Origin of the sequence: Luteimonas salinisoli, from assembly GCF_013425525.1 — a bacterium.
In the GTDB taxonomy this organism is placed as follows: Bacteria; Pseudomonadota; Gammaproteobacteria; order Xanthomonadales; family Xanthomonadaceae; genus Luteimonas; species Luteimonas salinisoli.
This window is the reverse complement of the sequence record NZ_JACCKA010000070.1, coordinates 1-56,858: the sequence shown is the minus strand read 5'-3', so window position 1 is coordinate 56,858 and position 56,858 is coordinate 1. Positions and strand designations below refer to the sequence as shown.

The window sequence follows — 56,858 nt, the reverse complement described above, 5'->3', positions numbered from 1 at the left end:
CCGCCGTCCGCGGCTGACGACGCTGGAGGATGTGGTCGCGCCGCTCGCGCCGTACACGCCGGACCAGGTGCAGGGGGAAGCGGAGCGCTTCGACCACGCGGCGGCGCGCGCGGCCGTGTTCGGGGGCGAGGACAAGCTGCCGGAAAAGCTGGCGCCGCGGCATCTGGCGATCCAGATCAACAACGCCCTCCACGACCTGTTCGCCAAGTATCCGGAGGCGCTGCTGTTCGGCGAGGACGTGGCGCAGAAGGGCGGGGTGTACACCGTGACCAAGGGCCTGCAGAAGGCCTTCGGCGCGCGCCGCGTGTTCAACACCCTGCTCGACGAGACCACCATCCTCGGGCTGGCCCAGGGCTGCGCCAACATGGGCATGCTGCCGTTCCCGGAGATCCAGTACCTGGCCTACTTCCACAACGCCTGCGACCAGATCCGCGGCGAGGCCGCCAGCCTGCAGTTCTTCAGCAACGGCCAGTACCGCAACCCGATGGTGATGCGGATCGCCTCGCTCGGCTACCAGCGCGGTTTCGGCGGGCATTTCCACAACGACAACTCGGTCACCGCGCTGCGCGACATCCCCGGACTGGTGATGGGTTGCCCGTCGCGCGGTGACGACGCGGCGATGATGCTGCGCACCCTGGCGGCGATGGCGAAGGTGGACGGGCGCGTCTGCGCGTTCCTCGAACCGATCGCGCTGTACATGACCAAGGACCTGCACGCGCCCGGCGACGGCCAGTGGCTGACCCCGTATCCGGAGCCCGACCGGGCGCTGGCGTTCGGCGAGGAGCGCGTGTACGCGCCGGAGGCGGCGGACCTGGCGATCCTGACTTTCGGCAACGGCGTGCCGATGAGCCTGCGCGCCGCGCGCGCGATCGAGGCGGCGCACGGCTGGAAGGTGCGGGTGGTCGACCTGCGCTGGCTGCTGCCGCTCAACGAGGCGGCCATCGCCCGCCATGCCGGCGAGTGCGCGCGGACGATCGTGGTCGACGAGGGGCGGCGCAGCGCCGGGGTCGGGGAGGGCATCCTCACCGCCATCGTCGAGGCCGGCCTGGGCGACCGGCCGCTGCGGCGGGTGGTCGGCGCCGATACGTTCACGCCGCTGGCGGGCGCGGCGTTCCTGGTGATTCCTTCCGAGCAGGAGATCGTCGCCGCCGCCGCGGAGCTGGCGGCGCCGCCGGCGACAACGCCTGCGTAGCCGTAGCGCAGCGAACCGGAGCCCGCCCATCGCCGAAGCGATGCTTCGCCCGCGATGCGGGACCGTTGCAAGCGCGGGCGCATCCGGGAGGGATGCGCCCGCCCGCGCCCGTCAGTCGGCGAACTGCACCCGCACCTCGACGCGGCGGTTCGGCGCCAGGCAGTCGATCACCTCCTGGCCGCGATCGCCCTCGCACTCGACCACCGGTTCGACGCTGCCGCGCCCTACCGCGGTGATGCGGTCCTCCGGGACGCCGCGATCGATCAGGTATTCGCGAACGGCAGCGGCGCGCTGCGTGGACAGCCGCAGGTTGCCCTGGGCGCTGCCGATGCGGTCGCTATGGCCGATCACGTGCACGACCTCAAGCGCGCGGCCGGAGGTGAGACGGGTGGCCAGGTCGTCCAGCGCCCGCTGGCCTTCCGGACTGAAGTCGTCGAGGCTGGACTTGCCGAAAGCGAACAGCCCGTCGGCGGCCAGCTTTTCCAGGAACGACGAGGGAGCCAGGGCCGGCGCCTCGGGTTCCGGCGGCGGCGGCGGCGGCGTGGTGGTGCAGGCGGACAGCGCGAGTGCGGCCGCGGCGACGGCCGTGAGTGCGAGATTGCTCTTCATTTCCCCTTCCTCTGGATGCGATAGCAGACGACTGCCTGATTCGACCCTCGCGGCGGCCCTCGCCGCGCGCCGCGTCCGGTGGCGTGGTTGCCTTCCGGGGCGGCGGCGGAGACGACCGTACGACGGCTTCCCCCTGGTCCGCGAGCATAGCAGCGGACCATGCCGCGGGATCAAGCGCGGATCCGCCGGGACATCCCGGGCCCGGTAGCCCGGCTCCGGACGCCGCCGGCGCGGGCCATAGGCGCGCACGACGCTGCCGCCGGAGGCGCGCCGGGGCGGCGGTCAGCGCGCCAGACCCTCCAGCAGCGGCTGCGGAACGCAAGGCGCGCCGTCCACGGCCAGCGAATCGTCGGAGCGTTCCAGCGGCAGCACCGCGAGCAGTTCGCCCGCCCCGCTGCAGACCACCCGCCCGAGTTCCTTGCCCCCGGCCGTCACCGCGCTGCCGGAAGCGATCTCCGCCTCGCAGGCCAGCCGCGCCAGGCCGCGCTTGGCCTGGCCGAGGAAGTGCGTACGCGCCACGATCTCCTGGCCCGGGTAGCAGCCCTTCTTGACGCTGTAGGCGACCAGGCGCTGCAGCGAGAGTTGCTGCGGCGTCCATTGCCCGGCCTGGGCCGCGTCCAGCCGGGGCCGGCCATGGGCGAGGTCGAAGGCGTTCCAGCGGGCGAGGGCGTCCGCGTCCTCCGCGGCGGCCGCTTCGCCGATCGCCAGGGTGCGCGCACCGGCCGGCGTCCCGAAATCCAGTTCGATGCCGGCTCCTTCGCCGCCGTCGAACGCCGCCCCGCGCGCGCGGTCAGGCGCGGCGAACGCACCGGCGGCGTGCAAGCCATCGACGATGCGGATCCGCACTTTGCTGCGGAACACGAAACGGCTCAGGGCTTCGGCGAATCCCGCCGACGCGGCATCCGCCAGCAGCAGCCACAGCCGTTCGTCCTCTTGCTTGAGCAGGGCGAACAGCGCCGTCACCCGGCCTTTCGGCGTCAGCCAGCCGTTCCATTGCCAGTGGCCGGGCGCGAGCGCGGCCACGTCGTTCATGAACTGCGCCTGCGCGAACTTCGCCGCATCGCGCCCTTCCAGGGTGAGCACGGCGTGATCGGGAATGGCGAAAAAATCGCCTCCGGCGGGCGTCGACTTGTGGGACATGGGGGCGGGACTTAAACTTCGCGGCGTGAAAGACCCGGCCATGATAGGTGAAAGCGCCCCCGCCACGGATCGTGCGCAGGTGGAAAAGCCCGTTGCGCGGCCGGCGCCGCCGGAATCCGGCGGTCGCGAGGGCCCCGAGCCGACCCGCTACGGCGACTGGGAAAAGAACGGCCGCTGCATCGATTTCTAGGCCGTAGACTCAGCCATGCCAGTCCAGCCACGCGGCCAGCGCCGCCCAGCGAGGAGTCCCGCACGACGATGACGAACCGCGAACGCCCCCTGTCGCCGCACCTGCAGGTGTACCGCTGGCAGATCACCATGACGATGTCGATCCTGCATCGGACTACCGGCATCGCGCTCGCGCTCGGCGCGTTCGGCCTGGTGTGGTGGCTGCTGGCCGTGGCCCGCGGCGGCGACGCCTACGCCGCCGCCGCCGACTGCCTGGCTTCGCCGCTGGGCATGCTCGCGGCGTTCGGTTTCTCGCTGGCGCTGGTCTACCACCTGCTCAACGGTATCCGCCACCTGCTGTGGGATTCGGGCTGGGGCTTCGAATTGCCGGAAGTCTACCGCTCCGGCTACGCGGTGTTCGCCCTGACCGTGGTGCTGACCGCGCTGATCTGGGTCTTCGCCCTGCGGGGTGGAGCATGAGCGAGGCGAAGCTGGAGCGCGCCCCGGCGCGGCGCGATTTCCGCAGCCCGATCGGCCGCGCCCGCGGCATGGGCTCGGCCAAGTCCGGTACCGGGCATTTCTGGTGGCAGCGGGTCACCGCGGTGGTGCTGGCGCTGCTGGTGCCCTGGCTGGTCGGCACCCTGGTGTCGCTGATCGGTGCGGACCTGGAGACCGTGCGCGAGGTGCTGGCGCGGCCCTGGAACGCGACGTTGATGGCGGTGTTCGCGCTGTCGATGTTCTGGCACACCCAGATGGGGCTGCAGGTGGTGATCGAGGACTACGTGCACGCGCGCGCGGTCGAGGTCGCGCTGCAGTTCGTGGTCACCTTCCTCTGCGTGGTGGCTTCGCTCGCCGCGCTGTACGCGATCGGCCGCATCGCGTTCCTGGCCTGACGCCTGCACAAAGGGTCCCGATGACTTCCGCGTACAAGATCACCGAACACAAGTACGACATGATCGTGGTCGGCGCCGGCGGCGCCGGGCTGCGCGCCACTTTCGGGCTGGCGGCCAAGGGCCTGAAGACCGCCTGCATCACCAAGGTCTTCCCGACCCGCTCGCATACTGTGGCGGCGCAGGGCGGCATCTCCGCCGCGCTCGGCAACATGGGCGAGGACGACTGGCGCTATCACTTCTACGACACGATCAAGGGCTCGGACTGGCTGGGCGACCAGGACGCGATCCAGTACATGTGCCGCGAGGCGATCCCGGCGATCATCGAGCTCGAGCACCAGGGCGTGCCGTTCTCGCGCACCGAGGACGGCAAGATCTACCAGCGCCCGTTCGGCGGCATGACCACGCACTACGGCAAGGGCACCGCGCAACGCACCTGCGCCGCGGCCGACCGCACCGGCCACGCGATGCTGCACACGCTTTACCAGCAGTCGCTCGCGCACGACGCGCGCTTCTTCGTCGAGTACTTCGCGCTCGACCTGATCATGGACGAGGAGGGCGCCTGCCGCGGCGTGCTGGCGCTGGACATGGCCGAGGGCACGCTGCACCTGTTCCGCGCCCACGGCACGGTGCTCGCGACCGGCGGCTACGGCCGCGCCTATTTCAGCTGCACCTCGGCGCACACCTGCACCGGCGATGGCGGCGGCATGGCGCTGCGCGCCGGGCTCGGCCTGCAGGACATGGAGTTCGTGCAGTTCCATCCCACGGGCATCTACGGCGCCGGCTGCCTGATCACCGAGGGCGTGCGCGGCGAGGGCGGGATCCTGCGCAACGCCGAGGGCGAGCGCTTCATGGAGCGCTACGCGCCCAATGCCAAGGACCTGGCGAGCCGCGACGTGGTCAGCCGCTCGATGACCATCGAGATCCGCGAGGGTCGCGGCGTGGGCGATCGCAAGGACCACATCCACCTCGACCTCACCCACCTCGATCCCGACGACATCCACGAGAAGCTGCCGGGCATCGCCGAGACCGCCAAGATCTTCGCCGGCGTCGACGTCACCCGCCAGCCGATCCCGGTGCTGCCCACCGTGCACTACAACATGGGCGGCATTCCCACCAACTACCACGGCGAGGTGGTGCAGCTGCGCGACGGCGATCCGGACGCGGTGGTGCCGGGGCTGTACGCCATCGGCGAGGCTGCGTGCGTCTCGGTGCATGGCGCCAACCGCCTGGGGTCCAACTCGCTGCTCGACCTGGTGGTGTTCGGCCGCGCGGTGGCCGAGCGCTGCGCCACCACCATCCGCACCGGCCAGTCGCACAGGCGCCTGCCCGAAGACGCCTGCGACCGCGCCCTGGCCAACCTCGACAGGGTGCGCAACGCTGCCGGCGACACCCCCACCGCGGCGATCCGCGACAACATGCAGCGCACCATGCAGGAGGACGCCGCGGTGTTCCGCACCGGCGAAACGCTTGCGGCCGGTGTGAAGAAGATCCGCGAGATCCATGCCTCGTTCGCGGACGTCAAGGTCACCGACCGCTCGATGGTCTGGAACTCCGACCTGGTCGAGACTCTGGAGCTGCAGAACCTGCTCGGCCAGGCGCTGGCCACCATCGTCTCGGCGGAGAACCGCACCGAATCGCGCGGCGCCCATGCGCGCGAGGACTACGGCGACCGCGACGACGAAAATTGGCACAAGCACAGCCTGTGCTGGGTGAGCGACGAGGGCGAAACCTTCATCGGCTATCGCCCGGTGCACATGTACACCCTCGACGACGAGGTCGAGGTCGTGCCGCCGAAGGCGCGGGTGTATTGAAACCGGGAATCGGGAATCGGGAGTGGAGAATGGCAAGAGCAAGAACATCGCCATGAGATTCCCGGACTCCTGCTTTTGCGATTCCCGATTCTCCATTCCCTATTCCCGGACGTAGTCCAATGGCCGAATTCACCCTCCCGAAGAACTCGAAGATCCAGAAGGGCCGCCACTTTCCGGCGCCGGCCGGGGCCAAGCGCGTGCGCAGCTTCAAGGTCTATCGCTGGAGCCCGGACGACGGCCGCAATCCGAGCACCGACACCTACGAAATCGACCTCGACCAGTGCGGGCCGATGGTCCTGGACGCGCTGATCAAGATCAAGAACGAGATCGACCCGACGCTGACCTTCCGCCGCTCCTGCCGCGAGGGCATCTGCGGCAGTTGCGCGATGAACATCGACGGCACCAACACCCTGGCTTGCACCCGCGCGATCGAGGATTGCGGCAAGGGCAACGGCGAGGTGCCGATCTACCCGCTGCCGCACATGGACGTGGTCAAGGACCTGGTCCCCGACCTCACCCACTTCTACGCCCAGTACGCCGCCATCAAGCCCTGGCTGCGCACCCAGAGCGCGCCGCCGCCGGATCGCGAGCGGCTGCAGTCGCGCGAGGACCGCGCCAAGCTCGACGGGTTGTACGAATGCATCCTGTGCGCCTGCTGCAGCACCAGCTGCCCGAGCTACTGGTGGAACGGCGACCGCTACCTCGGCCCGGCGATCCTGCTGCAGGCCTACCGCTGGATCATCGACAGCCGCGACGAGGACACCGGCGCGCGCCTGGACGACCTCGAGGATCCGTTCCGGCTGTATCGCTGCCACACCATCATGAACTGCACCCGCACCTGTCCCAAGGGCCTGAACCCGGCCAAGGCGATCGGCGAGATCAAGCAGATGATGCTGGCCCGGCGCGGCTGAGCGGGACACGGGCGCGCACCGCGCCCGCGCACCGGTGCCGGCGCCTCGGCACCACCGACAGGGCGCCGGCGCCCGCTTGGGGGAACCGATGGAGATCCAGCCGATCCTGCTGCCCGGCCTGGCGATGGTGGCGCTCACCTTCGTGGTGATGACGGTGATGTACCGGCGCCGGGTGGCGCAGATGCTGCGCGAGCGGATCCACCCGCAGGCCGTGGCCACCTCGACCCAGGCCGCTGCGCGGCTCACCGACTGCACCGCCGCCGACAACTTCCGCAATCTGTTCGAGCTGCCGGTGCTGTTCTACTTCGCGCTGGCCTCCGCCGCGCTGACCGGCCAGGCGACGGTCGCGGTGCAGGCCCTGGCCTGGGCCTTCGTCGCGCTGCGCATCGTTCACAGCGCGATCCACTGCGGCTACAACAAGGTCATGCATCGCTTCCGGGCCTACCTGCTCGGCGCGCTGGTGCTGCTGCTCCTGTGGCTGCGCCTGGCCTGGGGCCTGCTGGCCGCATGAGCGGCGGCGGCGACCTGGGCCGTCTGCGCTGGCGCTGCCGCCGCGGCATGCGCGAGCTGGACGTGCTGTTCACGCGCTACCTCGACCGCAGCTGGGCGGCGGCCTCCGACGGCGAACGCAGGCTTTTCCTACAGCTTCTGGACGGCGAGGACGATAGGCTCTGGCGCTGGTTCATGGGCTACGAGGCCGTTGCCGATGTCGAACTCGACGCGCTCGTCAGGCGGATCCGCGAGCTGCCCTGATCGCCCGGAGCGTGCGCCCGCCGGTCCTGCGCAGCCACGGGCGGAAATCACCTGGCGTCCTTCGCGCTGGCTGCTGGCGATCCTGACGACGATGACGCTGCTCGCGCCGCTGGCCGTGCTCGCCTCGGAGATGCCGCGCATCGCCGCCTGGCCGCTGGCGCTGGCGGCCCTGGGCCACGGCGCCGTGCTGCTGTGGCGCGAGGCGCGCCGGCCGCGGCGCGCCTTCGTGTTCGTCGGCGGCGCCGGGGCGGCGCTGCTGGACGGCGCGACGGTGAGGGACGTTTCGCTGCGCTGGCAGGGGCCGCTGGCATTCCTGTCCTGGCGCGACGCCGCCGGAAGGGCGCGGCGCCTGGTGTGGTGGCCGGACAGCCTGCCGTCCGCGCAGCGTCGTGAACTGCGGCTGGCCGCGCCGGAGCCCCCGGCTGCGCGGCGGAGGCCTTCGATGGCACCATAGCGGCTTCGTGCCGCGGCCGCGCCGGCCGGTGCCGCCCCGAGCCTGCGAGATCCGATGTTCAAACCCCTGCCCGTCGCCATCGGCCTGCGCTACCTGCGCGCCAAGCGCCGCAACGGCTTCATCTCCTTCATCTCGCTGGCCTCGATCCTCGGCATCGCCATCGGCGTGACCGCGCTGATCACCACCCTCGCGGTGATGAGCGGGTTCCAGCGCGAGATCCGCGATCGGCTGTTGCAGATGGCCGCGCACGCTACCGTCAGCGCCGAAGGCGCGACCATGCTCGGCTGGGAGCAGGCGGTGGAGGAGGCGGTGCGCGACGCCCGCGTCGCCGGCGCCGCGCCGTACGTGGAGCGCCCGTCGATGATCAACGGCAACAGCTCCGAGCCGCAGCCGGCCTTCCTGCAGGGGGTGCTGCCCGCGCACGAGCGCAACGTCTCGGTGATCGGCGAGAAGATGGTGCAGGGCAGCCTGGAGGACCTGCAGCCGGGCAGCTTCAACATCGTGCTCGGCCGGGAGCTGGCGCTGTGGTTGGGCGTGCAGGTGGGCGACAAGGTGATCGTCACCACCGATTTCCAGACCACGCCGATGGGCGGCGTGCCGCAGCTCAAGCGCTACACCGTCAGCGGCATCTTCGAGGCCGGCCACCAGCAGTTCGACAAGGGCCTGGCGGTGGCCAACATGCACGACGTGCAGCGCGTGCTGCGCCTGGGCGAGGGCGTCACCGGCGTGCGCCTGCGCCTGCACGACATGAACCTGGCTTGGGATGTGGCGCGCGAACTCGCGCTGCGCCTGCAGGGCCCGTACCGGGTCAGCGACTGGTCGCAGGAGAACGCCAACATGTTCCGCGCCCTGCGCCTGGAGAAGACCATGATCGCGATCCTGCTGTCGCTGATCATCGCCATGGGCGCCTTCAACCTGGTGTCGTCGCAGGTGATGCTGGTGACCGACAAGCAGTCCGATATCGCCATCCTGCGCACGCTCGGCCTGACCCCGCGCGGGGTGATGCAGGTGTTCGTGGTGCAGGGCACGCTGATCGGCGTCTTCGGCACGGTGCTCGGCGTGCTAGGCGGCGTGCTGCTCACGCTCAATCTCGAGCACATCCTGCGCGCCATCGAGAAGACCTTCGGCGTGGTGCTGATCCCCCCGGACGTGTACTACATCACCGGCCTGCCCACCGAACTCGATTCGACCGACGTCACCATCATCGCCCTGGTCGCGCTGGCGATGGCGCTGGTGGCCACCATCTACCCGGCATGGCGCGCGGCGCGCACCGCGCCGGCGGAGGCCTTGCGCTATGAATAGCCGGGAATCGGGAATCGGGAAGGCCGGCCATTCGGCCGCGGAAGGCCGGGAATCGGAAGGGCGGATGCAGGCGCACGGCGAAGCGGTGGTACGCGCGGAGGACCTGGGCAAGACCTACCGCGAAGGGGGGCTGACCACCCCGGTGTTCAGCGGCCTCGACTTCGCGGTGCCCGCCGGCGAGACGGTCGCCATCCTGGGCGCCTCGGGCGCCGGCAAGAGCACCCTGCTGCACCTGCTCGGCGGACTGGACACGCCCAGCGCCGGCGAGGTGTACGTCGCCGGGCAGAAGATGAGCGCGCTCTCGGACGCCGCGCGCGGACAGCTGCGCAACCGCGCGCTCGGCTTCGTATACCAGTTCCACCATCTGCTGCCCGAGTTCACGGCGCTGGAGAACGTGATGCTGCCGGTGCTGCTGCGCGGCGCCGCCGTTGCCGATGCCGCCACCCGCGCCCGTGAACTGCTGGAGTCGGTAGGGCTCGGGCCGCGCCTGGAGCACAAGCCCGGCGAGCTGTCCGGCGGCGAGCGCCAGCGCGCCGCCGTGGCCCGCGCGCTGGTCAACCGGCCGGCCTGCGTGCTCGGCGACGAGCCCACCGGCAACCTCGACGAGCGCACCGCTGCCACCGTGTTCGACCTGATGCTGGAGCTCAACCGCGCCCACCGCACCAGCCTGGTGCTGGTCACCCACGCCCGCAGCCTCGCGCGCAGGCTGGACCGGGTGCTGGAGCTGCACGAGGGCAGGCTCAGGGAGGTGGCGCCGTCGCAGGTGTGATCCCTGCGCCGCGCGTGGGCCGCCGCCGCAGTCGTATTCTGCCGTTCTCCGCTCACGCCGCCGGCGTTCCGCGGCGACCTGATGGTTCAATCCAGCGACGGATCTGGGTAGGCGTAGCGGCAGAATACGAAGGCGGCGGGAAGCGCGAACGCCAGCACCACGGCGCCTAAGCGCAGGTCGTCGCGCAACGCCAGAGTCCCGAACAGCGAGGCGATGACATAGACCGTCAGCGGCCCGGCGTATCCGAGCGGTCGCAGCAGTGCGAGCACCGGCGCGACCAGGAGCATGCCGGCCACGAAAATCGCGGTGGGGCCGAGCGCCGCGCCGGCGGCCGCGCCCTTCAGCCAGTCGAGCCAGGACGCCCCGCCGGGCTGCATCAGGCCGCCCACCATCGACAACCCGACTCCGACCGGGACGCCCACCATCAGGCTGGCCAGGGCGATGTTGCCGATGATCCGTTCCGGGTGGGCCGAAAGCATGTGCATGCTCGGGAGCATATCCGCATCGCTGGCGGCGGACCACGCGGGGGAGGGCGCGGCGGCTAGGCCGCGGCCGGGCCGACCGCGATATCGAAATGCAGCACGTCTTCGCGCGTGCCCAGCTTCGTATACAGCGCGATGGCAGGCTCGTCGCCATGGTCGGCCTGTACGAAGATCACCCAGGCGCCGCGGGCGGCGGCGATCGCCTGCAGCTTCCGGATCAGCGCCGTGGCGATGCCCTGGCGCCGGTGCTCGGCAGCCACGGCAAGGTCGTAGATGTAGATCTCGCTGCGCTCCTGCTCGAACTTCACCAGCTCGTAGGCGGCCAGTCCGCCGACCACCGCGCCGTCCTTGGTGGCGGCCAGGGCGATGAACCCGTCGCTGCCGAGCAGCCGGCGCATGTAGCCGGGGGAGGGTCGCCTGGCGCCATAGGTCTCCACCTCGTCGAACGCCACGCCGAACATGGTCAGCAGCGCATCCATCGTTGCCGGCGCGTCCGGTGCGATGCGGTGGACCACGAGGGGCGAACGGGCCATGGCTGTGCTCAGGGGCGGGCTGTGGATGGCCGCATGGTGCGGACATCCGCACGCGCGGTTCCAGTGCCTTCGGTCATGCCGGCGGGATAGGGGTCGGCCATGGCGGATGTGGCCCGTCTTGCTGCGCGCCGTGCGGCAACCGGCCCATCCCACTCGCCGGGCAGGTCGCACGGGTCCCGGGTGCGATGCGCTGCATGAGCAACCACACCACCGGGCGCGGCGCGGCGGCGGGCCAGGGCGGTCGGGATTTTCCTACCGCATTCGCCGCGTTGTCCCGATGGACGCTGCGGGTACGCCGGTGGAGGATGAACCCTGCCGTGGAGGCGGCGCTTAGACGCGTTAGCCGCGACGATGCCGGTGTGCAGCGGCACCCGTGCAGCGCGGCAACCGGAGTGGCCATGGACGGTCGTGACGCAACATCCAGCCCCGCACCGTTCGGCGTCGCCGTCGCGCTGGCATTGGCGGGCGGCGCTACCGCATGCCTCTGCCTGCCGGCGCTGCCGAGCTGGCCGTGGCTCATGCCGCTGCTCGCCCTGGGATTGGTGGGGTGGTGGCGTACGCGGGCGCTGCGGCCGCTGGCGGCGGCGGTGGCGGCATTCGCGCTGTGCGGCCTGCATGCGTCGTTCGCGCTGGCGCTGCAGCTGCCGCCGCCGCACGAACGCATGGACTTCACGATCGAGGGCCGGGTGGTGCAGCTGCCGGAGCACGGCGGCGGCCGCAGCCAGTTCCTGTTCCGGGTGGATCGCGGGGCCGAGCCGCGGTTCCTGCGCGGGCGGCTGCTGCGGCTGTCCTGGTACGACGGCTGGGACGGGGTGGACCCGCGGCGCTTCGACATCGCCCCCGGCAGCCGCTGGCGCTTCACCGCGCGTCTGCGCGCGCCGCGCGGACTGCGCAATCCGGGCTGGTTCGACAGCGAGAAGCACGCGCTGGCGCGACGCCTGGCGGCGATCGGCTACGTGCGCGATGCGCAAGCGGTCGAGCGGCTGGCGCCGGCGGGGGGCATCGACGCCTGGCGCGATGGTATCGCGCGACGTATCGACGCCTCGGTGCCGAGCGCCTCGTCGCGCTACGTGCGAGCGCTGGCGCTGGGCGACACGCGGCAACTAGAGGACCTGGACTGGGACATCCTGCGCGCCACCGGCCTCACCCACCTGATCGCCATTTCCGGCTTCCATGTCGGCCTGGTGGCGGGCTTCTTCGCGCTGCTGGCTGCGGGGCTCTGGCGATTGCTGCCCGAGCTCGGGCGGCGCGTGCCTCGGCCGCTGGCGGCGGCGTGCACCGCGCTCGCAGGCGCGCTGTTCTACGCCGCGGTGGCGGGCTGGGCGCTGCCCACGGTGCGCACGGTGCTGATGATCGCCGTGGTGGTGGCCGCACGCCTGTGGCGGCGGCCGCTGCGGGTGGCGGACTCGCTGGCGCTGGCGGCGGTGGCGGTGCTGCTGGCCGACCCGCTGTCGGTGCTGGCGGCGGGGTTCTGGCTCAGTTTCGCCGGCGTGGCGTGGCTGGTGTGGTGTCTCCCGGATGCGCGCGGGCAGTCGCTGCTGCGCGGCTTCCTGTCGGCGCAGTGGGTGGCGACGCTGGGGCTGCTGCCGCTGACCGCGGTGCTGTTCGGCCAGGCGTCGCTGGCCGGGCCGCTGGCGAACCTGGTGGCGATCCCGTGGTGGAGCCTGGTGGTGGTGCCGCTGTCGCTGCTCGGCACGGGCCTGGAGGCGCTGCACGCGGGTGCCGGCGCGCGGCTGTGGGGGCTGGCGGCGTGGTGCTTCGACCTCAGCTGGCCGCTGTTCGAATGGCTGGCGGCGGGCCGCTTCGCGCTCTGGTGGCTGCCGGAGGCGCGCTGGTACGCGTTGCCACTGGCGCTGCTGGGTGCGTTCTGGCTGCTGCTGCCGCGGGCGGTGCCGGGCAAGGCACTGGCGGCGCTGCTATGGCTGCCGCTGCTGTGGCCCGACCGCGATCTGCCGCGGCGCGGCGAGGTCGAACTGGTGGTGCTGGACGTGGGGCAGGGCTTGTCGGTGCTGGTGCGCACCGCCGGGCACAGCCTGCTGTACGACATGGGCCCTGCCGTGCCCGAGGGCTACGACGCCGGCGAGCGGGTGGTGGTGCCGTCGCTGCAGGCGCTGGGGGTGCGGCGGCTGGATGCGCTGGTGGTCAGCCACGGCGATGCCGACCACGCCGGCGGGCTGGACGCGGTGCGGCGGCGCCACCCGACGGCGCCGGTGTTCGCGCCCCACGGGGCCGGGATCGCCGCCGCCGCTCCCTGCCTGGCCGGACATGGCTGGGAAGCGGACGGGGTGCGCTTTCGCTTCCTGCATCCCGGCCTGCATTTTCCCTATCTCGGCAACGAGGCCAGCTGCGTGCTGCGGGTGGAGGGCGCGCACGGTGCGGCGCTGCTGACCGGCGATATCGGCGAGGTGATCGAGCGCGGACTGCTGCGCGACGACGCGGGGGCGGCGCGGGCCGACGTGGTGACGGTGGGGCACCACGGCAGCGACGGCTCGTCCGACCCGGGATTCGTGGCCGCGACCGGCGCCGCGTACGCGCTGCTGGCCACCGGGCACGGCAACCGCTTCGGGTTCCCGCGCGAAGTGGTACTGCGGCGTTGGCGACACGCCGGCGCGCAGATCCTGGACACGGCGCCGGGCGGCGCCCTGCGCGTGCGGCTCGGCCGCGGCGGCGTGACGGCAGCGGCGCGGCGCGAGAGCCATCCGCGGCTCTGGGATGCCGCACGCCGGCTCGCCGCCGGGCCATGCCGGCCCGGCCCGGCCCGCGACTGCGCACGGGCAGGGCCGGAGCACGACGAGGCGCCACCGCGCTGATTCCGCTTCCGGCAGGCTCCCCTACAGGAGCGTGCGATGCACGCAAAAGCCGGCGCCGGCATCCGCGCCCGGCATCGCCGCCGACCCGACCGAAGGGCCCGCGGCCTTCGCGGCCATGGGCCGCTCCCACGACAGCCGCGGCCCACCAACCATCCCCCGCTAACCCTCACCCGGCAGGCGTGACCCAGCAGCCGCTACCCGGAGCAGCCGCCGTCCCAGGTCAGCCGCCGAGCAGCCCGCCGACTGAAGTCGCATGCCGAACCGGCATCCCATCGATCCGGCGCCGTCGGGGCCGGTCGCGCCCCCGTTCCAGACCCTCGGACCAGGGACGGGCGCCGCTGAACGCGCCGATGGCCAGCCGCCGGCGGCCGCTGGGCTATCCTATCGGCCGGTTTGGATGCGGCCCGTGGGCCGGGAGACACGCGCGTGCTGGAACTGGTCAAGGCCGGCGGCTGGCCGATGATCCCGCTGCTGATGCTGTCGGCGGCGGGACTGGCGATCATCGTCGAACGTTTCTGGGCGTTGCGCCGCGGCGCGGTTCTGCCGCCCGGGCTGGGCGCCGAAGTTCGCGCCTGGGCGGCGCGCGGACGGCTCGATCCCGCGCACATCGATTCGCTGCGCAGCACCTCGCCGCTGGGCGCGCTGCTGGCGGCGGCGCTGGACACCCGCAACCGCCCGCGCGAGGAGATCCGCGAGCGGGTGGAGGACGTCGGCCGCCATATTGCCCATCGCATGGAGCGCTATCTCAGCGCGCTGGGCACCATCGCCGCCGCCGGGCCGCTGCTGGGCCTGTTCGGCACCGTGGTGGGCATGATCCAGATGTTCCTGGGGGTGATGGACTACGGCGTCGGCGACGTCAACCAGCTGGCCGGTGGCATCGGCAAGGCGCTGGTGTGCGCCGCCACCGGGATGATCGTCGCGGTGCCGGCGCTGATGTTCCACCGCCACTTCCGCGCTCGCATCGACGGCTACATCGTACAGATGGAGCACGAGGCGATCGCGCTGATGGACGTGATCGATCCGCGCAACCGTCGCGCCGCCGCCGGCGGCGCGGCCTCGGCGCTGCCCGAAGACGCACTGCCGGCGCAGGGCTGAGCCGTGCGCATCCGCGACCGCCGCGCCGAGGACGAGCCCGAGATCAACCTCGTGCCGTTGATCGATGTGATCCTGGTGCTGATCATCTTCTTCGTGATCACCACCACCTTCGATGCGCGGTCGGTGCTGAAGCTGGAATTGCCGCACGCCGACGCCGGCCAGACCGAGCAGCAGACGAAATCGCTGAGCGTGCTGGTCAACGCAGACGGCCGCTATTTCGTCGACGACCGCGAAGCGCTGCGCACCGACGTGGAGTCGCTCAAGCGCACCATCGCCGAGGTGGCCGGCGACGACCGCAAACGTCCGGTGCTGCTGCGCGCCGACGCCCGCACCCCGCACCAGGCGGTGGTGACGGCGATGGACGCGCTGGGTCAGCTGGGGTTCCGGCAGATCTCGATCGCCACCGCGCCGGAGGCGTCCGCGCCTGCGGGCGGGCAGTGACCGGTTGATGGCCGAGCCGACGACCCCGGCGACCGCCGCCTGGCCGATCTACCGGCGCCTGCTCGGCCATGCGATGCGCTACTGGCCGCTGCTGGCGGTGGCGCTGGTGGGCATGATCATCGAAGCCGCGGCCGGCGCCGCCTTCGTGCAGCTGATGGATCCGCTGGTCAACGACGGCTTCGTCGATCCGCAGCCCTCGGCCGCGGTGTTCCTGCCGCTGGCGATCGTCACGCTGTTCATGCTGCGCGGCGTGGCCACGTTCGCTACCGACTACGGCATGGCCCGCGCCGGCCGCAGCGTGGTGCGCGACCTGCGCGAGCTGGTACTGGGCAAGTACCTGCGCCTGCCCAGCGCCACCTTCGACCGCGAGTCGGTGCCGGTGATGGTGAGCCGCCTCAACTTCGACACCGAGCAGGTCGCGCAGGCCAGCGCCGATGCCCTCAAGGTCCTGGTGGCCGACGGCCTGACCATCGCCCTGCTGCTGGGGATCATGTTCATGACCAGCGTCAAGGTGACGCTGGCGATGGTGATCGTGGCGCCGGCGATCGGCGTGCTGGTGTGGATCGTGGGCAAGCGCTACAGGCGCATCAGCGGTGGCATCCAGACCGGCATGGGCGAGCTGGCGCAGAGTGCGGAACAGTCGCTGGCCGCGCAGCAGGACGTGAAGGTCTATGGCGCCCAGGGTTTCGAGCAGTCGCGCTACTCGGCGCTGACCAACCGCGTGCTGCGCCTGAACCTGAAGGTCGAGGCCACGCGCGCCACCGCCTCGGGACTGGTGCAGATCCTGGCGGCGATCGCGCTGGCGGCGATCGTCTGGGTGGCCACGCGCGAGGCCCTGGTCGGCCAGCTCAACCCCGGCGAGTTCGTCAAGCTGATGACCGCGATGATGGGCATCATCCCGTCGCTGCGCCGCATCACCAACGTGCAGAGCGTGATCGGCCGCGGCGTGGCCGCCGCCGAGCGCCTGTTCGCCGTGCTCGACGACGAGGAGGAGCGCGACGCCGGTCGCGTGCCGCTGCAGCGCGCACGCGGCGAACTGGTGTTCGAGCGGGTCGGGCTGCGCTACTCGCGCGACGGCGATGCCGAGGGCATGGCGCTGCAGGACGTCAGCTTCAGCGCGCGTCCGGGCACGGTGACCGCGATCGTCGGTCGCTCGGGCAGCGGCAAGACCAGCCTGGTACGCCTGGTGCCGCGTTTCTATCAGCCGAGCAGCGGCACGATCACCCTGGACGGCGTGCCGCTGGACGATTACCGCCTGGCCGACCTGCGCCGCCAGATCGCCCTGGTCGGGCAGCGGGTGATGCTGTTCGACGACAGCGTCGCGGCCAACATCGCCTACGCGGGGGACGCCTCGCCCGAGGCGCTGCGCCGCGCCGCCGAGGATGCCAACGCCTGGGAGTTCATCGAACGCCTGCCCCAAGGCATGGACACGCCGATCGGCGAGAACGGCTCGCTGCTGTCGGGCGGCCAGCGCCAGCGCCTGGCGATCGCCCGTGCGATCCTGCGCGACGCGCCGATCCTGATCCTGGACGAGGCGACCGCCGCGCTCGACACCGAGTCGGAGCGGCTGGTGCAGGACGCGCTCAACCGGCTGATGCCGGACCGCACCACCCTGGTGATCGCGCACCGGCTCTCGACCATCGAGCATGCCGACCAGGTGCTGGTGCTCGACCACGGCAGGCTGGTGGAGCAGGGCACCCACGCCGAACTGCTGAGTCGTGGCGGGCTGTACGCGCATCTGCACCAGATGCAGTTCCGCGAGCCGGCGACCGCATGAGCCGGCCCATCGGTCGCGCCCGTGACCTCGTAGCCGCGGCGCCGCCCCGCCACCCCGTCGCCAGCGTGGGCGGTTCCCTTCGGCCTTCCCGCGCTGCCGCGACCGCGGCCGGCCGTGCCCCCACCCTCAAGGGACGGCTTCCCGGGACTGCAGGCGATGTCGCGATGGCCCCAGAGGTCGCTCCCGGCGCCGTCATCCGCCACCGGCTTGCCGGCCTGGTCACGATGGCCGCGGCCATGCCTCGGCGCGCCGTCATCCCGGCGCATGCCGGGATCCAGCGCTCCACGGCCGGTCGCCTTCGGTGAGCCGCAAGCCGCTGCAGCCGCCGACCTACTGGTTCGACGGCGCCACCCCGCCGCTGACGGCGCGGATGCTGTCGGGCGTCTATGGCGGTGCGGTCGCCGCCCGCGCCTGGCTCTACCGCCGCGGGCTGCTGCGCCGGCACGGCGTGGCCTGCCCCGTGATCGTGGTCGGCAATCTGATCGCCGGCGGTAGCGGCAAGACCCCGCTGGCGATCGAGCTGGTCGAGCGCCTGCGCGGCGCCGGCCGCAAGCCGGGCGTGGCCAGCCGCGGGTACGGGCGCGCCGACGCGTCCAGGGCGCTGTGGGTGCAGGCCGACACCGACCCGGCGGAGGGAGGCGACGAACCGGTCCTGATCGCCCATCGCACCGGTGCGCCGGTGCGCGTGGACCGCGACCGCGCCGCCGCGGCGCGGGCGCTGGCGCAGGCCGGCTGCGACGTCGTGGTGTGCGACGACGGCCTGCAGCATCTCCGCCTGCGCCGCGATATCGAGATCGAAGTGGTCGACGGCCGCCGCCGCTACGGCAACGGCCTGCTGCTGCCTGCCGGCCCGCTGCGCGAGCCCGCCGGCCGCGGCGGCGGGGGGCGCCTGCGCGTGGTCAATCTCGGCGCCGACGCAGCCGGGGAGGCCGGGTTCGGCGAGTGGGCGATGCGGCTGGCGGTCGCCGATGCGCGGCCGCTGCAGGGCGGGCGCGCCTGTCCCCTGGCGGCCTTCGCCGGGCAGCGCGTGCACGCGGTGGCGGGCATCGGCGATCCCGAACGTTTCTTCTCCACCCTGCGCGGCCACGGCATCGCCGTGGTGCCGCACGCCTTCGCCGATCATCACCGCTACACCGCCGGCGACCTGCGCTTCGGCAGCGATCTGCCTGTGCTGATGACCGAGAAGGACGCGGTGAAATGCCTGCCGTTCGCCACCGCGCGGCATTTCAGCGTACCGGTGAGCGCGCAGCTGCCGGAGGCCTTCTGGGTCGCACTGCTCGACCGCCTCGCCCGTTCCTGACCTCCGCGCCGTCCGCGATCCCCGCGGCGTGCCGTGCGAGAATCCCGGCATGCCCGATCCCCTCGATTTCGTCGTCGCCATCCCCGCCCGCCACGATGCCACCCGCCTGCCGGGCAAGCCTTTGCGCCTGCTCGCGGGCGAGCCGCTGGTGCTGCACGTGGCGCGGCGCGCCCTGGCCGCGGGCGCGCGCGAGGTGTGGGTGGCGACCGACGACGCGCGCGTGGCCGCCGCGCTCGAGGCGGCGCCGGTGCGGGTGGCGATGACCGCGGCCGACCACTGCTCCGGCACCGACCGGCTGGCCGAATGCGCCGACATCGCCGGCTGGGCCGATGACGCCATCGTGGTCAACCTGCAGGGCGACGAGCCGTTCGCGCCGGCGGCCGGGATCCGCGCCGTTGCGGAACTGGTGGCCGGCTCCGGGGCGCCGATGAGTACGCTGGCAGCGGCCATCGACGACGCCGGCGAGCTGTTCGACCCCAATACCGTGAAGCTGGTGCGGGCCGCCAGCGGCGACGCCCTGTACTTCAGCCGCGCGCCGGTGCCGTGGCCGCGCGCCGCCTTCGCCGCCGACCGAACCCGGTTGCCGGCGGACGGCCAGTGGTGGCGCCACATCGGCATCTACGGCTACCGCGCCGGCTTCCTGCGCCGGTTCGCGGCGCTGCCGCCGGGGCGGCTGGAGCAACTGGAGGCGCTGGAGCAGCTGCGCGCGCTGGAGGCCGGGCACCGCATCGCGGTGGCGCCCACCCCGGAGCCGTTCCCGCCCGGGGTCGACACCCCCGAGGACCTGGCGCGCGCCACGGCCTATCTGGCGCAGGCCGATGGCTGAGCCGCTGCAGCTGCTGGTGGTCTGCCTGGGCAACATCTGCCGTTCGCCGATGGCGGAGGGGGCGCTGCGCAGGCGCCTGGAGCGCGCCGGCCTGGCCCACGTGCGGGTCGATTCGGCCGGCACCGGCGACTGGCACGTCGGCGAGCCGCCGGACCGGCGCGCGATCGCCACCGCGGCGCGCCACGGGGTGGACATTTCCGGGCTGCGGGCCCGCCAGCTGCAGGCCGCGGACTATCGCCGCTTCGACTGGCTGCTCTGCGCCGACCTGCAGAACCTGCGCGACGTGCAGGCGCGGCAACCGCCCGATGCCGGGGCGCGGATCGACCTGTACACCCGCTGGTCCGGCGACGCCATGGCCGGCGGCGACGGGGCGATCCCGGACCCCTACACCGGCGGCGAGGAGCATTTCGAGCACGTCTGGTCGGTGGTGGACGCCGCCGCGGCCGCGGCGGTGCGCCGGCTGCGGGCTGCCGGCACGTCTTCCGGCCGGGATTGACGCATAATCGGGCCGGAGAGGACGCTGGCTGACCAAATCGATGGATGCGCAGATCGCCCCGGAGTTCCCGGACTCGCTCGACTGGCTGAACCTGACCGAGCCGCTGCGCATGGCGCAGCTGCGCGGCAAGGTCTGCGCGCTCGCCTTCGTCAACGCCGGCTCGGCCTGGTCCAGCCAACGCCTGAACGACCTAGCCCACCTCCACGCCCGCCACGGCGAGCGCCTGAACGTGGTGGCGGTGCACGTGCCCAAGTTCGAGCACGAACGCGACCCGCGCCGGGTGGCCAAGCGGCTGCGGCGGCAGAAGATCGATTTCCCGATCGCCCACGACCCGGGCTGGGCGATGTGGCAGCACTACGGCATCGAGGCCTGGCCCACCGTGGTGTTGATCGACGGCGAGGGCCGGGTGCGCGAGCGCGTGGTCGGCGACGGCCCGGTGCGCGAGCTGGACGCCCGGGTCGGCGCGCTGGTGGCCGACCTGGTGCCGCAGTCGCTCAACCCGCGGCCGATCGCGATGCGCCGCGGCGGCGAGCCGGCGCTGCCGCTGCGGTTCCCGGTAGGGCTGGCGCTGTCCGGCAACTACCTCTACGTCGCCGACAGCAACCACCACCGCATCCTCGAGTGCGATCAGGGCGGCCGCGTGCTGCGCCAGTTCGGCAGCGGCGGCCCCGGCTTCATCGACGGGCCGATGGAGCTGGCGGCGTTCAACCGCCCGCAGGGGATCGCGGTCGAGCGCGATCTGCTCTACGTGGCCGACGGCGGAAACCACTCGGTGCGCAGGATCCAGCTGCGCACCGGCGACATCGATACCGTGTTCGGCGCCGGGCGCCGCGGTACCCCCGGCGACTGCACGATCGGCGATCCGCGGAGCGTGGTGATGGATCAGCCGCGCGCTGTGGCGATGTCGGGCGGGCGCCTGTTCGTCGCCACCAGCGGCGACAACCGTATCTGGTGCTACGACCTGGGCAACCACGAACTGCGCTGCCTGGCCGGCTCCGGAGCGCTCGACCTGGTCGACGGCAAGGGCGCCGAGGCGGCGTTCGCCGAGCCCGTGGCCCTGGCCGCGGTGCAGCAGATGGTCTACGTCTGCGATGCCGCCGGGTCGGCGGTGCGCAGCGTCAACGTCCGCACCGGGCAGGTGCAGACGCTGCTCGGCCAGGGCGCCTGGGAGTTCGGCGACGCCGACGGCAAGCGCATCGACGCGCGCCTGCAGCAGCCGCAGGCGATCGCCCTCGATCCGGACGCGCCGCGGCTATGGATCGCCGACAGCGGCAACGACAGCCTGCGCATCCTGCGCCTGGGCGGCGGCGAGGTGAGCCGCTTCGAGTTGCCGCGGCCGCTGCACGCGCCGTCGGGCCTCGTGGTCGCCGGCGGCGTGGCGTGGATCGCCGACACCGACGCCCATGCGGTGCTGCGCCTGGACACCGCCACCGGCGACCTGCACCACATCCCGATCGGCGAATGATGGCTCCGGGCACGGCGCGCCAGCACCGGTTCCGGTGCCGTCGCGGGCGGCATTGCCGGCCGACCTCGCCCGCGGCGGCGCTTCCGCGCGCGGCAGCCGCATGACCGCGCCCACCGACTCGGGACCGGGAGCGGAGGCCTTCGACGGCAAGGCCTTCGTCGCAAGCCTGAGCAACGCTCCCGGCGTGTACCGCATGCTCGCCGCCGACGGTGCGGTCCTCTACGTCGGCAAGGCGGCCGCGCTGCGCAAGCGGGTGGCCAACTATTTCAGCGCCTCGCCCAAACCGACCCGGATCATGGCGATGCTGGCGCAGGTGGCGGCGATGGAGGTGACGGTCACCCGCACCGAGGTCGAGGCGCTGCTGCTCGAGAACCAGCTGATCAAGTCGCTCAAGCCGCGCTACAACGTGATGCTGCGCGACGACAAGAGCTATCCGTACGTGCTGCTGACGCGCGAGGACTGGCCGCGGCTCGGCTTCCACCGCGGCGCGCGCGGCATCCCGGGGCGCTATTTCGGCCCGTACCCCAGCGCCAGCACCGTGCGCGAGACGCTCAACGTGATGCACAAGCTGTTCCGGCTGCGCAGCTGCGAGGACAGCGTGTTCCGCAATCGCTCGCGGCCGTGCCTGCAGTACCAGATCGGGCGCTGCAGCGCGCCCTGCGTGGGCCTGGTGTCGGAAGAGGACTACGCCGCCTCGGTGCACCGGGTCGCGCTGTTCCTGGACGGCCGCAGCGATGAGCTGACCGACGAGCTCAACACGGCGATGGAGCGCGCCAGCGCCAGCCTGGATTTCGAGAACGCAGCGCGGCTGCGCGATCTGGTGGCCTCGATTCGCGGCCTGCAGGCGCGCCAGTACGTGGACGGCCGCGTCGCCGACCTGGACGTGCTCGCCTGCGCCATGCAGGGCAGCAGCGCCTGCGTGCTGCTGCTGGCGTTCCGCGACGGGCGCAACCTCGGCACCCGTGCGTTCTTCCCCCGCACCAACGGCAGCGAGGATCCGGCCGAGGTGCTTTCAGCCTTCGTGTCGCAGTACTACGCCGAGCAGCCGCCGCCGCGCGAGATCGTGCTCGACCGCGTCATCGACGACGCCGAACTGCTGCAACAGGCGTTCTCGGCGGCCGCCGGGCGGCGGGTGCAGGTGCGCGGCAGCGTGCGCGGCGAGCGTGCCGGCTACGTCGACCTGGCGCGGCGCAACGCGGCAGCCGCGCTGGCGAGCCGGCTCGACAGCCAGTCGGCGCAGACAGCGCGGCTGGAGGCGCTGCGGGTGCTGCTCGGGCTCGGCGAGCCGCCGCAGCGCATCGAGTGCTTCGACATCAGCCATACCATGGGCGAGGCCACCGTGGCCTCATGCGTGGTGTTCGGGGCGGAAGGGCCGGTGCGCTCGCAGTACCGGCGCTACAACATCGCGGGCGTCGCACCGGGCGACGACTACGCCGCCATGCACCAGGCGCTGACCCGGCGCTTCCGCCGCGCGGTGGAGCAGGACGGGGTGCTGCCGGACGTGCTGCTGATCGACGGCGGCGCCGGCCAGGTGGCCCAGGCGCGCGCGGTGCTGGGCGAACTGGGCGTCGGCGGCCTGGCTCTGGTTGGCGTGGCCAAGGGCGAGGCGCGCCGCGCCGGCCACGAGGCGCTGCTGCTGCCCGACGGCCGCGAGATCCGCCCCGGCCCGGACTCGCTGGGTTTGCAGCTGGTCCAGCAGGTCCGCGACGAAGCCCACCGCTTCGCCATCACCGGCCATCGCGGGCGCCGCCAGAAGGCGCGGGCGGTGAGCCGGTTGGAGGACATCGTCGGCATCGGCCCGAGACGGCGCGCCAGCCTGTTGCGGCATTTCGGCGGCCTGGCAGGGCTCAAGGCCGCCGGCGCCGAACAGATCGCGCAGGTGGAGGGCATCAATTCGGCGCTGGCCGGGCGCATCTACGCCAGCCTGCACGGGCTCGACGCGCAGGATTGAGGCGGCCGGCGGCGGCGCGTTTCCCTGTCGCAGCGCGCCATGCGAGCGAAAGCCGGCGCGGTCGACCACGCCTGGAATCACCGCCAGCCTCGTCGGAGCCTCCCGCGGCCTCGCCGCCATGGGTCGCTCCTGCGGACGGAGCCGGCGCGGATCCCCGTGACCCCGGCCGGTAGCGATCCTCGCGGTCCGGGCGACGGGCGCGGCCGCCTCCGAATCCGCGCGCGCCGTCCCTGCAGGCTCCGCGTACGCCCCGTAGAATGGCGATGCCGCTGCGGCGCGCACGCGTCCGCCAGCCCAAGCGGGCGGACGCGTCGGCGCGCAGGCGCCAGACGAGCCCCGATGAAGCTGACGATACCCACCTGGCTGACCCTGCTGCGGATCCTGATGATCCCGCTGCTCGTCGCGGTGTTCTACCTGCCGTTCGGCTGGACCAACTTCGCCTCTGCCGCGATCTTCGGCCTGGCCGCCATCACCGACTGGCTGGACGGCTGGATCGCCCGGCGCTACCACCAGTATTCGGCGTTCGGCGCCTTCCTCGATCCGGTGGCGGACAAGCTGATGGTGGCGGTGGCGCTGTTCCTGATCGTCCAGGGCCACCCGACCCCATGGATGGCGTTCTGGGCCGCGGTGATCGTCGGCCGCGAGATCGCGGTCTCGGCGCTGCGCGAGTGGATGGCCGAGCTGGGCCAGCGCGCCACGGTGCGGGTGGCTTCGATCGGCAAGGTCAAGACCGTGGTGCAGATGCTGGCGCTGCTGTGCCTGCTGTACTCGGTGACCCCGGAACGGCCGCCGCGGGAGGCGCCGTGGCTGGGCGTGCCGATCTTCCACATCGGCGACTGGCTGCTGGCCGCCGCGGCGCTGCTGACGCTGTGGTCCGGCCTGCTGTACCTGCGCGCCGCCTGGCCGGCCCTGCGCGCCGGGGAAGGGCGCGCAGCGGCCGGCGAGTCCGCGGCGGATCGCGCCGATCCGGGGGCCTCGCGCCGCGAGGGGGAGTGAGGGCGTAACGGCGATCCGCGGCCGGAGGCGACGACCGGGTTTGCGGGGATCGCGCACTCCCGCGGGCGCCCGAGCTGCGGCGCGCCGCCATTCCTGAGCGGCGGGTGGACGGGAAAGTTGACACGCCGCCGCCGGACGGTAAAATTCCGCCTCCTCTGCGGGAATAGCTCAGTTGGTAGAGCACGACCTTGCCAAGGTCGGGGTCGCGAGTTCGAGTCTCGTTTCCCGCTCCAGGTTTCGCGACAGAACCCCGCTTGCGGGGTTTTGTTTTGTCGGACGCCCGCCGGGCGATTTCCGATAGACTCGTGGCACGTCACCGGCCTGGTGGCAGAGTGGTCATGCAGCGGCCTGCAAAGCCGTGTACGCCGGTTCGATTCCGACCCAGGCCTCCACCGGATCAGCGCTGAAGGCCCCTTGCGGGGCCTTTTTCGCGTGTCCTGGCGTGCACGGGCCTCCGGCTTCGCGGCCGCGGCCGCGGCCAGGCGGGGTTCCACCCGCTGCCGCGCTCAGGCACGCTAGCGCCGCACCTGCCCGGGTGGCGAAACTGGTAGACGCAAGGGACTTAAAATCCCTCGGGGGCAACCCCGTGTCGGTTCGATTCCGACCCCGGGCACCATGCTCGCGCTCTGCTCTCCCGGTGGCCGCGCTTCGGAACGTTCTCGGATCCTGCTCCCGGGTCGGGCTCCCGGGTCGGCCGCTGTCCGCCCGATGGCTCGCGCCCTTCGACCACTGCGACGGCGATCGAGATCGGCCGCACGCCTGCCTGGTCCGGCGCAGGTCAGCGCTCGCTGCGGTCGCCGCTGCCGCTCGGGGCGCGGGCTTCGAGGCCGAGATAGGCGAGGATCGCCAGCAACAGCGGCGCGATGTAGTAGATCGCACGATAGGCCAGGAGCGCCGCGATCAGCTGCGGCTGCCCGACGTGGCCGCCGAGCAGGGCGAGGAAGGCGGCCTCCAGTGCGCCCAGGCCGGCGGGGATGTGGACGAGCGCGGCGAAGACCGCGCCCGCCAGCAACGCGCCGAGCACCACGGGGTAGGCGACTTCGCGGCCGAGCAGCACGAACAGGATCGTGGCGATCGTCAGCCAGTTGAGCGACGACAGCGCCAGCTGCAGCAGTGCCAGCGCCGGCGTGGGCAAGCGGTACTCGTGCCCGCGGATGCACAGGACCCGCTCGCGCAGCCCGACGCAGGCCAGCAGATAGGCCGCCACCAGCGCCAGAGCCGCGACGCCCGCGGCGACCAGGTACGGCGCGCGCAGGCCCGCGGCGACCGCCAGCGGCTCCGGACTCAGCACCAGCAGCAGTCCCGCGAGCGCGGTGTATCCGAGCCAGTTGGCGACGATGCTGAAAGCCACGATGCGGGCGATGACCCCGGCGGCGATTCCCGCGCGCAGGTACATGCGGAAGCGGAACCCGACGCCGCCGATGAGCGCGCCGAGGTTGAGGTTGAACGCGTAGCTGACGAACGCCGCCGCCGCCACGCGCGGGGTGGACAGCGCGTGCCCGGCATAGCGGCGCGCCGCGAGATCGTAACCGCAGTACAGCAGGTAGCTCGCCACGGCCAGCCCCGCGGCCGAGCACAACAGCGCGGCCGGATAGCTTCCGAACGCCTCGCGCACGCCGGGCCAGTCGACCGAACCGGCGTAGCGGAACAGCGCCACGGCGACGACCGAGAGCAGTGCGACCGTGAAGATCCTGGCCAGGCGGCGGCCGAGCGCCCGCCGCGGCCTTGCGTCGGCCCGGTTCATGGCGCGCGCTCCGCGTCGGACGCGACCCGTACGACCTTGGGCGTGTGCGCCGGCAGCAGCCCGGCCCAGGCCGGGAACCGCCGTTGCGCGTGATAGAAGAGCGGCGCGATCAGCGTGCGCCAGGGGCTGCGCCTGGGCAGCGCGCGGGCCTCGATCCGGCGGCAGTCGCTTCGCCGCAGCGCGTCCAGGCTGCGGCGCAGCCTTTGGTTCATGGCGTGGTCGCGGAGAAAGACGTTCGCTTCCAGGTTGAGCGACAGGCTCAGCGGATCCAGGTTGCTGGAGCCGACCGTGGCCCAGTCGTCGTCGATCAACGCGACCTTGCCGTGGAACGGACGCCTGCAGTATTCGTAGACGACGACGCCGGCTGCGACCAGATCGGGATACAGCATGCGCGCGGCCAGCTGTGCGAACGGCATGTCCGGCTCGCCCTGGGTGATCAGCGAAACCCGCACGCCGCGCCGCGCCGCGTCGCGGAGTTCGCGCATGAACCCGTAGCCGGGGAAGAAGTACGCGTTCGCGATGACGATCTCGTGCTGCGCCGCACGGATCGCGGCGCGGTATTCGCGCTCGATCGCCGTGGAGTTGCGGCCGTTGTCGCGCACCAGGAACAGCGCCCGCGCCTCGCCGGACCCGGGCGCGCCGCCGGGAGCGGGCGACGGCGAGGCGCTGCGGTGGAACCACGTGCCGCCATCGCCGCCGGCGTGCATCGCCGCAGCGACGAACTCGCGGATGTCCGCCACCACCGGGCCTTCGACCTCGAGCGCGTAGTCCTGCTTGGAGGCCGGGCCCGATGTCTCGAGATGGTCGCATCCATAGTTGATGCCGCCGACGAAGGCGCGCTCGCCGTCGACGACCAGCAGCTTCCTGTGCATCCGCCGGAACACGTTCACGCGCAGGCCGAACAGGGTGCGGCGCGGATCGAAGATCCGGAACTCCACGCCGGCTGCGGTCAGGCCGGAGAGGAAATCCTCGGACAGGTCGTGCGAGCCATAGCCGTCCACGGTCATCTCGACCTTCACCCCGCGCCGGGCGGCTTCGATGATGCGCCGGCGCAGTTCCGTGCCGACCTCGTCCTCGAACAGGATGAAGGTCTCGAGCAGGATCTCGCGCCGCGCCCGGGAGATCGCCTCGAAGGCGCGCGGGAAGAACGCCTCGCCGTTCTCGAGCAGCTCGGCGCGGTTTCCAGGGCGCCAGGGGTGGTTGGCGATGGTCGCGCGCATGGGCTCAGCTCCGCTGCCGGTACGGTGCTGTCAGGCGGACACTGGCGGCGAGCGTGGCGTGGTCGGACAGGTGCGACCACGGCGGCGTGGACAGCACCGCGGCCTCCTGCACCCGCACGTTGCGCACGTAGATCCGGTCCAGCGGCAGCAGCGGCCAGCGCGCGGGAAACGTGCGCGCGAGCCGGCCATGGGTTTCCAGGTGCGCCTCGCGCAGGCCGCAGCGCTCGAGCCGCGGATGGCCGCGGCGGCGCCAGTCGTTGAAGTCGCCGGCGACGATCAGCGGGGCATCGGCGGGAATCTCGGTGGAGACGATGGCGCACAGCAGCTCCAGTTGGCGGCGGCGGTGGGCATCGCGCAGTCCCAGATGGGCGCAGATCGCGTGGATCGGGGTATCCGAGCCGGGCAGGTCGAGCACGCAGTGCAGCAGCCCGCGGCCCTCGGCGCCGGCGATCGAGACGTCGCGGTTGACGTGGCGCAGGATCGGGAACTTGGACAGCAGTGCATTGCCGTGATGGCCGTGCGGGTACACGGCGTTGCGTCCGTAGGCGAATTGCGGCCAGAGCTCGTCGGCGAGGAATTCGTAGTGCGGAACCTCCGGCCAGTCCGCGTGTCTTTCGGCATGGCGTTCGTGCGCGCCCTGGACCTCCTGCAGGAAGACGATGTCCGCGGACACCGTGCGGATCGCCTGCCGCAGTTCCGGCAGGACGAAGCGGCGTCGCCCGGCGCTGAAGCCCATGTGGATGTTGGCGGTGAGCAGGTTGAGGTCGAGATCGGGCATGGTGTCGGGGCGGCGTCGCTCGGGCGACCGACGCAGCGTGGGTTCGGCCGCCTTCCGGTCCGGGCGGCCGTCGCGACCGCAGCGCCGACCTTATGCGCCATGCGCAGAACCCGACGTGAAGTCCGCAGGTCCCGGGTTCGGCCGCTGGCGGCGCACGTGCGGCGGATGCCGTCGGCACCGGGTTTGACTTCGGCCATCGGAGGTTGTCGAATGCCCGGGCTCCGGCTGCCGGTCGTCCCGATCGCGCGGCGCGGCGCACGCGGTACGGACCAGGAGCCTGCATGCTCGATCCCAACGATGCGCGTATCGGCATCATCGGCCTGGGCTACGTCGGCCTGCCGCTGGCGGTGGCGTTCGGCGGCAGGCACGACACGATCGGCTTCGACATCGACTCCCGGCGCATAGCCGAGCTGCGCGGCGGCCACGACCGTACCCGCGAGCTCGACGCCGGCGAGTTGGCGGCGCCGGCGCGGCTGCGCTACAGCGCCGATCCGGAGGACCTGCGCGACCGCAATGTCCATATCGTCACCGTGCCGACCCCGATCGACGCGCTGCAGCGCCCGGACCTGCGGCCGCTGCAGCAGGCCAGCGAGCTGCTGGCCGGGCTGATGTCGCGCGGCGACCTGGTGATCTTCGAGTCCACCGTGTACCCGGGGACGACCGAGGAAGTCTGCGTGCCGATCCTCGAGCGCGGCTCGGGCCTTTCGTTCAATCGCGACTTCTTCTGCGGCTACAGCCCCGAACGCATCAATCCCGGCGATCGCAACCGCCGGCTGGCCGACATTCCGAAGATTACCTCGGGCTCGACCCCCGAGGCGGCGGACGCGGTCGACGCGCTGTACGCAGGTATCATCGCCGCCGGCACCCACCGCGCACCGTCGATCCGCGTGGCCGAGGCAGCCAAGGTGGTCGAGAACATCCAGCGCGACGTCAACATCGGGCTGATCAACGAACTGGCGATGATGTTCGACCGCCTCGGTATCGACACTCTCGAGGTGCTGGAGGCCGCCGGCACCAAGTGGAACTTCCTGCCGTTCCGGCCGGGGCTGGTCGGCGGCCACTGCATCGGCGTGGATCCTTACTACCTCACCCACAAGTCGGAATCGGTGGGCTACCACCCCGAGTTGATCCTCGCCGCCCGCGCCATCAATAACCGCGTCGGCGCGCACGTTGCGCTGCGTGTCGCGGGGCTGCTGGGCGAGCGTGGCGTGCCGGTGGCCGGTGCCCGGGTGCTGGTGCTGGGACTGACCTTCAAGGAGAACTGCCCGGACCTGCGCAACAGCCGCGTGGTCGACGTGGTCGAGGGATTGAAGCTGGCCGGCGCGCGAGTGGACGTGCACGACCCGTGGGCGGATGCGGAGGAAGCGGGGCGCATGCTCGGCATCCAACCGGTCGCTTCGCCCGAGCATGGCGCCTACGACGCGGTGGTGCTCGCGGTCGCGCACCGGGCGTTCCGCGATATGACCGTTGCCGAGATCCGCGCGCTGGGGCGCCCGGACGCGGTGGTCTACGACGTGAAGGCGGCGTGGCCGCGGGAAGCCGTGGCCGCGCGCCTGTAGACTCGGGGGCCATGAACCGGACCCACGGCACCGGCCCGCGATGAGCCGCTATCTCGCGTACTGGGGCAGCATCGCGCTGCTCGTGGCGTCGCTGCTGCTGGCGCTGCGCTGGCCGGGCTGGGCCTGGGTGGCGGCGGCTGCCGCGGTGCTGGTGGCGGTCGGGACCCGCGACCTGCTGCAGCGGCAAAGCACGCTGCGGCGCAATTACCCGCTGCTGGCGCACTTCCGCTACGGGCTGGAATCGATCGGCCCGGAGATGCGCCAGTACTTCATCGAGGGCGACACCGCCGAGGTGCCGTTCTCGCGCCAGCAGCGCGCGCTGGTCTACCAGCGCGCCAAGTCGGTCAGCGACGTGCGTCCGTTCGGCAGCCAGCAGGGCGTGTACGACGTCGACTACGAATGGCTCAACCACTCGATGGCGCCGAGCGCGATCGAGTCGCACGACTTCCGCATCGTCGTCGGCGCCGAGAGCGCGCAGCCGTACGACGCCAGCGTCTTCAACATCTCGGCGATGAGCTTCGGCTCGCTCTCGCCCAACGCGATTCGCGCGCTCAACGCCGGGGCCAAGGCGGGCGGCTTCTACCATGACACCGGCGAGGGCTCGATCTCGAGCTACCACCGCGAGCACGGCGGCGATCTGGTCTGGGAGATCGGCTCCGGCTACTTCGGCTGCCGCGATGCCAATGGCCGCTTCAGCGAGGAGGCGTTCGCCGCCAATGCCGCCTCGCCGCAGGTGAAGATGGTGGAACTCAAGCTCTCGCAGGGCGCCAAGCCGGGCAAGGGCGGGATGCTGCCCGGGGCGAAGGTGACCGCGGAGATCGCCGCAGCGCGTGGCGTGCCGGCGGGCGTGGACTGCATCTCGCCGGCGCGGCACTCGGCGTTCTCGACGCCGACCGGCCTGCTGCGGTTCGTGGCGCGGATGCGCGAACTGTCGGGCGGCAAGCCGGCGGGTTTCAAGCTGGCCATTGGCCACCCATGGGAGTGGTTCGGCATCGCCCGCGCGATGCTCGAGACCGGGGTGCTGCCGGATTTCATCGTCGTCGACGGCGCCGAGGGCGGCACCGGCGCAGCGCCGGCCGAGTTCATCGACCATGTGGGCCTGCCGATGCACGAGGCGCTGATGCTGGTGCACAACACCCTGGTGGGCCTGAATCTGCGCGAGCGGGTGCGGCTGGGCGCGGCCGGGCGCATCACCAGCGCCTTCGACATCGCCCGCACCATCGCCATGGGCGCGGACTGGTGCAATTCCGGGCGCGGCTTCATGTTCGCGACCGGCTGCATCCAGGCGCAGAGCTGCCACAACGACCGCTGCCCGACCGGGGTGGCGACCCAGGATCCGTCGCGCTGGAAGCACCTGGACGTAGCCGACAAGGGCGAGCGGGTGCAGCGCTACCACGGCAACACGCTGCGGGCGCTGCGCGACCTGCTGGCCGCGGCAGGGCTGGAGCATCCGCAACAGCTCGGTCCCGAACACATCCTGCGGCGGGTCACGCCGACCGAGATCCGCTCGCTGGCCGCACTGTACCGTTTCCTGGAACCGGGCGAGCTGCTGCACGGCGAGCCGGAGCATGCCGTGTTCAAGGCCTTCTGGGCCAACGCGCGCAGCGACTCCTTCGCGCCGCCCGAACGCATCCGGCGCCTCCGCGACACCAAGTCCCTGTAGGAGCGTGCCATGCACGCGAACGCCAGCGCGGCCAGCAATACCGGCGGATTTCCGCCAATCCGGCCTCGGTCGGGACGCCTCAGTCGAGCAGCTCGAGCACCCGTTCGGGTGGGCGCCCGATCACCGCCCGCTCGCCGCGCGCGAACACCGGGCGCTCGATCAGGCGCGGGTGTGCCGCCATCGCCGCGACGATCGCCTCCTCGCCGAGTGCCGGATCGGCCAGACCCAGCTCGGCGTACTCCGCCTCGCCGGTACGCAGCAGTCCGCGTGCAGGGATGCCCAACTGCCGAAGCAGCACGCGCAACCCGCCGGCGTCCAGCGGTTCCTCCAGGTAGCGCACGATCCGCGGCGCGACGCCGCGCGCCCGCAGCAGCTCCAGCGCCGCGCGCGACTTGGAGCAGCGCGGGTTGTGGTAGATCACCGCGTCGGTCATGACGCGTCCCCCGCGGCCCCCGGAACGTGCCCCATGCGCCGCGCCACCACGCCGGTGGCGGCGACGTCGGCGCTGGTGTTGGCGACAGTGGCGAACACATCGGGAATGGTGTCGACCGCGAGCAGCACGCCCAGCGGCTCCACCGGCAGGCCCATCGCCTGGGTCACCGGCATGTTGGTGGTCATGAAGCTGACCTGGCCGGGCAGGCCCACCGAGCCCATGCTGATCACCACGCTCAGCCCTACCGCCACCGCCAGTTGCGCCGCACTCAGGTCGATTCCGTACATCCAGGCGATGAACACCGCTACGCTCAGGTACTGCACCGGGCTGGCGATGCGGAACAGCGAGACCGCCATCGGCAGGACCAGCGAGGTCACCGCCAGCGGATAGCCGAGCCGCACGCGGGCGCTGTCGATCATCACCGGTAGCGACGCCAGCGACGACTGCGAGCTGGCGGCGATGGCCTGCACCGGGATCAGCGCCGCGGCGAAGCGGCCGAGCCGCTCGCCGGCGAACAGCACCGCCACCAGGTACATCAGCAGAGTGATGGCGATGTACAGCGCGCACTGCAGCAGGATGTAGTAGGCCAGCGCGCTGAGCATGCCGATCCCGACCCGCGCGCAGACCGCGAAGACCAGGGCGAACACGCCGAGCGGCGCCGCCCACAGCACCCAGCGCACGATCACGATCATGGTGTCGCCCACGCTGCGCACCAGTTCCAGCATGCGGGTGCGCCGCTCCGGCTCCAGCCGGGTGAGGGCGAAGCCGAAAAACATCGAGAACACCACCAGCGGCAGCATCGCGCTCGCGGCCGCGGCGGCGATGGCGTTGCTGGGGATCACGGTGACCAGCCATTCGCCGAACCCCGGGGCTTCGGGCAGCACTTCCGGCGCCTGGATCGCGGCACGGAACGCGCCGACCAGCGAGTCGTCGCGCGGCATCAGCGACAGGAACGCCGGCGAGGCGATGGCGGCGAAGGCGCCGCACACGGTGAGCAGGATTGCGAACACCGCCATCGCCACCCGCGCGGTGCGGCCCGATGCCGCGGCGTCGCTGGCGGCGTTGATGCCGACCACCACCAGTGCGGCCACCAGCGGCACCACCGTCATCTGCAGCGCGTTGAGCCACAGCCGGCCGATCGGCTGAACGACGTCGGCGATCCGCAGTGCCAGCGCCTGGTCCCACGCCGCGAGCGCGAGTCCCAGGACGGCGCCGGCGGCGAGCGCGATCAGTACCCGGGCGGGGGTGGAGAGGCGGGAGGGCTTGCTGGGGGTGGCGTCGGTCATCGGCGGCGTCGGTCAGGTGTGGAGGGGAGGCTTCTCCCGGATGGCGGAGCCGGATCCGGCGGGCGGTGGATCAGGTTTCCAGCAGCTGGCGCATGCGTGCGGCGTTGCGGTCGAGCAGCTGCATGCGTTCCTCCGCATGCTCGCACAACAGCATGAATACCAGGTCCAGCAGGTGTTGCAGCGCCGACTGGTACAACAGCTGCTCGATGTGCGAGCGCTCGTCGTGGCCGGACACCAGCAGCGCCAGATCGGCCTGTGCGCGCAGCGGATTGGCGCTGTGGCGGGTCACGCTGATCACCGCGCCGATGCGCTCGCGGAACAGCCGGCTGAGCTCGCACAGCGAGGTGCGCCGGCCGTGCTCGGAGAACACCACCAGCACGTCGTCGCGCCCGGCGTTGGCCAGGCTGGTCGGCATCAGCACCGGATCGAAGTGGAACACCGCCAGGATCCCGGCTTCCGACAGCCGCAGGGTGAACCCGCGCGCGGCGATGCTGTCGTGGCCCAGGCCGATCACGAACACGGTACGCGCACGATGGATCGCGTCGGCGATCGCGTCCAGGGTCTCTGGCGGGTTGAGCAGCCGGGTTTCCTGCTCGGCATTGGACTTGGCCTGCCACAGCGTCTCGGCCAGCATGGCGTGGCGATCGCCCTCGCCGGTCGCCTCCACGGCACCGTCGCCCTGGCCGTCGCTGCGCGCCATGTCCTCGCCGACCGCGTACTTCAGGTCGGGATAGCCCTTGTATCCGAGTTTCTGGCTGAACTTGACCACGCTGGACTGGCTGACCTCCAGCGCGTTGGCCAGCTGCTGCGAGGAGTAGTCGCGCAGCAGGTGGGCGTTGTCGAGGATGAAGTCGGCGATGCGCCGCTCGATCGCCGACATCTGGTCGCGCTGGGAGCGGATCCGGAGCAGCGAGGACATCGCCGGCCGTCCGTCAGGCCGCCAGCGGCTCGAGCCCGCGGATGCCGCGGATGCCCAGGCCGGGCGAATCGTCGATCGTGATCTCCGATTCGTTGAAGCGCACGCCGCCTTCCACCGGGTTGAAAGCGCACAGCGACGGCCCGTCCAGGTCGATCTTGCGGATCGTGTCGGCCTTGGCCACCGCCACGTGCACCGCCGCGGCCACGCTGATGCTGGATTCGATCATGCAGCCGATCATGCATTCCACGCCATAGACCGAGGCGATGTCGGCGATGCGGATCGCATTGGAGATGCCCCCGGTCTTCATCAGCTTGATGTTGATGATATCCGCCGCGTGCATGCGCAGCAGGTCGATCACCTCGGCCGGCCCGAATACGCTCTCGTCGGCCATGATCGGGGTGTGCACACGCTCGGTGACGTATTTCAGGCCGGCCAGGTCGCGCGCCTTCACCGGCTGCTCCACCAGTTCCAGCTGCACGCCGGCGTCCTCCAGGGTGCGGATGGCGTAGACCGCCTGCTTGGCGGTCCAGCCCTGGTTGGCGTCCAGGCGCAACAGCGCGCGCCCCTCGACCGCGGCGTAGATCGCCTTGACCCGCTCCAGGTCGACACCGATCTCCTTGCCCACCTTGATCTTCAACGATTCGAAGCCGCGGTTCACGGCGTCCATGGAGTCGGCGACCATCTTGTCGATGTAGTCGACGCTGATGGTGATGTCGGTGGTGATCACCGGGTCGCCGCCGCCGAGCAGGCGGTAGAGCGGGGCGCCGTACAGCTGCCCCCACAGGTCGTAGACCGCGATCTCCACCGCGGCCTTGGCACTGGTGTTGCGCTCGGCCGCGCCCTGGATCCGGTGCACGACGCGGTTGAGGTCGGCGATCTCCATGCCCACCAGGCGCGGGGCGATCAGCTTGTCGATCGCCTCGACGATCGAGCCGTGGGTGTCGCCGGTGATCACCGCGGTCGCGGCGGCCTCGCCGTAGCCGACGTGGCCGCTGTCGGTGTGGACGCTGACGATGATGTCCTCCACCGCGTCGACCGTGCGCAGCGCGGTCTTGAACGGCGTCTTCAGCGGCACCCGGAGCATGTCCAGGCGGATCTGGGTGATTTTCATTCGGCTCGGTCCCTGGAGGGTTGCGCTCAGCGGATGCGGACGATGCTGGTGATGCGGTCGACGGTGGGGGTGTCTTCGCCGGCCATCAGCGGCTCCAGCGGCGTGACCACCACGCCGTTGAGCGGGACCCGCACCAGGTCGCCGCCGGCGTCCAGGTAGCCGATGCCGGTGGTGTCGTGGATGGTGTAGGTGACGCCGTTCTCGCGGCCGATCACCATCATCACGTGGCCGGGGATGTAGACCAGGTCGCCGGGCTGCAGCTTCGCCACCTCGGCCAGCCGCGCCTCGTGATCGTCGGACTCGTCGAACAGGGTCCGGTCCAGCGCCGGGCTGACGCTCTGGTCGCGGGTGTTTCGCGGCACCTGCACGCCCATGCTGCGGTAGACCTCGGAGACGAAGCCGCTGCAGTCGCGGGCATTGTAGGAATGCCCCCAGCCGTAGCGCTCGCCGAGGAACTTGAAGCCCTGGGCGATGACGTTGGCCGGGGTGAGCGGCAGCGGCTGCGGCGAGACGTCGGCGGTGCGCGGCAGCAGCGCCGGCAGCAGCGCCAGCGACCCGTCCGCGGCGCGCGCCGGCAGTTCGATCACGTGTCCGAACAGCGGGTGCTGGCCGTGCACCGCGCGATCGGCCGGCCAGTCGGCGAGCAGCGGCACGCGCACGCCCATGTCCAGCTGCACTTCGGAGACTTCCGGGCGCTCCGGGTTGAAGACGGTGCGGGCGGTGGCGCCGGTCACCACCAGCGCCGGCGACCGGCTGCCGTAGCCGAGCACCGTGTCGCGCTCGCCGAGCGCGACCGCGTCGCGCTCGATCCACGCCGAGTAGCGGTCGCTGACCACGAACAGCCATTCGCCGTCGCCGCTGGCGTGGGCGACGGCGACCGCGTCGCCCGGGAACAGCGCGCTCTCCTGGAACCGGTCGATGTCGGTGTCGCCGGGCCGGCTGAAGACGCGGGTGGCGTCGGGGAAGGTGCGCAGGTCGGCGCGGCGCACGACCAGGCCGTAGCGCGTCGGCTGCTCCCGCGGGATCGCATCGAGGGCGAGTGCGGCTTCCAGCGCGTCGAAGAAGGTCGCCGGCAGTACCGCTCCGGTGGCGTCGTAGCGCTCGCCCTGCGGGCGCGAGGACAGGGCGGCGATCCACTCCCGCACCGTCGCGTCAGGCAGCGTCCGCGGCAGTGCGGAGATGTCCTGCACCGAGCCGTCGCGTGCCACCAGCGCGGCGTTCTGCCGGGCGATCGCGGCGCCGTCGAGGTAGGGCCGCTGCGCGGCCGGGCCGAGGCGTTCGATCCAGTAGTCGGGCTGCAGATGGCGCTGGTCGACGGCCACCACGCCATGCACAGGCAGGCGATCGGCATGCGCCGGCTCGCGTGCCGGAAGGGCGGGGGCGCAGGCCGATAGCGCCAGCGCGAGCAGCAGGATCAGCGGATGGGTGGATCTCATGGGTTCCCCTTGCCGGGTGCCGCGGGCGGCGGCCCCGGGGCAGTTATGGAATACATTCTTCACAAAATCAACATCCGAAGAATAATTTATTGACGGGCCCCTGGGAGAATGTTACACAGCCGTGACGGGGGCCACACCGGCGGGGACCATGAAACTGCGGCGCGCAACCCACCAGGACACAGCAAGGAATGCCGCCGGCGCGATCGCCCGGCGGGCCGCTGTTCTCTGTGCGCCCGTCCTGGCCGCCGTGCTGGCGACCGGTCCCGCCGCCGCATCCGGGCTGCCGCCGCCGGCACCTGCGCCGGTGGTGGCGATGGTCGACGAGGGCCGCTTCGCCGAGGCCGAGGCGCGCATCGCCGCGCTGCTGGCGGCGCCACGGACCGCTGCCGAGACCCGCCGCGCGTTGGAGTTCCAGCGCGAGCGGATGCGCCGCATCCGCCTGGATTTCACCCTCGACCGGGCTGCGGCGTTGGCCGCGGTCCGTCGGCAGGCCCCGGACGTCACCGCCGAGGAGTTCGACGCCTGGGACGCGGAAGGGCTGATCGAGCGCATCGCCATCGACGGCGAGACGCGCTATTTCAACCGCGCCGTCTTCAACCTGTTCCGGCTGCAGCCGCGCGTGGCCGCGCGCCGCGCGCCGCCGGTGCGCCCCTTCACCCAGGGCCCCTACGAGACCCTGCATCCGCACCACCGGGAAGTGCTGGCGGCGGCGAAGGCCGGCGGCGCGACCAGCGTGGCGCCGCGCCGTGTGCGCATCACCCAATCCCTGGTGGTCGAGGCCGATGCGGTGCCGGACGGGGAGACGGTGCGCGCCTGGATTCCCTACCCGCGGGCGATCCCGGGCCAGCAGGAAGACATCCGGCTGGTGGACAGCCTGCCCGGCGACGCGCGGATCGCGCCGGAAGACGCCCTCCAGCGCACCGCCTACCTGGAACGGCCGGCCGTCGCCGGAGAGCCGACGCGGTTCTCGGTGAGCTACGAGCTGACCATCCACGCCCGCCGCTTCGACATCGACCCGGAGCGGGTGGTGGTCGCGGAGATCGACGAAACGCTGGCGCCCTACGTGGCCGAGCGCGCGCCGCACGTGGTGTTCACCGAGGCGATGCGCGAGTACTCGCGCCGGGTGGTGGGCGACGAGACCAACCCGTATCGCATCGCGCAGAAGCTGTTCGCCGCGGTCGACCGGATCCCCTGGGGCGGCGCGCGCGAATACTCGACCCTGAGCAACATCGGCGACCACGCCCTGCATGCGGACCACGCCGACTGCGGCCAGGTCACCCTGCTGCTGATCACCCTGCTGCGCATGAACGGCATCCCGGCGCGCTGGCAGTCCGGCTGGACCTTCTCCGACGAAGAGACCGGCTACGACAACATGCACGACTGGGGCTGGCTGTACCTGGCGCCGTACGGCTGGGTGCCGATGGACGTCACTACCGGGCAGCTCGAGAGCGACGACCCGGAGCTCCGCTGGTTCTACCTCGGCGGGCTCGACGCCTACCGCGTCGCCTACAACGACGACTGGTCGCAGTCGTTCGTGCCGCCCAAACAGCACTTCCGTTCCGAGACCGTCGACTCGCAGCGCGGCGAGGCCGAATGGGACGGCGGCAACCTCTATTTCGACCAATGGGACTACGAGTTCGAGTGGCAGATCCTGCCACCCGCCACGGACGAGCGCACCTGACCATCGCCAAGCCAACCATCACGCACCTGTTCTGGGGAGAACCGCAATGAAGGCCAGCCATTCCAAATTCCGCCGCGCCGCCCTCTGTATCGCCCTGGGGGCGTGCCTGTCCGCAACCACGCCGGCGGTGCTGGCGCAGAGCGCCACCGGAGCGGTCACCGGCCGGGCCGAAGCTGGGGCGCGGGTGACCATCACCAATCCGGAAACCGGCTTCACGCGCGGCGTGACGGCCGGTGCCGACGGCCGGTATCGACTTCCGTTGCTTCCCCCCGGCCAGTACACCCTGCAAGCGGAGGGCGGACAGCCGGTCGGTGTGACGGTGACGCTGGGCAACGCCACCACGGTCAACCTGGCCGGCGACGGTACCACCGAGCTGGCCACGGTGCAGGTCGTCGGGTCTCGGATCGTCAACGCCGTCGACGTGACCTCGACGGAGTCGGCCACCAACATCACCGCGCAGGAGATCGCGCGGATGCCGGTGGAGCGCAACGTCTCCTCGGTGGCGGTGCTGGCGCCGGGCGTCGCCCAGGGCAGTGCCGGGTTCGGCGGCATCTCGTTCGGCGGCTCGTCGGTCGCGGAGAATGCGTTCTACCTCAACGGGCTGAACGTTACCGACTTCTACAACCGCGTCGGCTTTTCCGAAGCGCCGTTCGACTTCTACAACGAATTCCAGGTCAAGACCGGCGGCTATTCCGTGGAGTTTGGCCGTACCACTGGCGGCGTGGTGAACGCCCTGGCCAAGTCGGGCAGCAACGAGTTCCACTACGGCGCCAAGCTGGTCTGGGGACCCAGCGACTGGGAGGCCTCGCGCCGCGACAGCTATCTCGACGGCGAGCGCTACCTCACCCGCAGCAAGGACACCACCGACGCCACCAGGCTCAACGCATGGGCGTCGGGTCCGATCATCAGGGACCGGCTGTTTTTCTTCGCCATGTACGAGGGACGGAAGGTGGAGCCGGAAAGCACCAACAACGTCGGCACCAGCTTCAACCGCGGCGAGTCAGACGATGGCTTCTGGGGTACCACGCTCGACTGGCAGATCACCGAAAACAATCTGCTCAACCTGATGGCGTTCTCCAACGACAACCGCACCGATACCACCACCTACGCCTACGACTTCGATACCGATACCGTTGGCGATGCACTATCGGACCGGTACTCCGAAACCGGCGGTACCAACTGGGCGCTCACTTGGAGCTCGTACCTCACCAACTCACTGTCGATGAAGGTGATGCACGGCAGCATGGAGCGCAACAGCATTACCGGCTCGCCCAACGACGCCGACTGCAATTACGTGAGTGCGGGTAGTGGCGTACCGGACCCGGGTGTTCCGCTCGGCTGTACCAATAACCTGAGCATCTACGATCGAAATGACGAGCGCAAGCAGACCCGCGCCGACTTCGAGTGGTCGCTGGGCGACCACCTGCTGCGCTTCGGTTACGACCGCGAGGTCAACACTTCTGATCTGAGCCAGGGATATTCGGGGCCCGGCGGAGTGTCGTATCTGGTCAGCACGACCACGCCGGGCGCGCAGATCCCCGACGCCGGGACCGTACCCCCCGGCTACACCGAGTACGTGCGCGCCCGCCGCTACGAGATCTTCGGGGAGTTCGAGTCCAACAACCAGGCCCTCTACATCGAGGACAGCTGGTCGATCACTCCCAACTTCCTGCTCAACCTGGGGCTGCGCTACGAGGAGTTCGACAACAAGGACGCCGAGGGAAATACCTATATCGAGATGGATGACATGATCGCGCCCCGGGTCGGGTTCTCCTGGGACCTCCGCGGCGACGGCACCACCAAGCTGTTCGGCAACGCCGGCCGCTACTACCTGCCGGTGGCCAACGTCATCAATATCAAGCAGGGCGGTGCGCTGCTGGACGAGCGGACCTTCTACGGTTTCGACGGCTGGGAGATCAGCGAACGCGACGGGGTGCAGTATGCGACGCCGATCCTCGGGCCGCAGTTCGGCTTCAGCAACGACCAGGGCGACGGTACGGTCGGAGACTTGCGGGCCGAAGTCGACGCCGACATGGACCCGGTCTACCAGGACGAGCTGATCCTCGGCTTCCAGCAGGCACTGAACGAGACCTGGTCTTGGGGTGCGCGCGGCATCTACCGGAGGCTCGAGAACGCGATCGACGACATCAACATCACCGCCACCCATTGCGGTCGGGTCGGCAGTTCCTGGGTGATGGCCAATCCTGGCGAGGAGTTGACCATCTGGGGCGACACCGACTGCGACGGCACTGCCGATGGGTATCTCACGATCGACACCTCGCAGGCGGGCTATTGGACCGAAGCCGACAACTATGAGTTCATCGACGGCGAGTGGACCTACGTCGGCTCCACCCCGACCGGCCAGCGCGGCTGGGTGAAGCCCAAGCGCGATTACAAGGCGCTGGAACTCCAGCTCGACCGCGCCTGGGACGGAAAGTGGGCGTTCAACGCGTCCTACACGCTGTCCTGGAGCGAGGGCAACGCGGAAGGGCCGGTAAACACCGATACCAACTTCGGCGATACCGGCCGCACCGAGAATTTCGACGATCCCTTCGTCAACTACCGGGGCGACGGTCCGCTGGCCAACGACCACCGCCACCAGATCAAGCTGCGCGGCAGCTATGCGTTCAACGACAATTGGCGCGCGGGCGCCACGGTCGACGCGCGTTCTGGCGGACCGATTACCGCCATGGGTGTGGGCAACCCCTACAACTGGAAGAGCTACCACAGCTACTACATCTGTGTGGAGAACTGCACGCGCGATCAAGCCTTCCCGAACCCGGAGGAGGGCGATACCTGGAGCACCGCCGACCGCGTGTTCGAGCACTCCCCGCGCGGCGACGCCGGGCGGATGCCGTGGATCGTCGACATCGGCCTGAGTCTCGCCTACGAACGCAGCTTCGGCGCCGCCGACTTCTCGGCCAAGCTGGCTGTCTACAACCTGCTCAACAACCAGAAGCCGGTCTGGGTGTACCAGGATCTGGAGCCAGGCGTCGGCGATCGCGACCCGTACTTCGGCAAGGAGCGCTTCCTGCAGGGGCCGCGCTATGGCCAGCTGACGCTGGCGCTGGAGTTCTGAACCGCCTCGGCCGTGCGCGCATGGCGCCCGGTCGAACGGTGCCGATAGTCGAATGGGCTGATGCTGTCTTCCTTGGGAAGAACCTCCGTTTGGCGGCCCTCCGGGCCGCCTTTCTTTTCGCTGGTTGGAATCAATGCTTCCTGGGAGGGGCGCGAGCAGAATAGATTATTGACCGCCTGAGGGGGGCGTGTTACACAGCGATGAAACGGGAATGATGGCCGGGGAGCGGCCGCACGCACGCGCATGGACCGTATCGCTGGCTCAGGTGCCCCGGGCGAGGACGGGCAAGTGGAAGCTGCGGTCAGGGTGCGCAGGCGTGGCGCTCATCACGATCGGGAGGCCGCTGGCTGGACGTCCGTTCCAAGGCACGAGGTCGCCTTCGTGGTCGGCACCTCGAGAACAGCGCCGTCGTGCATGGCAGCGGACGGCATCGAGAGGTTCCGCAACGCTCCACCCACCCAGGAGATTCCGCATGCCTATCGCACGTCCGCGCTCGAAGCCGGGCCATCTCGCCGCAGCCATCCTGATCGGCCTGGCGTGCCCGGGAGTCGCCCTCGGGCAGGACGCGCTGGCCGATCCACCGGATTCCGGCGAGCGTAGCGCCCCCCGCACCCTGGACACCGTGCGGGTGACCGGTTCGCACATCAAGCGCACGGAGGTGGAGAGCCAGCTGCCGATCACCGTGTTCCAGAAGGCGGATATCGAGGCGCAGGGCATCACCTCGGCCGAACAGCTGCTGATGTACATGAACATCGCCGGCAACGGTTCGGACAACCTGTCGAGCAACGCCGGCATCGTCCATGAGGAACAGCGCGGCAACAACGGCGTGTCCGGCGCCAACCTGCGCGGGCAGGGCGCCGACGCGACCCTGGTGTTGCTCAACGGCCGCCGCGTCGCCACGCACGGGCTCAAGGGGCGGGCGGTCGACCTGAACTCCATTCCCTTCGCGGCCATCGACCGGGTCGAGGTGTTGCGCGACGGCGCATCGGCCGTCTACGGCACCGATGCCATCGGCGGCGTGATCAACTTCATCACCCGGCGCGATTACACGGGCGCGGAAGCCTCCGCGTTCGTCGACGTGACGGAAGCCGGCGGCGGCAACATTCATCGCGCCAACCTGCTGGTGGGCGGCGGCGACCTCGACACGGACCGCTGGAACGTCTTCGGTACCGTGAGCTTCAAGAAGAACGAGATCCTGCGCGGCACCGACCGCGATTTCTCCAACAGCTTCCAACCCGAGCGCGGCCTGTCTCCCGACACCCGCGGTCCGCCGTTCGCGACGGTGTTCAACCATGACGGGTCGATGATGGGCGGAGGCGTGATCGATCCCGAGGACGGATCGCTGCAGGCGGCCGTCAACATCCTGAACCTGCCCGGCGCGGCCGGCTGCGAGAGCGGCGGCGACCTGATGGGGCCGTACGATCACCGCCTGTGGAACGTCCCCTCCTCGCGCTATGCCTGCGCCTGGGACTACCCGGCCGCGGCGGTGATCCAGCAGCCCCAGGAGAGCGTCGACTTCATCGGCCGGGCGACCTTCAAGATGTCGGATCGCCATGAGGCGTTCGTCGAGTTCGTCGGCTCCGAGGTGGACGTCGAGAAGACCTTCGAGCAGAACCAGATCTCGTCGAGCACGGTGGCGACTGCCGCCTTCAACCCGGACACCTGGTATCCGAGTACCGGCGAATCCTACGACATGGTCTTCGACGCGCTGGCCGACTACTTCGGCGCCGACCAGCTCAGCTACGGCGACCGCATCGCCTACCGCTGGCGCTGCATGGCCTGCGGCCCGCGCCAGATCTCGACCAACACCAAGGCCTACCGGCTGCTGGCGGGGTTCGAGGGCCTGGTCGGGAGCTGGGATTACGCGGTCGGCCTGTCGCGCGCCTCCAGCGAATCGAAATCGACGCTGGGCCGCGGGTATCACTACACCGATGCCCTGCAGGAGGCCCTCGGCAGCGGCCTGCTCAACCCGTTCCTGCTGCCGGGGCAGGAGCAGTCGGCGGCGGCGATGGCGGCGCTCGAGGCCGGCTCGGCGACGGGCGTGGTGCTGTACGGCGGCGAGTCGGTCGTGACCCAGGTCGACGCCGTCTTCTCCGGCGACGTGGGGCTGTCGCTGCCCGGCGGATCGATCTATGCGGCCGCGGGCATCGACCTGCGCCGCGAGGAGTTCAGGTTCAACGGCGACGAACGTACCAACGGGCGGCCGGTGTTCAACGCGCCGTTCGACGACGCCAACATCCTCGAGGACGTCAGCCGCGACATCAAGGCGGTGTTCGCCGAGGTCTACCTGCCGGTCTTCGACAGCCTGGAGGTCACCCTGGCCGGCCGCTACGACCGCTACGACGGGTTCGGCAGCACCACCAACCCGAAGGTGTCCTTCAAGTACCAGCCGTTCGATGCGCTCGCGTTCCGCGGCGCCTACAGCACAGGCTTCAAGGTGCCCTCCTTCAACCAGCTGTTCAACGGCGTCAGCGAGCTGCCGTACACCGGCTTCGATCTGGCCGATCCGGCCAGCTGCCCGGGCGGCGTACCCGATCCCGAAGTGCCCGGGTGCGAGTCGATCCAGCCGGACATGATCTTCGGCGGCAAGGAGGACCTGCAGCCGGAGGAGTCCAAGCAGAAGAGCTTCGGCGTGGTGATCGCGCCGGTCGACTGGTTCAACATGACGCTGGACTGGTGGGACATCGAGCGCACCAACACGATCCAGCCGGCGCGGACCGAGGTCCTGGTCGAGTACTACGATCTGTTCCAGGAGAATTGGATCCGCAATGACGCCGGGGAGGTCGTCGCCATCGATCGCCGCTACATCAATTCGGGCGGCAGCCAGATGCGGGGCGTGGAGCTGGATGCCAACTTCCTGGGCGAGCTGGCCGGCGGACGCTGGAGCGTGAACCTCAACGGCAGCTACATCGATTCGTTCCGGACCAAGGGCGTCGAGGCACTGCCCTACACCGACAACCTGGTCGGCGGCTACGTGCGTTACTACAACCTGCCGATCAAGTGGAAGCACACGCTGAACTTCAGCTACTTCCGCGGCGACTGGACCCACAGCCTCACCCAGGTCTACCGCCACGGCTATAACGACGAGCCGCCGGTCAGCGTCAGGAACGAGACCTACATCCCGGCGGCGTGGGATCCGCGGGTGGACAGCTACACCACCTACAACTACAGCGTCGGCTATACCGGGCTGGATCCGCTGCGGGTGGTGTTCGGCATCAGGAATCTGCTCGACGAAGACCCGCCGTTCACCGCGCACCAGAACGACTTCGCGGCCGGCGCCGGCTGGGAGCCCCGCATCGCCGATCCACGGGGGCGCGCCTATACCCTGCAGCTCGAGTACAAGTTCTTCTGACGGGCGACGATTTGGACACGACGATGCGGCGCCCGGGCGCGCCAGGCCAGGGGCCGCGCCGCGCGCCCCGTGGGAAAGCGAAGCGGGGCGCGGCCGTCGGCCGCCTGTGCGTGACGGCGCTGCTTCTGGCGCAGGCGATGCACGTGGCGGTCGCCCGTGAGCCGTCGGGCGGCGAGACGCGCCAGGCGGCGATCGATGCCGAGGTCGATGCCGCCGTCGCGCGCTTCGAGCTGCCGGGCCTGGCGGTCGGGGTGGTCGAGGACGGAGAGGTCACTTACGTGCGGACCGCGGGCGAGCTGCGCGCGGGCGGCGGCGAGCCGGTCACGCCGGCAACCCTGTTCAAGATCGCCTCCAACAGCAAGGCGATGACCACCGCGCTGCTGGCGCGGCTGGTGGACCAGGGAAAACTCGCCTGGGACGATCCGGTGATCAGGCACCTGCCGGACTTCCGCATGCACGATCCGTGGGTCACCCGCGAGATCCAGGTGCGCGACCTGCTGATCCACAACAGCGGGCTGGGCGCGGGCGCAGGCGACCTGATGCTGTGGCCGGAGCCGAACCTGTTCACCCGCGAGGACGTGATCGCCGGCATGGCGCACCTGAAGCCCATCTACAGCTTCCGTTCGCGCTACGCCTACGACAACACGCTGTACATCGTCGCCGGCGAGCTCGCCGCTGCAGCGGCCGGCGCCGAGTCCTACGAGGCGCTGCTGCGCAGCGAGCTGTTCGAGCCGCTCGGTCTCGAGCGCTGCCGCGTCGGCGAGTGGCGGCGCGACGAGGTGGGCGACATGGCGCAGCCGCACATCCGCATCGACGGCCGCAACGTACCGGTGCGCGAGGACGGCGAAATGGTGGCGGCGGTGCCGATGGCGGCGGCGGGCGGGATCCGCTGCAGTCTCGACGACATGCTGCGCTGGATCACGATGTGGCTCCAGCCGGAGCGGTCCGGACTTGTCGATGGGGCGCCGTGGCTGTCCCGGGAGCAGCGCGAGGCGCTGTGGACCGCGCACACGCCGATGCCCCTCGGGCGGCGCCTGCGCGAATGGGACGGCGCCCACTTCCACGCCTACGGATACGGCTGGCGGCTCAACGATGCCGACGGCAGGCTCAAGGTCTCGCATACCGGCACGCTGTCGGGCATGTATTCGGCGGTCACCCTGCTGCCCGAACTCGGCGTCGGCTTCGTCGTGCTGATGAACGGAGGCGGTTCGAACGCGCGCAGCGCGCTGGTGCAGGCGCTGTCGAAGCGTTTCACCGCGCCGGAGGCCGCGGACCGGACGGTCGACTACTACGCCGACGCCATCGCCGCGGACGCGGCGGCGGACAGGAAAGATGGCAGCACCTCGGCGCCGGACACGTCGTCGCGGCAGGCCGCGAGCATCGACAGCATGACGCCATGGCTCGGCGTGTACCGCGATCCGTGGTTCGGCGAAGCATCGGTCTGCCGGCGCGGCGATGCCGTGCGCTTCGCCGCGGCCAGGTCGCCGATGCTGAGCGGCACGGTGATGCGGGTCGGCGAGCGCCTGCTGGTGGACTGGGACGAGGTGAGCGTCGATGCCGAGGCCTGGCTGACGTTCGCCGATGCGGACGATGCGAACGCGCCGCCGACGCTGACGATGGCCAAGGTCGATCCGCAAGCGGACTTCAGCTACGACTACGAGGATCTCGCCTTCGTGCGCGTCGGCGATTGCCCATGAAGGTGTTGCCGTCCCGCTGGCGCATCGCGCTGGCCGCGCTCCTGCTGCCGACGGCGGGCGCGTCCGTCGCGGACGGTCCGGCGGTGTCGCCGACGCGCACGGCGGAGGAGGCGGGGCTGGTCGCGATCGACCGCCTGGTGCCGGACATCCGCCAGGACATCCGCTATGCCGGCAGCGACAATTTCGTCGGCGCGCCGGTCGACGGCTACGAGGCGCCGCGCTGCTACCTGCTGCGGCCGGTGGCCGAAGCGCTGCAGCGGGTCGAGGCGGATCTGCGCCAACAGGGATTCCGCCTGCTGATCTACGACTGCTACCGGCCGGTACGCGCGGTACGGCACTTCATGCGCTGGGTGCAGGACGCGGGCGACCTGCGCACCAAGGCGGAACACTATCCGAGCCTGGACAAGGGCAAACTCGTCAATGACGGCTACATCGCCGAGCGCTCCGGCCACAGTCGCGGCGCCACGCTCGACCTGACGCTGCTGCGCTGCGACGCGTCCGGGCAGGACTGCACGCCGCTGGACATGGGCACCGCCTTCGATTTCTTCGATCCGCTCGCCCATACCGACAGCCCGGAGGCCAGCGAGGCGCAACGGCGCAATCGGCGTCGCCTGCGCAGCGCCATGGAGCGGCACGGCTTCCGCAACTACGAGCGCGAGTGGTGGCACTACGGGTTCCAGCCGGAACCCTCGCCGGATGTCGCCTTCGACGTGCCGGTCCGCTGACGCGGGCCCGAGCGATCCCGCCGTCGGCCACGGCCGGAAAAACGCGGCGCGATGCTCGGCCGTGCGCGCCCGGCATCCCACGGCCGCCGCATTCCGCAGCCCGGGACCTGTCGCCCCGACTGCGTGCATGGAGGTTTCACGTCGGATCAACGGCGCAGTGGCCAACGTATCGGCATCGATATCTGGCCGGAGGTACGCGATGGATCGATTGGAGCTCGACGCGCGGCTGGACGCACTGCGGCGCAAGCTGCCGGCCCTGGTTGACGACTACACCAACGAGGAGGATTTCTGGGCGGCGTTCGCGGCCGAGGCGGATCCCGTCGTCGATGGCGCGGTCACTCCCGAGGACGCCACCCACGTCGAGGTCCGCATCGAGGAGATGCTGGCCGAGGTGGGCCTCGAGCGCTGAAGGCGGGGCAGGCGGACCGCAGCTCGCCGGGGTGGAGGAACTGCTTCCCGCCCGGCACTGTCGGTGCCGACACCAGGACGTCTTCTTCTAGTCGTTGGCCCGTGAGGGGGCGCCGTGCTCCCGTCGCAGCGCCAGGCTCGCCGCCAGCAGCGCCGCCGCGATCAGCGACAGCCAGCCGAAGGCGTCGCCCCAGCGCGCGTAGGGCGTGCGCGTGTCGCGAAGCGGCAGTTCGCCCAGTAGCGAGACCGGTGCGGTCGTCCCCGCGCTCGAAGTTTCCGCGATCACGCGCCCGCGGTCGTCGCTGAGCGTGAGGTGGCCGTCGCGGGCCGTGCGTGCGATCGCGAAGCCGCCTTCCACGCCGCGCAGCACGGCCATGCGGCCGTGCAGCCACGCGTCCTCGTCGAAGTCCCATGCCGGCACCAGCAGCAGTTGCGTATCGAGCCTGCCATGGGCGTATCCGGTGGCGGTGAAATCGAGGTCCTTGCAGATGGCCACGCCGGTCCGCGGCGCGCCGGGCAGCATGGTCCGCGTGTCGCCCGGCGTGTAGCGATCTTCGAAACCGGGGATCAGGTGACGCTTGTAGTAGGCGACGGGTTCGCCGGCGCCGGGCTCGAACACCAGCGCCGCGTTGCGCTTGCGCTGCGGGTCGCTATGGTCCTCCGCGCCGACCAGGATCCGGATGCCGTGCCGCCCCGACAGTTCTTGCAGCGTTTCCAGCGCATGCGAGCGCAACAGCAGGGCGGACTCCGGTGCGACGACGACCGCCGCTCCCGCCGCGGCCAGGCGGTCGATCTCGGCCGCGTAGCGCGCGAGCATGCGCCGGCCCTCCGGCGTGGCCGGATCCGCCGCGGCATCGCCGGATCCGCCGATCGTCACCAGTCCCACGCGCAGCCTCGCCGATGCTTCGTCGTCGCGCAGCCGCCATGCGCCGTAGCCCAGCGATAGCGCGAGCACGAGCGCGGCTGTCGTCGCCGCCTGCACGCGGTCGCGCCGGTCCGCATGCGGTGCGGTGACGGCCGCAAGCAGCGAGGCGGGCAGCCAGACCAGGAAGCCCACGCCCCACAGGCCGGCGACCGCGGCGACCTGGATCACCGGCAGCGCGTCCATCTGCGAATAGGCGAGATGCCCGAAGGTACCGTGCACCGACAGCGTCGCGCCGGCCCAGGACAGCCCGGTGGCCGCAAGCGGCAGCGACAGCGTCGCCGCGAGAATGCGGCCCTGCCGCGCCAGGGCGCGGAACAGCAGCGTCACCGGCACCATCAGCAGGGCGGGCATGAGGATCGCCATCCAGACCACCGCCAGCGGCACCCGGACCACGTCGTGCAGGTAGTGCCAGGCATTGGCGCCGCCGATGGCGAACGCTGCGAACGCCGCCAGCGCCGCTGGGCCCGCGCGCACCCGCAGCGCATAGGCCAGCAGCGGCAGCGGTGCGAGCCAGGCCGCCCACCACAGCGGTTCCAGATGGGTGCCGAACCACCAGCCCAGCGCGGTCAGCGCCACCGCGAGCGGCGCCGCGATGCGCGGCAAACGGTCAGGTCTTGAGTCCATCGAGCAGTCTCTCCAGCGAGGCTTCGTAGAAGGTGCGGAACCGGCGTTCGTCGTAGCTGAAACGGCCGGCGCGGTAGAGCGCGACCAGGCCGTGCGAATGCACCCACAGCGTCATCGCGATGTCCCAGGGGTCGCCCGCGCACAGCAGGCCGGCCCGTTGCCCTTCCAGCACCGTGTCGTGGACCACGTTGAGGGTGGGCGAGCGGCGCGCGTGGAAGTCTTCGGGAAAGCGGCGCGCGTCTTCGCGCCGCACCGAGAAGGCGTGGTCGAACAGGTGTGGATGCGCCAGCGCGTAGTCGAGATAGATGCGCTGTATCGCCAGGAGGCGCGCGACCGGGTCGCCGCCCTCGCGCAGTGCGTCCCAGCGGTGGGCGATCTCGTTGAAGCTGTCGTCGCTGATGCGCCTGAGCAGGGCTTCGCGGTTGGGAAAATGTCGGTAGATCGCCATCGGCGTGATGCCGACCGCGTCGGCGATGCGGCGCATGCTGACCGCGTCGGCGCCTTCGCGTTCGAACAGGGCGTGGGCGGCGTGGAGGATGCGCTCGGCGGTCGGGGATTTCACCATGTGTACACTGTATACATGGCTCGGACTTTCGTGCAAGCCGTCGCTCGCCTGCAGGTCGCGCCGGCCGCTCATGGGCCGGGTTGCGCTACGAATCCCGGACTGCAGCCGTACAACGACAAAGGCCACCCGCGAAGGTGGCCATGTCGTCGAACGATGCTGGTGGGCGGTGCAGGGATCGAACCTGCGACCCTTGCCGTGTGAAGGCAATGCTCTACCGCTGAGCTAACCGCCCGATCCGGTGGCCGGGCGCGCTGGGCGCCGGCAGGCCGCGTAGTTTACGGGCGGGGCGGGGCGGGAACAAGCCGTCGGTCCACGGCCGGGCCTACTCCAGCTGGCCCCGGGCGTAGGCGGCGTCCAGGGCCTCCATCGCGTCCAGCGGCTCGATCGCCGCGGCCTTCTCGTAGGCCGCGGCGGCGGCGTCCTCCTTGCGCTCGCCGTGCAGCAGCATCAGCAGGTTGCCGTATTCGATGTGGGCCACCGGCGAGGCGGGGGTGAGCGCGAGCGCCTTCTTGATGTGGGCTTCGGCCTCCGCGGCCTTGGCGCCGTAGGTCAGGCCGCCGATCATGCCGCCGACCTTGCCGATGATCTCGGCGTGGTACAGCGCCATGGCGGTGTGCGCCTCGGCGTGCTTCGGCGCCAGTTCCAGGGCGTTGTCGAGCGCGTCGCGGACCTTCCCGGCGATACCCTGCTTGAGCGCCTTGGCGATGCTCAGGCCCTGGCTGTAGCGGCCCAGCGCGAAGGCATGGCGGTAGTGGCTGTTGGCCTCGCCGGGCAGCGCCTCCACGGCAGCCTCGGCGATCTGCGCGCCCCGCTCGAAGCGCCTGAGCTTTTCGGCGTCGCCCTCGACCAGGTGGGTGGCGTGGACGCCCAGCGCCTTCACCGCCACGGACGCCCCGGCCGGCCCCAACTGCTCGCCGGCCTCGAATGCCGCCTGGAAGTCGCCGCGATGGAACGCCCGCCAGGCCTCCTGCAGGCTGCCGGCCAACGTCTTCGCATCCACGCCGGACGGTGCGGCCGAACCCGCTGCCTTGAGCAGCGCCTGGGCGCGCTTCTCGTCGGGCCACGGCTCCCAATCGCCGGCGTGCAGCTTCGCCCAGGCCTTCTTCAGCGCGTCGCCCGAATAGGCGAAACGGCTGGGGTCGTGTGGAAACGCGGCCCATGCGGACTTGGCCATTCCCTCGCTCCTCGGTGGTCGGTTGCCGGCCAGCATCCCGCCGCACGCGGCGGGTGGCAAGCCCGGGCGAATGGGTGTGGCCGGCCGCGATCGAAGGCGCCGGGCCGCAACCGCGCTGCCGACCGTGCGGAGATCCTCTGGCCCTGCCTGCGCGCGCCCGGCGGGTCGCGCCTGCGGGCGTTTCGCGGGCGAGGGACCTTCGGCCCATGTGCGGGCCTGGCCCGGCACGGAAAATCGACCGCAACCGTCATCGACCGGAGTTCGAATGCCCAATCCGTTGCTGAAGACCCTCACGCTCGGCTTGGCCCTGCTGGCCGGTTCGCCCGCCATCGCGGCCGAGGACAGCCTTCACGCGGTCATGGACGCGCAGTTCCAGCGTGCCGTTGCCGCCGATCCCGAGGCCGCCAGCATGCTAGGGTCGGGCGACGCCGCGAGCAACAGCCGCCTGACCGACATTTCGCTCGCCCGCCGCGACGCGTTGCGCGCCGAACTGCGGGCGTCGCTGGACGAGATCGAGCAGTGGGACCGCGACCGCCTGGAAGGCCAGGAACGCTGGAGCCACGATTTCGTGCGCTGGTTCTACGATCGGCAGATCCAACTGCTGGCGTTCGACTGGGCGCCGGCGTGGCTGCAGCTGTCCGCCGGCGTGTACGCGGTGGACCACCTGTTCGGCATGGCCACCATGCTGCCGCGCTTCATGGACAACAGCCACGCGGTCGCCGACGAGGCGGGTGCGCGCCAGTACATCGCGCGCCTGCAGGCGTCCGGCGCCAAGCTCGACCAGCTGATCGAAAACTTCGACATGCAGGCCGCGCACGGCGTGGTCCCGCCGCGGGTGGCGCTGGAGGGCGCCGCCAGCCAGGTGCGCGAGCTGCTGCGGCCCCCGCCCGAGGACAGCGTGTTCGTGGGCTCGCTGGCGCGGCGCCTCGACGCGCTCGAGGACGTCGACCCGCTCTTGCGCGGCCGCCTGCTCGACGCAGCCGCCGAAGCGGTGCGCGAATCCACCAACCCCGGCTACGCACGCCTGCTCGCGCGCATCGAGGCCGTCCTGGAAGACCAGCCGCACAGCCACGGGCTGTGGGCACTGCCGCAAGGCGATGCCTACTACGACGCCGCGCTGCGCTGGTACACCAGCACCGACCTGGATGCCGAGCAGGTGCACGACATCGGTCTGGAGGAAGTGGCGCGCATCGAGAAGGAGATGGAGGCGATCCTGCATGGCCAGGGGCTGGAAGAGGGCACCCTGACCGAGCGGCTCGATGCGCTGGCGGAGGACCCCGCGCACCGCTTCGAGAATTCGCAGGCCGGGCGCGATGCGCTGCTGGCCGAGGTACGGGAGATCCTGGACCGCGCCGAGCCCGGGTTCCCGGCGCTGTTCGGCCGCATTCCGACCCAGCCGCTCGAAGTGCGGCCGGTGCCCGAGTATGCGCAGGACGCTTCGCCCGGCGGCTACTACTTCGCGCCCGCACCGGACGGCTCGCGCCCGGGCACGTACTTCATCAACCTCGGCACGATGGACATGCCGCGCTGGACCCTGCCGACCCAGACCTACCACGAGGGCGCGCCGGGCCACCATTTCCAGATCGCCCTGTCGCAGACCCTGGACGAGCTGCCGGCGCTGCGCCGTAACCTCAACCCGAGCGCGTTCACGGAAGGCTGGGCGCTCTACGCCGAGCAGCTGATGGCCGAGCAGGGCGCCTACCGGGACGATCCGCTGGGCGACCTGGGGCGGCTGCAGCAGGAGATGTTCCGCGCGGTCCGGCTGGTGCTCGATACCGGCCTGCACCGCAAGCGCTGGACCCCGGAGCGCGCCATCGCCTATCTGCGCGGGAAGACCGGGATGAGCCAAGCCGACGCGCGCACCGAGGTCTACCGCTACCTCGTGCAGCCGGGCCAGGCCAGCTCCTACAAGATCGGGCACCTGAAGATGGTCGAGCTGCGCGAGCGGGCGCGGCAGCGCCTCGGCGACGATTTCGACCTCCGCGCCTTCCACGACCTGGTGCTGGGCAACGGCGCGCTGCCGCTGTCGGTGGTCGAGGGCGTGGTGGACGAGTGGATCGCGGAGCAGGGCGGCTGAAGAGCGGCAAGCGCGCCCGTCGCGACCAGTCCTGCCGGGAAAAGCGAAGGCCGCGAGCGATCGCGGCCTTCGGGGAAGCTTGTCTTGCCGAAATGGTGGCCGGGGACGGAATCGAACCGCCGACACGGGGATTTTCAATCCCCTGCTCTACCAACTGAGCTACCCGGCCGGGTGATGCGCCGCGGCCGGGCCGCGTGCGAGGGCGGCATGATACGGGGCGGGGCGGCGGGCGGCAAGCCGGATCGGGGCTGAACGCCGGGGCGGCGGCGGCGTGCGCGCCGTCCGCGGCGAGCGCATCATCGGGACATCCACGCACCACGGGAGCCGCACATGAAGAACATCCTTCCGATCCTCCTGGCGGCGCTGGCGCTGGCAGCCTGCGCCAGCGCCGGGATGCGCGATGCGGAGAAGCTGGACCTGTACCGCGCCAACGCCGGCGAGCCGGTACCGCACTTCCAGTTCTTCGGCCGGATCAGCGGCTGGACGCCGCTCGGCGACAGCGCGATCGCAGTGTGGACCAAGCCGCGCGAAGCCTGGCTGCTGGACCTGTTCGGGCCATGCCCGGACCTGCCCTACGCCCACGCGATCTCGCTGACAAGCAACATGAACCGCGTCAACGCGCGCTTCGACAAGGTGATGGCGCTCAACCGCGGCTCGATGGAGATCCCCTGCAACATCCGCGAGATCCGCCCGCTCGACGTCAACGCGATCCGCGAGGCGGAGCGCCAGATGCGCGAGGACGACGCGGCGCCGGCGGCTCAGCCGGGCCCGGGGCCCGGTTCGGGCACGTAGCCTGCCGGCCGCTCCGCGCTGCCCTCGAACAGGAACTTCACCATTTCCTTCTCGAGGAAGGCGCGATGCTCGGGGTTGAGCGGCGACAGCCGGTTCTCGTTGATCAGCATGGTCTGGTGCGAGAGCCAGGCGGCCCAGGCCGCCTTGCCGATCTCCGCATGGATGCGCTTGCCGAGCTCCCCGGGCCAGGGCACGAAGTCCAGGCCCTCGGTCTCGCGCTGTTCGTACTGGCAGTACACGGTGCGGGTCATCGGTCGCTTCCTGTGAGCAGCAGCCTGCGGATCGGGGCCGGGATGCCGAGGGCGCCGTACTCGTGGCGCGCGACCCAGCGCAGGTCGTCATTGTCGCGCACCGCGGCGCGCGGCGCGACCGCGGGCCAGCGGCGCGGCAGGATCCGCAGGCGGTAGTGGGTGAAGGCGTGCGCGATCGGCTCGAGCGGCTCGCCGCGGGCGAAATCGCCGTCCAGGTGGCGCTCGAACCAGTCGCGCGCGGCGTCGTCGTCGGCGGCCTCCGGCAGCGACCACAGCGAAGCCCAGATCCCGGCGGGCGGGCGCCGCTGCAGCAGGATCCGGCCTTGCGCGTCTTGCAGCTGCAGGACGATCGCTTCGCGCTCGGGCAGTGCGCGGCCCGGCTTCGGTGTCGGCAGCTCGTCGACCCGTCCGTCGCGCAGCGCCGCGCAGCCCTCGCGCACCGGGCACAGCAGGCAGGCAGGGGCGCGGCGCGTGCACAGGGTCGCACCGAAATCCATCTGTGCCTGGGTGTAGTCGGCTAGGCGCGCCTGCGGCAGATGGCCTTCGGCCAGCTGCCACAGCCGCTTTTCGACTCCCGGCGCGCCGGGCCAGCCGTCGATGCCGTGCCAGCGGCACAGCACCCGCCTGACGTTGCCGTCGAGGATCGGGAAGCGCTCGCCCCAGGTCTGGGCGAGGATCGCGCCGGCGGTGCTGCGGCCGATGCCGGGCAGGGCGAGCAGGGCATCGAAATCGCGCGGCAGCGCGCCGCCGTGGACCTCCACGCAAGCCCGCGCCGCGGCGTGCAGGTTGCGCGCGCGGGCGTAGTAGCCGAGGCCCGACCACAGCGCCAGCACCCGGTCCAGCGGCGCGCGAGCCAGCGCCGGCAGGTCCGGCAGCGCGGCGACGAAGCGTTCGAAGTAGGGGGCGACGACCGATACCTGGGTCTGCTGCAGCATGATCTCCGACAGCCATACCCGGTACGGCGTGCGTGGATGCTGCCACGGCAGGCCGTGGCGGCCGTTGGCGTCGAACCAGGTCAGCAGGCGCGCGGCGTAGTCGGGTGCGGCCGGCGCGGTCACGGCGCGTCTTCCGGCACGCGCGCGGTGTCGTCCTCGAACTCCACTTCCACGCCGTGCAGTACCGCGCCGGAGACGTCCAGGCGTGGCGTGGTCAGCCGACCGGAGAGCGGCGGCAGCGGCGAACCGGTTTCCAGGGTATCGATCCATTCGGCGAGCGCACTGACGCGCAGCCGTGCATCGAACCGCGTCTGGTCGCGCTCGAGTCGAAGCGTCAGCGGGTCCTCCAGCGACATCGCGCCGCGGTAGCCCAGCGCGAACGGCAGCGGCGCGGTCGACGCACCGACCGGCGGCGGCAGCGCGGGCCACGCTTCCGGCCACCGCGCGAGTTCGCCATTCAACTCCAGCGCCAGCTGCGCGCCCAGGCCGATCGTGCCGCGCGCGCGCAGCCGCGGCAGCAAGCCGTCGCCGCGCAGCGCCAGCGCCGCGGGCTCCAGTACCAGACCGCCATCGGAGAACCCGCCGTCGGCCGCCAGCCCGAGCACGAACGCCTCGGCCGCGTCCTCGGTCAGGTAGCGGCTGCGTATGGAAAGCCGCAGGCGCTGCAGGCCCGGGCCGCTCGAGGCGCGCGCGGGCGCCAGCCGGGTCGACAGCACCAGCGAGGAGGGGAGCCGCCACCCCTCGGCAATGGGCGTCACCGCGCCCGCCACGCCGACCCCGGCGTCGTCCGTCGGCCGGGTCATCGCGACATGCAGATCGAAGGGTGCCTGCAGGGTGCCGGCGACGTAGCGGCCGCGCAGATGCGCGCGCAGCGGGCGGGCCGGCGAGAACGAAGGCAGTTCGAATGCGAGCCCGCGCACCAGCCAGCCGTCCCCCACCAGCCTCCCGTCGGTCACCGCCACGCCGCGGCGCAGCGTCGGCAGCCGCCCGTCGCCGGGTGGCCGCGACGCCCACCAGCGCTGGAATGCCGCCAGGTCCAGCGCCGGCGCATCCAGTTCGACGCGCTCGATCACCAGGTCCGCGCCGCGCGCGCGCAGCGTCGACCACGGCAGCGACACCAGCACGCGATCGGCGCTCAGCAGCGTGTCGACGCCGTCGCGGCTGCGTGCGACCAGCCCGCGGGCGACCAGCTGCGGCATGCCGCGCAAGCGGTACTCGAACGTTTCGGCCTCGATCCGCAGGTCCAGCGCGTCGCCGGCCATGGACAGGATGCGCGGCCCGAGGAATTCCGGCCGCATCGCCAAGCGCAGCGCGAGCAGCGCGACCAGCAGCAGCGCCGCGATCACCAGCAGCGCGATCGCGCCGCGGCGTTTCACCCGCCCAGCGACTCCGGCAGCAGCGCGTCGACGAAGGCCTCGGCGTCGAACACGCGCAGGTCCTCGGGGCGTTCGCCGATGCCGGCGAAGCGGATCGGGATGCCGAACTCGCGCGCCAGCGCGAACACCACGCCGCCCTTGGCGGTGCCGTCGAGCTTGGTCACCACCAGGCCGGTGACCCCGGCGGCGGCGTGAAACTGGCGCAGCTGCGAGACCGCGTTCTGGCCGGTCGTGCCGTCGACCACCATCAGCACCTCGTGCGGTGCGGCCGGGTCGATCTTGCCGAGCACGCGCTTGATCTTGCCGAGCTCGGCCATCAACCCCTGCTGGGTGTGCAGCCGCCCGGCGGTGTCGGCGATCAGCACCTCGCAGTCGCGCGCGCGCGCCGACTGCAGCGCATCGAACGCCACCGAAGCGGCGTCGGCGTCCTGGCCCTGCGCCACCACCGGCACGCCGTTGCGCTCGCCCCAGGCCTGCAGCTGCGCCACCGCCGCGGCGCGGAAGGTGTCGCCGGCGGCCAGCATCAGGCTGCGGCCTTCCTCGCGGTAGCGCCTGGCCAGCTTGCCGATGGTGGTGGTCTTGCCGACACCGTTGACGCCCACGGTGAGGATCACGAAAGGCTTCGCGGCCGGGTCGATCGCGAGCGGCTTCGCCACCGGCCGCAGCAGCGCGACCAGCTCCTCGCGCAGCGCCGAGAGCAGTGCCGCGGCATCTGCGAACTCGCGCGCCTTCATGCGCCCGCGCATGGCCTCGACCAGGGCGGTGCTGGCGGCGACGCCGACGTCGGCGGTGAGCAGCGCGGTCTCGATCTCGTCGAGCAGGTCGTCGTCGAGTTTCGGGTTGCGCGCGAACAGGCCGCCGAGGCTGCGCGCGA

50 protein-coding genes and 5 tRNA genes (1 of these 55 running past the window's edge) are annotated in these 56,858 nt (G+C 71.1%); 34 read left to right on the top strand and 21 right to left on the bottom strand.

Annotated elements, in window-relative coordinates; translation table 11 throughout:
* Positions 1-1,192 carry the 3' portion of a thiamine pyrophosphate-dependent enzyme gene (locus tag H0E84_RS11645; RefSeq protein ID WP_180678813.1) on the top strand. It extends 1,106 nt beyond the left edge of the window, so the window shows 1,192 of its 2,298 coding nt (coding positions 1,107-2,298); its start codon lies off the left edge, out of view; its stop codon occupies positions 1,190-1,192.
* 111 nt (positions 1,193-1,303) lie between these two features.
* Here H0E84_RS11645 and H0E84_RS11640 read toward each other — a convergent pair whose 3' ends face one another.
* Both H0E84_RS11640 and ygfZ read right to left on the bottom strand, forming a co-directional pair.
* Positions 1,304-1,801: an OmpA family protein gene (locus tag H0E84_RS11640; protein WP_180678812.1), complete on the bottom strand. Its 498-nt coding sequence runs from the start codon at positions 1,799-1,801 to the stop codon at positions 1,304-1,306.
* A gap of 282 nt (positions 1,802-2,083) precedes the next feature.
* Positions 2,084-2,941, bottom strand: coding sequence for a CAF17-like 4Fe-4S cluster assembly/insertion protein YgfZ (gene ygfZ, locus H0E84_RS11635; RefSeq protein ID WP_180678811.1), 858 nt, complete (start codon positions 2,939-2,941; stop codon positions 2,084-2,086).
* Positions 2,942-3,020: 79 nt separating this feature from the next.
* Between ygfZ and H0E84_RS20750 the strand changes: the two genes are divergently transcribed.
* From H0E84_RS20750 to lolD, 10 genes are all read left to right on the top strand, one after another.
* On the top strand, positions 3,021-3,131 hold the full coding sequence (locus tag H0E84_RS20750) for a DUF1674 domain-containing protein (protein WP_425600486.1): 111 nt from the start codon (positions 3,021-3,023) through the stop codon (positions 3,129-3,131).
* Positions 3,132-3,199: 68 nt separating this feature from the next.
* Positions 3,200-3,589: a succinate dehydrogenase, cytochrome b556 subunit gene (gene sdhC / locus H0E84_RS11625; RefSeq protein ID WP_180678810.1), complete on the top strand. Its 390-nt coding sequence runs from the start codon at positions 3,200-3,202 to the stop codon at positions 3,587-3,589.
* Positions 3,586-4,002 carry a succinate dehydrogenase, hydrophobic membrane anchor protein gene (sdhD, locus tag H0E84_RS11620; protein WP_180678809.1) on the top strand — a complete coding sequence of 139 codons (417 nt, stop codon included), beginning with the start codon at positions 3,586-3,588 and terminating at the stop codon, positions 4,000-4,002. Before sdhC ends, sdhD begins: the two co-directional genes overlap by 4 nt.
* 20 nt (positions 4,003-4,022) lie before the next feature.
* Positions 4,023-5,813 (top strand): succinate dehydrogenase flavoprotein subunit, encoded by a 1,791-nt coding sequence (sdhA, locus tag H0E84_RS11615; protein WP_180678808.1) that lies wholly within the window; start codon positions 4,023-4,025, stop codon positions 5,811-5,813.
* Positions 5,814-5,932: 119 nt separating this feature from the next.
* Entirely contained in the window at positions 5,933-6,724 is a 792-nt protein-coding gene (locus tag H0E84_RS11610; RefSeq protein WP_180678807.1) for a succinate dehydrogenase iron-sulfur subunit, read from the top strand.
* Between the two features lie 88 nt (positions 6,725-6,812).
* A complete protein-coding gene (locus tag H0E84_RS11605; RefSeq protein ID WP_180678806.1) occupies positions 6,813-7,235 on the top strand; it encodes an MAPEG family protein in 423 nt (140 codons plus the stop codon).
* Complete coding sequence (locus H0E84_RS11600; protein ID WP_180678805.1) at positions 7,232-7,477, top strand: FAD assembly factor SdhE; 246 nt, start codon at positions 7,232-7,234, stop codon at positions 7,475-7,477. Before H0E84_RS11605 ends, H0E84_RS11600 begins: the two co-directional genes overlap by 4 nt.
* A gap of 91 nt (positions 7,478-7,568) precedes the next feature.
* Positions 7,569-7,931 carry a hypothetical protein gene (locus H0E84_RS11595; RefSeq protein WP_219339711.1) on the top strand — a complete coding sequence of 121 codons (363 nt, stop codon included), beginning with the start codon at positions 7,569-7,571 and terminating at the stop codon, positions 7,929-7,931.
* Between the two features lie 54 nt (positions 7,932-7,985).
* On the top strand, positions 7,986-9,233 hold the full coding sequence (locus H0E84_RS11590) for a lipoprotein-releasing ABC transporter permease subunit (RefSeq protein ID WP_180678804.1): 1,248 nt from the start codon (positions 7,986-7,988) through the stop codon (positions 9,231-9,233).
* A gap of 64 nt (positions 9,234-9,297) precedes the next feature.
* A complete protein-coding gene (gene lolD / locus H0E84_RS11585; RefSeq protein ID WP_180678803.1) occupies positions 9,298-10,002 on the top strand; it encodes a lipoprotein-releasing ABC transporter ATP-binding protein LolD in 705 nt (234 codons plus the stop codon).
* Positions 10,003-10,088: 86 nt separating this feature from the next.
* Here the strand turns inward: lolD and H0E84_RS11580 are convergent, their stop codons facing one another.
* Both H0E84_RS11580 and H0E84_RS11575 read right to left on the bottom strand, forming a co-directional pair.
* Positions 10,089-10,487, bottom strand: a complete 399-nt coding sequence (locus H0E84_RS11580; protein ID WP_180678802.1) for a hypothetical protein — start codon at positions 10,485-10,487, stop codon at positions 10,089-10,091.
* Positions 10,488-10,543: 56 nt separating this feature from the next.
* Positions 10,544-11,017: an AAC(3)-I family aminoglycoside N-acetyltransferase gene (locus H0E84_RS11575; RefSeq protein WP_180678801.1), complete on the bottom strand. Its 474-nt coding sequence runs from the start codon at positions 11,015-11,017 to the stop codon at positions 10,544-10,546.
* A 398-nt stretch (positions 11,018-11,415) separates the two neighbouring features.
* On the opposite strand from H0E84_RS11575, the gene H0E84_RS11570 reads away from it, so the two are divergent.
* The 13 genes from H0E84_RS11570 (at position 11,416) to H0E84_RS11510 (ending at position 24,790) form a co-directional block, all read left to right on the top strand.
* Positions 11,416-13,827 carry a DNA internalization-related competence protein ComEC/Rec2 gene (locus tag H0E84_RS11570; RefSeq protein WP_180678800.1) on the top strand — a complete coding sequence of 804 codons (2,412 nt, stop codon included), beginning with the start codon at positions 11,416-11,418 and terminating at the stop codon, positions 13,825-13,827.
* Positions 13,828-14,253: 426 nt separating this feature from the next.
* The gene (locus H0E84_RS11565) at positions 14,254-14,922 is read left to right on the top strand and encodes a MotA/TolQ/ExbB proton channel family protein (RefSeq protein ID WP_180678799.1); all 669 of its coding nucleotides are present in this window, start codon (positions 14,254-14,256) and stop codon (positions 14,920-14,922) included.
* A gap of 3 nt (positions 14,923-14,925) precedes the next feature.
* The gene (locus H0E84_RS11560) at positions 14,926-15,363 is read left to right on the top strand and encodes a biopolymer transporter ExbD (protein ID WP_180678798.1); all 438 of its coding nucleotides are present in this window, start codon (positions 14,926-14,928) and stop codon (positions 15,361-15,363) included.
* A gap of 7 nt (positions 15,364-15,370) precedes the next feature.
* Entirely contained in the window at positions 15,371-17,140 is a 1,770-nt protein-coding gene (gene msbA, locus H0E84_RS11555; RefSeq protein ID WP_180678797.1) for a lipid A export permease/ATP-binding protein MsbA, read from the top strand.
* A gap of 301 nt (positions 17,141-17,441) precedes the next feature.
* Positions 17,442-18,440, top strand: coding sequence for a tetraacyldisaccharide 4'-kinase (gene lpxK, locus H0E84_RS11550; protein WP_180678796.1), 999 nt, complete (start codon positions 17,442-17,444; stop codon positions 18,438-18,440).
* Positions 18,441-18,489: 49 nt separating this feature from the next.
* On the top strand, positions 18,490-19,266 hold the full coding sequence (gene kdsB / locus H0E84_RS11545) for a 3-deoxy-manno-octulosonate cytidylyltransferase (RefSeq protein WP_180678795.1): 777 nt from the start codon (positions 18,490-18,492) through the stop codon (positions 19,264-19,266).
* 4 nt (positions 19,267-19,270) lie between these two features.
* Positions 19,271-19,762, top strand: a complete 492-nt coding sequence (locus H0E84_RS11540; RefSeq protein ID WP_180678833.1) for a low molecular weight protein-tyrosine-phosphatase — start codon at positions 19,271-19,273, stop codon at positions 19,760-19,762.
* A gap of 40 nt (positions 19,763-19,802) precedes the next feature.
* Complete coding sequence (locus H0E84_RS11535; protein WP_180678794.1) at positions 19,803-21,227, top strand: thioredoxin-like domain-containing protein; 1,425 nt, start codon at positions 19,803-19,805, stop codon at positions 21,225-21,227.
* Between the two features lie 100 nt (positions 21,228-21,327).
* On the top strand, positions 21,328-23,178 hold the full coding sequence (gene uvrC, locus H0E84_RS11530; RefSeq protein ID WP_180678793.1) for an excinuclease ABC subunit UvrC: 1,851 nt from the start codon (positions 21,328-21,330) through the stop codon (positions 23,176-23,178).
* A gap of 339 nt (positions 23,179-23,517) precedes the next feature.
* Entirely contained in the window at positions 23,518-24,174 is a 657-nt protein-coding gene (pgsA, locus tag H0E84_RS11525) for a CDP-diacylglycerol--glycerol-3-phosphate 3-phosphatidyltransferase (RefSeq protein ID WP_180678792.1), read from the top strand.
* A gap of 157 nt (positions 24,175-24,331) precedes the next feature.
* Positions 24,332-24,407 (top strand) — tRNA-Gly (locus H0E84_RS11520).
* A gap of 85 nt (positions 24,408-24,492) precedes the next feature.
* Positions 24,493-24,566 (top strand) — tRNA-Cys (locus tag H0E84_RS11515).
* A gap of 137 nt (positions 24,567-24,703) precedes the next feature.
* A tRNA-Leu gene (locus H0E84_RS11510) sits at positions 24,704-24,790 on the top strand.
* A gap of 162 nt (positions 24,791-24,952) precedes the next feature.
* Here the strand turns inward: H0E84_RS11510 and H0E84_RS11505 are convergent.
* Genes H0E84_RS11505 through H0E84_RS11495 form a run of 3 tightly spaced genes read right to left on the bottom strand, consistent with a single transcriptional unit; the run spans position 24,953 to position 27,916 of the window.
* Positions 24,953-25,918 (bottom strand): putative bifunctional lysylphosphatidylglycerol flippase/synthetase, encoded by a 966-nt coding sequence (locus H0E84_RS11505; protein ID WP_180678791.1) that lies wholly within the window; start codon positions 25,916-25,918, stop codon positions 24,953-24,955.
* The gene (gene clsB / locus H0E84_RS11500; protein WP_180678790.1) at positions 25,915-27,138 is read right to left on the bottom strand and encodes a cardiolipin synthase ClsB; all 1,224 of its coding nucleotides are present in this window, start codon (positions 27,136-27,138) and stop codon (positions 25,915-25,917) included. Before clsB ends, H0E84_RS11505 begins: the two co-directional genes overlap by 4 nt.
* A gap of 4 nt (positions 27,139-27,142) precedes the next feature.
* Positions 27,143-27,916, bottom strand: coding sequence for an endonuclease/exonuclease/phosphatase family protein (locus H0E84_RS11495; RefSeq protein WP_180678789.1), 774 nt, complete (start codon positions 27,914-27,916; stop codon positions 27,143-27,145).
* Positions 27,917-28,197: 281 nt separating this feature from the next.
* On the opposite strand from H0E84_RS11495, the gene H0E84_RS11490 reads away from it, so the two are divergent.
* Positions 28,198-29,475 carry a nucleotide sugar dehydrogenase gene (locus H0E84_RS11490; RefSeq protein ID WP_180678788.1) on the top strand — a complete coding sequence of 426 codons (1,278 nt, stop codon included), beginning with the start codon at positions 28,198-28,200 and terminating at the stop codon, positions 29,473-29,475.
* A 40-nt stretch (positions 29,476-29,515) separates the two neighbouring features.
* Entirely contained in the window at positions 29,516-31,138 is a 1,623-nt protein-coding gene (locus H0E84_RS11485) for an FMN-binding glutamate synthase family protein (protein ID WP_180678787.1), read from the top strand.
* A gap of 79 nt (positions 31,139-31,217) precedes the next feature.
* Here the strand turns inward: H0E84_RS11485 and arsC are convergent, their stop codons facing one another.
* The 5 genes from arsC to H0E84_RS11460 all read right to left on the bottom strand — a co-directional run bounded on the left by arsC (position 31,218) and on the right by H0E84_RS11460 (position 36,323).
* Entirely contained in the window at positions 31,218-31,571 is a 354-nt protein-coding gene (arsC, locus tag H0E84_RS11480; RefSeq protein ID WP_180678786.1) for an arsenate reductase (glutaredoxin), read from the bottom strand.
* On the bottom strand, positions 31,568-32,857 hold the full coding sequence (locus tag H0E84_RS11475; RefSeq protein WP_180678785.1) for a dicarboxylate/amino acid:cation symporter: 1,290 nt from the start codon (positions 32,855-32,857) through the stop codon (positions 31,568-31,570). The genes arsC and H0E84_RS11475 overlap by 4 nt, the downstream gene beginning before the upstream one ends.
* 70 nt (positions 32,858-32,927) lie before the next feature.
* A complete protein-coding gene (locus H0E84_RS11470) occupies positions 32,928-33,776 on the bottom strand; it encodes a MurR/RpiR family transcriptional regulator (RefSeq protein ID WP_180678784.1) in 849 nt (282 codons plus the stop codon).
* 13 nt (positions 33,777-33,789) lie between these two features.
* Positions 33,790-34,887 carry a dipeptide epimerase gene (locus H0E84_RS11465; protein WP_180678783.1) on the bottom strand — a complete coding sequence of 366 codons (1,098 nt, stop codon included), beginning with the start codon at positions 34,885-34,887 and terminating at the stop codon, positions 33,790-33,792.
* A gap of 26 nt (positions 34,888-34,913) precedes the next feature.
* Positions 34,914-36,323 carry a C40 family peptidase gene (locus tag H0E84_RS11460; RefSeq protein WP_180678782.1) on the bottom strand — a complete coding sequence of 470 codons (1,410 nt, stop codon included), beginning with the start codon at positions 36,321-36,323 and terminating at the stop codon, positions 34,914-34,916.
* A 148-nt stretch (positions 36,324-36,471) separates the two neighbouring features.
* On the opposite strand from H0E84_RS11460, the gene H0E84_RS11455 reads away from it, so the two are divergent.
* From H0E84_RS11455 to H0E84_RS11430, 6 genes are all read left to right on the top strand, one after another.
* The gene (locus H0E84_RS11455) at positions 36,472-38,004 is read left to right on the top strand and encodes a transglutaminase-like domain-containing protein (protein WP_180678781.1); all 1,533 of its coding nucleotides are present in this window, start codon (positions 36,472-36,474) and stop codon (positions 38,002-38,004) included.
* Positions 38,005-38,050: 46 nt separating this feature from the next.
* Positions 38,051-41,083: a TonB-dependent receptor gene (locus tag H0E84_RS11450; protein WP_180678780.1), complete on the top strand. Its 3,033-nt coding sequence runs from the start codon at positions 38,051-38,053 to the stop codon at positions 41,081-41,083.
* Between the two features lie 472 nt (positions 41,084-41,555).
* Entirely contained in the window at positions 41,556-44,435 is a 2,880-nt protein-coding gene (locus H0E84_RS11445; protein WP_180678779.1) for a TonB-dependent receptor domain-containing protein, read from the top strand.
* 110 nt (positions 44,436-44,545) lie between these two features.
* Entirely contained in the window at positions 44,546-46,132 is a 1,587-nt protein-coding gene (locus H0E84_RS11440; protein ID WP_345776310.1) for a serine hydrolase, read from the top strand.
* 5 nt (positions 46,133-46,137) lie between these two features.
* Complete coding sequence (locus H0E84_RS11435) at positions 46,138-46,857, top strand: M15 family metallopeptidase (RefSeq protein WP_425600488.1); 720 nt, start codon at positions 46,138-46,140, stop codon at positions 46,855-46,857.
* Between the two features lie 199 nt (positions 46,858-47,056).
* Positions 47,057-47,266 carry a hypothetical protein gene (locus H0E84_RS11430; RefSeq protein WP_180678777.1) on the top strand — a complete coding sequence of 70 codons (210 nt, stop codon included), beginning with the start codon at positions 47,057-47,059 and terminating at the stop codon, positions 47,264-47,266.
* Between the two features lie 87 nt (positions 47,267-47,353).
* Here H0E84_RS11430 and H0E84_RS11425 read toward each other — a convergent pair whose 3' ends face one another.
* The 4 genes from H0E84_RS11425 to H0E84_RS11410 all read right to left on the bottom strand — a co-directional run bounded on the left by H0E84_RS11425 (position 47,354) and on the right by H0E84_RS11410 (position 50,553).
* Positions 47,354-48,814 (bottom strand): nitrilase-related carbon-nitrogen hydrolase, encoded by a 1,461-nt coding sequence (locus tag H0E84_RS11425; protein WP_180678776.1) that lies wholly within the window; start codon positions 48,812-48,814, stop codon positions 47,354-47,356.
* Entirely contained in the window at positions 48,798-49,379 is a 582-nt protein-coding gene (locus H0E84_RS11420) for a TetR/AcrR family transcriptional regulator (RefSeq protein WP_180678775.1), read from the bottom strand. Before H0E84_RS11420 ends, H0E84_RS11425 begins: the two co-directional genes overlap by 17 nt.
* A gap of 157 nt (positions 49,380-49,536) precedes the next feature.
* Positions 49,537-49,611 (bottom strand) — tRNA-Val (locus H0E84_RS11415).
* 90 nt (positions 49,612-49,701) lie between these two features.
* A complete protein-coding gene (locus H0E84_RS11410) occupies positions 49,702-50,553 on the bottom strand; it encodes a tetratricopeptide repeat protein (RefSeq protein WP_180678774.1) in 852 nt (283 codons plus the stop codon).
* Positions 50,554-50,818: 265 nt separating this feature from the next.
* Here H0E84_RS11410 and H0E84_RS11405 point away from each other — a divergent pair, with 265 nt between their 5' ends.
* Entirely contained in the window at positions 50,819-52,630 is a 1,812-nt protein-coding gene (locus H0E84_RS11405; RefSeq protein WP_180678773.1) for a DUF885 domain-containing protein, read from the top strand.
* Positions 52,631-52,723: 93 nt separating this feature from the next.
* Here the strand turns inward: H0E84_RS11405 and H0E84_RS11400 are convergent.
* Positions 52,724-52,799: transfer RNA gene (locus H0E84_RS11400), tRNA-Phe, on the bottom strand.
* Between the two features lie 161 nt (positions 52,800-52,960).
* On the opposite strand from H0E84_RS11400, the gene H0E84_RS11395 reads away from it, so the two are divergent.
* Entirely contained in the window at positions 52,961-53,422 is a 462-nt protein-coding gene (locus tag H0E84_RS11395; protein ID WP_180678772.1) for a DUF6491 family protein, read from the top strand.
* Here H0E84_RS11395 and H0E84_RS11390 read toward each other — a convergent pair.
* The 4 genes from H0E84_RS11390 to ftsY form a co-directional block, all read right to left on the bottom strand.
* Positions 53,389-53,673: an oxidative damage protection protein gene (locus H0E84_RS11390; RefSeq protein WP_180678771.1), complete on the bottom strand. Its 285-nt coding sequence runs from the start codon at positions 53,671-53,673 to the stop codon at positions 53,389-53,391. The two genes, H0E84_RS11395 and H0E84_RS11390, sit on opposite strands and share 34 nt — an antisense overlap.
* On the bottom strand, positions 53,670-54,731 hold the full coding sequence (mutY, locus tag H0E84_RS11385; protein WP_345776309.1) for an A/G-specific adenine glycosylase: 1,062 nt from the start codon (positions 54,729-54,731) through the stop codon (positions 53,670-53,672). Before mutY ends, H0E84_RS11390 begins: the two co-directional genes overlap by 4 nt.
* Positions 54,728-55,984, bottom strand: a complete 1,257-nt coding sequence (locus H0E84_RS20505) for a hypothetical protein (protein WP_257644190.1) — start codon at positions 55,982-55,984, stop codon at positions 54,728-54,730. Before H0E84_RS20505 ends, mutY begins: the two co-directional genes overlap by 4 nt.
* A partial coding sequence (gene ftsY, locus H0E84_RS11380) for a signal recognition particle-docking protein FtsY (RefSeq protein ID WP_180678769.1) occupies positions 55,981-56,858 on the bottom strand: 878 nt, incomplete at its 5' end. The genes ftsY and H0E84_RS20505, both read right to left, overlap by 4 nt.

Coding starts and splice junctions, on each gene's coding strand:
- H0E84_RS11640 (WP_180678812.1), bottom strand. CDS start 1,801: ATGAAGAGCAATCTCGCACTCACGGCCGTCGCCGCGGCCGCACTCGCG.
- ygfZ (WP_180678811.1), bottom strand. CDS start 2,941: ATGTCCCACAAGTCGACGCCCGCCGGAGGCGATTTTTTCGCCATTCCC.
- sdhC (WP_180678810.1), top strand. CDS start 3,200: ATGACGAACCGCGAACGCCCCCTGTCGCCGCACCTGCAGGTGTACCGC.
- sdhD (WP_180678809.1), top strand. CDS start 3,586: ATGAGCGAGGCGAAGCTGGAGCGCGCCCCGGCGCGGCGCGATTTCCGC.
- sdhA (WP_180678808.1), top strand. CDS start 4,023: ATGACTTCCGCGTACAAGATCACCGAACACAAGTACGACATGATCGTG.
- H0E84_RS11610 (WP_180678807.1), top strand. CDS start 5,933: ATGGCCGAATTCACCCTCCCGAAGAACTCGAAGATCCAGAAGGGCCGC.
- H0E84_RS11605 (WP_180678806.1), top strand. CDS start 6,813: ATGGAGATCCAGCCGATCCTGCTGCCCGGCCTGGCGATGGTGGCGCTC.
- H0E84_RS11600 (WP_180678805.1), top strand. CDS start 7,232: ATGAGCGGCGGCGGCGACCTGGGCCGTCTGCGCTGGCGCTGCCGCCGC.
- H0E84_RS11595 (WP_219339711.1), top strand. CDS start 7,569: ATGACGCTGCTCGCGCCGCTGGCCGTGCTCGCCTCGGAGATGCCGCGC.
- H0E84_RS11590 (WP_180678804.1), top strand. CDS start 7,986: ATGTTCAAACCCCTGCCCGTCGCCATCGGCCTGCGCTACCTGCGCGCC.
- lolD (WP_180678803.1), top strand. CDS start 9,298: ATGCAGGCGCACGGCGAAGCGGTGGTACGCGCGGAGGACCTGGGCAAG.
- H0E84_RS11580 (WP_180678802.1), bottom strand. CDS start 10,487: ATGCACATGCTTTCGGCCCACCCGGAACGGATCATCGGCAACATCGCC.
- H0E84_RS11575 (WP_180678801.1), bottom strand. CDS start 11,017: ATGGCCCGTTCGCCCCTCGTGGTCCACCGCATCGCACCGGACGCGCCG.
- H0E84_RS11570 (WP_180678800.1), top strand. CDS start 11,416: ATGGACGGTCGTGACGCAACATCCAGCCCCGCACCGTTCGGCGTCGCC.
- msbA (WP_180678797.1), top strand. CDS start 15,371: ATGGCCGAGCCGACGACCCCGGCGACCGCCGCCTGGCCGATCTACCGG.
- kdsB (WP_180678795.1), top strand. CDS start 18,490: ATGCCCGATCCCCTCGATTTCGTCGTCGCCATCCCCGCCCGCCACGAT.
- H0E84_RS11535 (WP_180678794.1), top strand. CDS start 19,803: ATGGATGCGCAGATCGCCCCGGAGTTCCCGGACTCGCTCGACTGGCTG.
- uvrC (WP_180678793.1), top strand. CDS start 21,328: ATGACCGCGCCCACCGACTCGGGACCGGGAGCGGAGGCCTTCGACGGC.
- pgsA (WP_180678792.1), top strand. CDS start 23,518: ATGAAGCTGACGATACCCACCTGGCTGACCCTGCTGCGGATCCTGATG.
- H0E84_RS11505 (WP_180678791.1), bottom strand. CDS start 25,918: ATGAACCGGGCCGACGCAAGGCCGCGGCGGGCGCTCGGCCGCCGCCTG.
- clsB (WP_180678790.1), bottom strand. CDS start 27,138: ATGCGCGCGACCATCGCCAACCACCCCTGGCGCCCTGGAAACCGCGCC.
- H0E84_RS11495 (WP_180678789.1), bottom strand. CDS start 27,916: ATGCCCGATCTCGACCTCAACCTGCTCACCGCCAACATCCACATGGGC.
- H0E84_RS11490 (WP_180678788.1), top strand. CDS start 28,198: ATGCTCGATCCCAACGATGCGCGTATCGGCATCATCGGCCTGGGCTAC.
- H0E84_RS11485 (WP_180678787.1), top strand. CDS start 29,516: ATGAGCCGCTATCTCGCGTACTGGGGCAGCATCGCGCTGCTCGTGGCG.
- arsC (WP_180678786.1), bottom strand. CDS start 31,571: ATGACCGACGCGGTGATCTACCACAACCCGCGCTGCTCCAAGTCGCGC.
- H0E84_RS11475 (WP_180678785.1), bottom strand. CDS start 32,857: ATGACCGACGCCACCCCCAGCAAGCCCTCCCGCCTCTCCACCCCCGCC.
- H0E84_RS11470 (WP_180678784.1), bottom strand. CDS start 33,776: ATGTCCTCGCTGCTCCGGATCCGCTCCCAGCGCGACCAGATGTCGGCG.
- H0E84_RS11465 (WP_180678783.1), bottom strand. CDS start 34,887: ATGAAAATCACCCAGATCCGCCTGGACATGCTCCGGGTGCCGCTGAAG.
- H0E84_RS11460 (WP_180678782.1), bottom strand. CDS start 36,323: ATGAGATCCACCCATCCGCTGATCCTGCTGCTCGCGCTGGCGCTATCG.
- H0E84_RS11455 (WP_180678781.1), top strand. CDS start 36,472: ATGAAACTGCGGCGCGCAACCCACCAGGACACAGCAAGGAATGCCGCC.
- H0E84_RS11450 (WP_180678780.1), top strand. CDS start 38,051: ATGAAGGCCAGCCATTCCAAATTCCGCCGCGCCGCCCTCTGTATCGCC.
- H0E84_RS11445 (WP_180678779.1), top strand. CDS start 41,556: ATGCCTATCGCACGTCCGCGCTCGAAGCCGGGCCATCTCGCCGCAGCC.
- H0E84_RS11430 (WP_180678777.1), top strand. CDS start 47,057: ATGGATCGATTGGAGCTCGACGCGCGGCTGGACGCACTGCGGCGCAAG.
- H0E84_RS11425 (WP_180678776.1), bottom strand. CDS start 48,814: ATGGACTCAAGACCTGACCGTTTGCCGCGCATCGCGGCGCCGCTCGCG.
- H0E84_RS11420 (WP_180678775.1), bottom strand. CDS start 49,379: ATGGTGAAATCCCCGACCGCCGAGCGCATCCTCCACGCCGCCCACGCC.
- H0E84_RS11410 (WP_180678774.1), bottom strand. CDS start 50,553: ATGGCCAAGTCCGCATGGGCCGCGTTTCCACACGACCCCAGCCGTTTC.
- H0E84_RS11405 (WP_180678773.1), top strand. CDS start 50,819: ATGCCCAATCCGTTGCTGAAGACCCTCACGCTCGGCTTGGCCCTGCTG.
- H0E84_RS11395 (WP_180678772.1), top strand. CDS start 52,961: ATGAAGAACATCCTTCCGATCCTCCTGGCGGCGCTGGCGCTGGCAGCC.
- H0E84_RS11390 (WP_180678771.1), bottom strand. CDS start 53,673: ATGACCCGCACCGTGTACTGCCAGTACGAACAGCGCGAGACCGAGGGC.